The organism is Paenibacillus solani (assembly GCF_001277345.1).
Classification (GTDB): Bacteria; Bacillota; Bacilli; order Paenibacillales; family Paenibacillaceae; genus Paenibacillus_AQ; species Paenibacillus_AQ solani.
Genome location: NZ_LIUT01000006.1, coordinates 568164 through 621889, shown reverse-complemented (window position 1 = coordinate 621889; position 53726 = coordinate 568164). Strand labels below are relative to the sequence as shown.

General features: G+C 49.2%; 45 protein-coding genes and 1 riboswitch. Of the genes, 11 read left to right on the top strand and 34 right to left on the bottom strand.

What is annotated here, in order from left to right; translation table 11 throughout:
- Positions 1 to 319: 319 nt before the first annotated feature.
- The 10 genes from AM231_RS24095 to bcp all read right to left on the bottom strand — a co-directional run bounded on the left by AM231_RS24095 (position 320) and on the right by bcp (position 13429).
- Entirely contained in the window at positions 320 to 1690 is a 1371-nt protein-coding gene (locus AM231_RS24095) for an NCS2 family permease (protein WP_054404878.1), read from the bottom strand.
- 207 nt (positions 1691 to 1897) lie between these two features.
- Positions 1898 to 1996, bottom strand: a riboswitch (purine riboswitch).
- Between the two features lie 385 nt (positions 1997 to 2381).
- Entirely contained in the window at positions 2382 to 2963 is a 582-nt protein-coding gene (locus AM231_RS24090; RefSeq protein ID WP_054404876.1) for a hypothetical protein, read from the bottom strand.
- Positions 2964 to 3115: 152 nt separating this feature from the next.
- Positions 3116 to 4654: a glutamine-hydrolyzing GMP synthase gene (gene guaA, locus AM231_RS24085; protein ID WP_054404874.1), complete on the bottom strand. Its 1539-nt coding sequence runs from the start codon at positions 4652 to 4654 to the stop codon at positions 3116 to 3118.
- A 78-nt stretch (positions 4655 to 4732) separates the two neighbouring features.
- Positions 4733 to 7057: a transglutaminase TgpA family protein gene (locus tag AM231_RS24080; RefSeq protein ID WP_054404873.1), complete on the bottom strand. Its 2325-nt coding sequence runs from the start codon at positions 7055 to 7057 to the stop codon at positions 4733 to 4735.
- Positions 7029 to 8324, bottom strand: coding sequence for a DUF58 domain-containing protein (locus AM231_RS24075; RefSeq protein WP_054404871.1), 1296 nt, complete (start codon positions 8322 to 8324; stop codon positions 7029 to 7031). Before AM231_RS24075 ends, AM231_RS24080 begins: the two co-directional genes overlap by 29 nt.
- Positions 8321 to 9328, bottom strand: a complete 1008-nt coding sequence (locus AM231_RS24070) for an AAA family ATPase (RefSeq protein WP_082341791.1) — start codon at positions 9326 to 9328, stop codon at positions 8321 to 8323. Before AM231_RS24070 ends, AM231_RS24075 begins: the two co-directional genes overlap by 4 nt.
- 189 nt (positions 9329 to 9517) lie before the next feature.
- The gene (locus AM231_RS24065) at positions 9518 to 10693 is read right to left on the bottom strand and encodes an NAD(P)/FAD-dependent oxidoreductase (RefSeq protein WP_053489977.1); all 1176 of its coding nucleotides are present in this window, start codon (positions 10691 to 10693) and stop codon (positions 9518 to 9520) included.
- A gap of 32 nt (positions 10694 to 10725) precedes the next feature.
- Positions 10726 to 11196, bottom strand: coding sequence for a DUF1641 domain-containing protein (locus AM231_RS24060; RefSeq protein ID WP_054404867.1), 471 nt, complete (start codon positions 11194 to 11196; stop codon positions 10726 to 10728).
- Positions 11197 to 11465: 269 nt separating this feature from the next.
- Positions 11466 to 12773: a polysaccharide deacetylase family protein gene (locus AM231_RS24055; RefSeq protein WP_054404865.1), complete on the bottom strand. Its 1308-nt coding sequence runs from the start codon at positions 12771 to 12773 to the stop codon at positions 11466 to 11468.
- A gap of 182 nt (positions 12774 to 12955) precedes the next feature.
- Entirely contained in the window at positions 12956 to 13429 is a 474-nt protein-coding gene (bcp, locus tag AM231_RS24050; protein ID WP_054404862.1) for a thioredoxin-dependent thiol peroxidase, read from the bottom strand.
- A gap of 138 nt (positions 13430 to 13567) precedes the next feature.
- On the opposite strand from bcp, the gene AM231_RS24045 reads away from it, so the two are divergent.
- The 3 genes from AM231_RS24045 to AM231_RS24035 all read left to right on the top strand — a co-directional run bounded on the left by AM231_RS24045 (position 13568) and on the right by AM231_RS24035 (position 17065).
- Positions 13568 to 14626 (top strand): LCP family protein, encoded by a 1059-nt coding sequence (locus AM231_RS24045; protein ID WP_054404860.1) that lies wholly within the window; start codon positions 13568 to 13570, stop codon positions 14624 to 14626.
- A 79-nt stretch (positions 14627 to 14705) separates the two neighbouring features.
- Positions 14706 to 16022 carry a glutamate-1-semialdehyde 2,1-aminomutase gene (locus tag AM231_RS24040; RefSeq protein WP_054404858.1) on the top strand — a complete coding sequence of 439 codons (1317 nt, stop codon included), beginning with the start codon at positions 14706 to 14708 and terminating at the stop codon, positions 16020 to 16022.
- 170 nt (positions 16023 to 16192) lie between these two features.
- On the top strand, positions 16193 to 17065 hold the full coding sequence (locus AM231_RS24035) for an aminoglycoside 6-adenylyltransferase (RefSeq protein ID WP_054404857.1): 873 nt from the start codon (positions 16193 to 16195) through the stop codon (positions 17063 to 17065).
- A gap of 185 nt (positions 17066 to 17250) precedes the next feature.
- Here the strand turns inward: AM231_RS24035 and AM231_RS24030 are convergent, their stop codons facing one another.
- The 14 genes from AM231_RS24030 to AM231_RS23965 all read right to left on the bottom strand — a co-directional run bounded on the left by AM231_RS24030 (position 17251) and on the right by AM231_RS23965 (position 33057).
- The gene (locus AM231_RS24030; protein ID WP_054404855.1) at positions 17251 to 18699 is read right to left on the bottom strand and encodes an ABC transporter substrate-binding protein; all 1449 of its coding nucleotides are present in this window, start codon (positions 18697 to 18699) and stop codon (positions 17251 to 17253) included.
- A 127-nt stretch (positions 18700 to 18826) separates the two neighbouring features.
- The gene (locus AM231_RS24025) at positions 18827 to 19693 is read right to left on the bottom strand and encodes a carbohydrate ABC transporter permease (RefSeq protein ID WP_053489984.1); all 867 of its coding nucleotides are present in this window, start codon (positions 19691 to 19693) and stop codon (positions 18827 to 18829) included.
- Position 19694: 1 nt separating this feature from the next.
- Positions 19695 to 20630 (bottom strand): carbohydrate ABC transporter permease, encoded by a 936-nt coding sequence (locus AM231_RS24020; RefSeq protein ID WP_054404853.1) that lies wholly within the window; start codon positions 20628 to 20630, stop codon positions 19695 to 19697.
- 98 nt (positions 20631 to 20728) lie between these two features.
- Positions 20729 to 22051, bottom strand: coding sequence for a response regulator transcription factor (locus AM231_RS24015; protein WP_054404851.1), 1323 nt, complete (start codon positions 22049 to 22051; stop codon positions 20729 to 20731).
- On the bottom strand, positions 22051 to 23883 hold the full coding sequence (locus tag AM231_RS24010; protein WP_054404849.1) for a cache domain-containing sensor histidine kinase: 1833 nt from the start codon (positions 23881 to 23883) through the stop codon (positions 22051 to 22053). The genes AM231_RS24015 and AM231_RS24010 overlap by 1 nt, the downstream gene beginning before the upstream one ends.
- A gap of 287 nt (positions 23884 to 24170) precedes the next feature.
- Positions 24171 to 26036 (bottom strand): SLC13 family permease, encoded by a 1866-nt coding sequence (locus AM231_RS24005; RefSeq protein WP_082341790.1) that lies wholly within the window; start codon positions 26034 to 26036, stop codon positions 24171 to 24173.
- A gap of 160 nt (positions 26037 to 26196) precedes the next feature.
- The gene (locus tag AM231_RS24000; RefSeq protein ID WP_054404847.1) at positions 26197 to 27456 is read right to left on the bottom strand and encodes an SGNH/GDSL hydrolase family protein; all 1260 of its coding nucleotides are present in this window, start codon (positions 27454 to 27456) and stop codon (positions 26197 to 26199) included.
- Positions 27457 to 27529: 73 nt separating this feature from the next.
- The gene (locus AM231_RS23995; protein WP_054404845.1) at positions 27530 to 27865 is read right to left on the bottom strand and encodes a hypothetical protein; all 336 of its coding nucleotides are present in this window, start codon (positions 27863 to 27865) and stop codon (positions 27530 to 27532) included.
- 161 nt (positions 27866 to 28026) lie between these two features.
- On the bottom strand, positions 28027 to 28293 hold the full coding sequence (locus tag AM231_RS23990) for a hypothetical protein (protein ID WP_054404842.1): 267 nt from the start codon (positions 28291 to 28293) through the stop codon (positions 28027 to 28029).
- Between the two features lie 65 nt (positions 28294 to 28358).
- Positions 28359 to 29222 carry an inositol monophosphatase family protein gene (locus tag AM231_RS23985; RefSeq protein ID WP_423212939.1) on the bottom strand — a complete coding sequence of 288 codons (864 nt, stop codon included), beginning with the start codon at positions 29220 to 29222 and terminating at the stop codon, positions 28359 to 28361.
- Positions 29223 to 29482: 260 nt separating this feature from the next.
- Positions 29483 to 30484 (bottom strand): UV DNA damage repair endonuclease UvsE, encoded by a 1002-nt coding sequence (gene uvsE / locus AM231_RS23980; protein ID WP_054404838.1) that lies wholly within the window; start codon positions 30482 to 30484, stop codon positions 29483 to 29485.
- On the bottom strand, positions 30481 to 30798 hold the full coding sequence (locus AM231_RS23975) for a hypothetical protein (protein ID WP_054404836.1): 318 nt from the start codon (positions 30796 to 30798) through the stop codon (positions 30481 to 30483). The genes uvsE and AM231_RS23975 overlap by 4 nt, the downstream gene beginning before the upstream one ends.
- 96 nt (positions 30799 to 30894) lie before the next feature.
- Entirely contained in the window at positions 30895 to 31989 is a 1095-nt protein-coding gene (locus AM231_RS23970; RefSeq protein WP_054404834.1) for a D-alanine--D-alanine ligase, read from the bottom strand.
- 45 nt (positions 31990 to 32034) lie between these two features.
- Entirely contained in the window at positions 32035 to 33057 is a 1023-nt protein-coding gene (locus tag AM231_RS23965; RefSeq protein WP_054404832.1) for an amidase domain-containing protein, read from the bottom strand.
- A gap of 316 nt (positions 33058 to 33373) precedes the next feature.
- Here AM231_RS23965 and acnA point away from each other — a divergent pair, with 316 nt between their 5' ends.
- Positions 33374 to 36091, top strand: coding sequence for an aconitate hydratase AcnA (gene acnA / locus AM231_RS23960; protein WP_054404829.1), 2718 nt, complete (start codon positions 33374 to 33376; stop codon positions 36089 to 36091).
- Between the two features lie 182 nt (positions 36092 to 36273).
- Positions 36274 to 36429: a hypothetical protein gene (locus AM231_RS29300; protein ID WP_165593466.1), complete on the top strand. Its 156-nt coding sequence runs from the start codon at positions 36274 to 36276 to the stop codon at positions 36427 to 36429.
- Between the two features lie 173 nt (positions 36430 to 36602).
- Here the strand turns inward: AM231_RS29300 and AM231_RS23955 are convergent, their stop codons facing one another.
- The gene (locus AM231_RS23955) at positions 36603 to 37343 is read right to left on the bottom strand and encodes an IclR family transcriptional regulator (protein WP_054404828.1); all 741 of its coding nucleotides are present in this window, start codon (positions 37341 to 37343) and stop codon (positions 36603 to 36605) included.
- A gap of 221 nt (positions 37344 to 37564) precedes the next feature.
- Between AM231_RS23955 and AM231_RS23950 the strand changes: the two genes are divergently transcribed.
- The 5 genes from AM231_RS23950 to AM231_RS23930 all read left to right on the top strand — a co-directional run bounded on the left by AM231_RS23950 (position 37565) and on the right by AM231_RS23930 (position 42182).
- Positions 37565 to 38551 carry an alpha/beta hydrolase gene (locus tag AM231_RS23950; protein WP_054404826.1) on the top strand — a complete coding sequence of 329 codons (987 nt, stop codon included), beginning with the start codon at positions 37565 to 37567 and terminating at the stop codon, positions 38549 to 38551.
- Positions 38552 to 38737: 186 nt separating this feature from the next.
- Positions 38738 to 39922: a Fe-Mn family superoxide dismutase gene (locus AM231_RS23945; RefSeq protein WP_054404924.1), complete on the top strand. Its 1185-nt coding sequence runs from the start codon at positions 38738 to 38740 to the stop codon at positions 39920 to 39922.
- Between the two features lie 359 nt (positions 39923 to 40281).
- Positions 40282 to 40590 (top strand): hypothetical protein, encoded by a 309-nt coding sequence (locus tag AM231_RS23940; RefSeq protein WP_054404824.1) that lies wholly within the window; start codon positions 40282 to 40284, stop codon positions 40588 to 40590.
- A gap of 27 nt (positions 40591 to 40617) precedes the next feature.
- Positions 40618 to 41877 (top strand): Tle-like phospholipase domain-containing protein, encoded by a 1260-nt coding sequence (locus tag AM231_RS23935; RefSeq protein WP_054404822.1) that lies wholly within the window; start codon positions 40618 to 40620, stop codon positions 41875 to 41877.
- Between the two features lie 32 nt (positions 41878 to 41909).
- Positions 41910 to 42182 (top strand): hypothetical protein, encoded by a 273-nt coding sequence (locus AM231_RS23930; protein WP_054404821.1) that lies wholly within the window; start codon positions 41910 to 41912, stop codon positions 42180 to 42182.
- A gap of 100 nt (positions 42183 to 42282) precedes the next feature.
- Here AM231_RS23930 and folE read toward each other — a convergent pair whose 3' ends face one another.
- The 9 genes from folE to AM231_RS23885 form a co-directional block, all read right to left on the bottom strand.
- Positions 42283 to 42876 (bottom strand): GTP cyclohydrolase I FolE, encoded by a 594-nt coding sequence (gene folE / locus AM231_RS23925; RefSeq protein ID WP_054404819.1) that lies wholly within the window; start codon positions 42874 to 42876, stop codon positions 42283 to 42285.
- 112 nt (positions 42877 to 42988) lie between these two features.
- Positions 42989 to 43225, bottom strand: a complete 237-nt coding sequence (locus tag AM231_RS23920; RefSeq protein ID WP_053490003.1) for a YneF family protein — start codon at positions 43223 to 43225, stop codon at positions 42989 to 42991.
- Positions 43226 to 43363: 138 nt separating this feature from the next.
- On the bottom strand, positions 43364 to 45211 hold the full coding sequence (gene queG, locus AM231_RS23915; protein WP_054404818.1) for a tRNA epoxyqueuosine(34) reductase QueG: 1848 nt from the start codon (positions 45209 to 45211) through the stop codon (positions 43364 to 43366).
- A gap of 42 nt (positions 45212 to 45253) precedes the next feature.
- Positions 45254 to 45856: a signal peptidase I gene (lepB, locus tag AM231_RS23910; RefSeq protein ID WP_054404816.1), complete on the bottom strand. Its 603-nt coding sequence runs from the start codon at positions 45854 to 45856 to the stop codon at positions 45254 to 45256.
- A gap of 204 nt (positions 45857 to 46060) precedes the next feature.
- Positions 46061 to 46483, bottom strand: a complete 423-nt coding sequence (locus AM231_RS23905) for a GNAT family N-acetyltransferase (RefSeq protein WP_054404814.1) — start codon at positions 46481 to 46483, stop codon at positions 46061 to 46063.
- Positions 46484 to 46844: 361 nt separating this feature from the next.
- The gene (locus AM231_RS23900) at positions 46845 to 47933 is read right to left on the bottom strand and encodes an efflux RND transporter periplasmic adaptor subunit (RefSeq protein WP_054404812.1); all 1089 of its coding nucleotides are present in this window, start codon (positions 47931 to 47933) and stop codon (positions 46845 to 46847) included.
- A gap of 33 nt (positions 47934 to 47966) precedes the next feature.
- Entirely contained in the window at positions 47967 to 49259 is a 1293-nt protein-coding gene (locus AM231_RS23895) for an ABC transporter permease (RefSeq protein ID WP_242615295.1), read from the bottom strand.
- Positions 49260 to 49312: 53 nt separating this feature from the next.
- Positions 49313 to 50080 (bottom strand): ABC transporter ATP-binding protein, encoded by a 768-nt coding sequence (locus AM231_RS23890; RefSeq protein ID WP_054404808.1) that lies wholly within the window; start codon positions 50078 to 50080, stop codon positions 49313 to 49315.
- A 27-nt stretch (positions 50081 to 50107) separates the two neighbouring features.
- Positions 50108 to 52672: a hypothetical protein gene (locus AM231_RS23885; protein WP_054404807.1), complete on the bottom strand. Its 2565-nt coding sequence runs from the start codon at positions 52670 to 52672 to the stop codon at positions 50108 to 50110.
- A 320-nt stretch (positions 52673 to 52992) separates the two neighbouring features.
- Between AM231_RS23885 and AM231_RS23880 the strand changes: the two genes are divergently transcribed.
- Positions 52993 to 53601 carry a superoxide dismutase gene (locus AM231_RS23880; protein ID WP_054404805.1) on the top strand — a complete coding sequence of 203 codons (609 nt, stop codon included), beginning with the start codon at positions 52993 to 52995 and terminating at the stop codon, positions 53599 to 53601.
- The last annotated feature ends 125 nt before the right edge of the window (positions 53602 to 53726 follow it).

The window sequence follows — 53726 nt, the reverse complement described above, 5'->3', positions numbered from 1 at the left end:
ACGTCCCGCCTAAGCGGTCCGTTTTACTCACTCGTTGTTCAGTTTTCAAAGATCAACTTCTTCGTTTGTCGCCAACAATTTATCTCGTTAGCAACTCTTATATCTTATCACATCCGCTCGATCATCGCAAGCCTTTTTTTGAATTTATTTTTCAAATCCGTTTAGCTTGTCTGATTTCGAACTGTGTGCCAACCGTATTTCTCGGCCGGAATTAGAATATACCATAGAACTCAGTTATTATGCAAGCACTTTTTATAAAAAAATATAAAACCGTCTCAAAAATCGAGACGGTTCTATTATATACAGCCTTGTTCGTTTGTTATTCAGCACCCAGGAAAGCATATCGGATCAAAATGATCACAAACAGGATCCACATCAACCAATGTATTTTTGTATCCGTGCGCCCAGTCAGTTTACCGAATACTGCAAGAACTACATAAGCGATGATACCCGCGGAGATACCGTTAGCGATACCGCCAGTGAAAGGCATCAGGATGATCGTCAAGAATGCCGGGAATGCCTGCATGAAATCATCCCAATCGATATCACGCACTTGGCTCATCATCAGTACACCGACAATGACAAGCGCCGGAGCTGTAGCAGCCGAAGGAACAACCAGAGCAAGAGGAGCCAGGAACAAAGCCAGAATGAAGAGTACGCCAGTAGTAACTGCAGTCAAGCCTGTACGTCCACCCTCTGCAACACCGGAAGTACTCTCAACAAATGCTGTGATTGTACTTGTTCCAAGGAATGCGCCTGCGCTTACGCCGCCAGCATCCACTAGCATTGCTTTACCAAGCTTCTTCTCGCCTTCCTCTTTGTTCTTCAGAAGTCCCGCACGACCAGCTGTACCAACTAGTGTACCGAACGTATCAAAGAGTTCAACGAATGTGAAAATAAAGATTACTTCTACAAGACCGATGCCGAGCGCACCCTTCAGGTCCATTTTTCCAACTGCCAGATTATCAAATGAAGGAATCCAGTTTGCGTTGCTTAGACCCGAAAGGTCCGTAACTCCCATTGGAATACCAATCAGCGTCGTCAGCACGATACCGATAAGCAGAGCACCTTTCAATCTAAGAACCATCAGGATTGCGATCAAGAACAGCCCGATGATCGCAAGTAGCGTATCTTTATTATGAATGAAATTTCCAAGAGCCAGATTGAAGCCACCGCCTGGTACCGGCTGAGAAATATCCGTTCCCGGGTTTACGGAAACCATCACGATGTTGCCCAGCTTAAGACCGACAATGGTAATGAACAAACCGATACCGACTGTAATAGCGATCTTTAAGTTGTTCGGAACTGCGGTCAATAGCATCTGCCGGACTTTGGTTACCGTAAGAATAATGAAGACAATACCTGAGATAAATACGGCACCGAGTGCGGCCTGCCAAGTAATCGCTCCGTTCGAGCTTAATACGACTGTCATGAAATACGCGTTCAAACCCATACCTGGTGCCAGCGCAACCGGAATGTTAACGAAGAAGCCCATAGCCATCGTAACGAGACCCGCACCTACTGCAGTCGCGAAGAATACGCCTTCCTGCGGAATACCTGCGCCGCCCGGACCCAGAAACAGATTATTGACAAACAAGATGTAGGCCATTGTCACAAATGTCGTAAAGCCTGCAATAATCTCGGTTTTTACATTCGTTCCGTGTTCCTTTAGTTTAAAGAAACGCTCCATTGTAGAGAAATCCCCCTTAAATTTAATGACTGAACAACATACAAATAGACCCTAAGGATAAATCCCCAGGGCCGTCGCTTGAAAAAAGAGCCGCAAAACAATCATTCAGATGCTGCCGGGCAGCACCCTTATCGGATAACCTGCTGCTGTACGGAGATACTCCGATCTACAGGCAGTTCCCGAATGCTGGATGAGTCCGCATCATTATATTGCCGCTCTTCTTTTCGTAGCGAGATCATTACGGTGACCTGTAGAGACTCCCGGGCCCATTCCCGGGATTATACGAAAAAGCTCGTTATATGTTGTTGTCATGTCAGTTTCTACACATATTTTAGGACGAGAAGCCCAATCTTGTCAACAACAAAAACGAATATTGTACTTGTCGATTTAATTTAATGTTCGGAATTAACCCTTCACTACCCAATCACTCTAGGATTTCTGAACTATATATGACAAAAAAACACCGCCTGAGCATGGGATAATGCGCACATTATCACTATCATCCACTCAGAAGGTGTTTCTATTAATATCCATTATAGTCTAAGATAAAGTCCATACAGGGGTTTTACACCTTTCATCATGACGCTCGTGTCTAGCGTAACTGGTCTAGCTGATCTCTCTTATCGTGGTGATCACTTCTGCAGTTAGTTAAGAACATAGAGGCTGAAGCAGGATACCCAGTTGCTTAGTATTATTGCAAGTACTCTGATGATTTTAGTTCAGCAAAAATCCGTTGCTTGTTGTGGCTGTCTTCCCCCATATCCTCATGATCCGTCCCATCCATATTGAATTTGCCGGACTGCATATTAATAACACTATATTGCCCATACGTATTTTTGGACAGAAATATTAAATATTTACTCCCCTTTTTCATTGCGGTATAACCCTCAAACGCAATTCTTTCTTTACCTTTAAATGTTTGATATACGCCAATAGGCTCGTAAACTTTAAGATTTGTGGTATCCTCTTCCGGTCCCTTAATGACCTTCTCTACATCAATTTCTGTGAACGTGGCAATATCCTCTAAAGCACCATTCGAAAACCTTGACAAATGCAGCTCTCGATCCTCAAAGTCTTTAAGCGGACTTCCAACGACAACTAACTCGGCATTTGAGAATAACGCTTTACCTGTGGGATATCCAATATAATCCGAAGATACATATAAATCACGAACAGAATTATAAATGGCAAAATAATAGTAAGAAGATGCTGCAAAAATAACAGCTAAAATAAGAGAAATGATTGTACTTCTCTTTTTTAACAACATCAACATATCAATAACCTCCATACAAGTATTGAAAAGACAGCACTTAATTACAATGTTATTGATTGAGAATTATCATGATAAAAAAACTCTCTTCCATCTGGCTAATTACGCAGATAAAAGAGAGTCCTATTTAACATATAATGTTGTACTTTACCTTACTATTCCCACTCGATCGTTGCTGGTGGCTTGGAAGTTACGTCATACACGATACGGTTGACGTTCTCGACTTCGTTCACGATACGAACAGATATCTTCTCAAGAATGTCCCATGGAATGCGTGCCCAGTCCGCGGTCATGCCGTCGATGGAGGTTACGGCACGGATACCTACGGTGTAGGAATACGTACGTGCATCACCCATGACGCCAACACTCTTCATGTTTGGAAGGGCCGTGAAATACTGCCAGATCTCGCGATCAAGGCCAGCCTTCGCAATTTCTTCGCGCAGGATGTAGTCGGAATCACGAACGATTGTCAGCTTGTCCTCCGTAACTTCACCCAATACGCGGATCGCAAGACCCGGGCCAGGGAAAGGTTGACGGTGTACAATCTCATCCGGCAAACCAAGCTCTTCACCAACTTTACGAACCTCATCCTTAAAGAGAGCTTTCAATGGTTCGATCAATGTGAATTTCATGTCTTCAGGCAGCCCGCCGACATTGTGGTGGGATTTGATCGTATGTGCCGTTTCCGTACCGCTTTCCACGATGTCGGTATACAGCGTACCTTGAGCCAGGAATGCAAAGTCATCAAACTTGCTGGACTCTTCATCAAATACGTAGATGAACTCGTTACCGATGATTTTACGTTTTTTCTCTGGATCGTCTACGCCTTTCAGCTTGGACAAGAAACGTTCCTGAGCATCGATCTTCACAACCTTCATATCAAACTTGCCAACGAAGGTATCCATTACGCTCTCAGCTTCGCCTTTGCGCAGCAGTCCATGATCGATGAACATACAAGTCAGCTGGTCGCCGATTGCTTCATGGATCAGCATGGCTACAACAGAGGAATCAACGCCGCCGCTCAGCGCGCACAGCACCTTTTGCTCGCCTACCACTTCACGGATTTCGCGAATCTGGTCCTCAATGAAGGTTTCCATGCTCCAGTTGCCTTCGCAACCACACACTTCATACAAGAAATTCTTGATCATTTCGTTACCATGGACAGAGTGACGAACCTCCGGATGGAATTGTACTGCGTACAGCTTCTTCTCCTCGTTGCTCATCGCAGCGATCGGGGCAGATTCCGTTCCAGCGTCCAGCTTGAAGCCGGAAGGCAGGGATACCACGTGATCGCCATGACTCATCCATACCGTTTGTTTATGCTCAATCCCTTTTACAAGCATCGAGCTCGGAGCAAACTCCAGCTCCGCTTTACCGTACTCGCGCTTCAAAGCGCGTTCTACTTTACCATCCAGCTGCTGAGCCATTAGCTGCATGCCGTAGCAAATACCAAAGATAGGCAGTCCCAGATCATAAATAGCAGGATCTACATGGGGTGCATTTTCAGAATACACGCTCGAAGGGCCTCCTGAGAAAACAATGCCGCGCGGAGAAAGCTCTTTAATCTTCTCAACAGGCGTATTGTATGGCAGAAGCTCACTATAAACGCCGAGATCGCGAATGCGTCGTGCTATAAGTTGGTTATACTGTCCACCGAAGTCCATTACAACGATGATTTCATTAGGCTTGTTCATTACCGGGCCTCCCTTGATTAATGAAATTAATTATACGCAACCCTAATTCATAACGTCAAGAAAGAGGGGCTCTTGTTTTCATGCCATTTTTTTGACAATTCGAATACATTGGCGTAAAAAGTGTACTTTTTCGGTTCGAGACCACGTTTGATCATCGTAAGCCGCCCGCTCCCAGCGCTGCGCGAACTGCTCTACATCTGCCTTGAATTCGGCATTATCAATAGACAAGGAACTGACATATTGCCGCATGGTTTGCCCTTTTTCCATAGCCCCAAACTTTCGCTGCAGCTTGTCCCATACCCCTGCCGAAGCCGAGATTAGTCCTTCTCTTCTGCTTACCGCTATCGTCCTGCTCATTCTTAGATAGATTATACCTTCGAGCAGATTCGGTATTCGATAAATCACGGCCACAATAACAGGGAGAACGAGCAGAATAAAGCTCCCTAACATAACAGGACCGATGGTGGATAGCAGGATCATCATTTTAACGACCGTGTAGATTATGGAATCCCTTACGTTCTGCCAGCTAGTACGCCACCCAGAATCGGAACCTTCGGTAGCTGGCGGCGAAGACATAGCCCCAAAACCAAAACCTGGGGTAGGGTCAAACATCACCCAGCCCCTTCCTGGAAAGAAAACTTCGACCCAGGCATGTGCATTTTTTTCCGCTACCTCATATCGATCAACCGTACCTGCCACCAGCTCGCCTGGTGCAAATCCGGTCACATAGCGTGCGGGTATGCCCTCGGAACGAAGCAGCACAACCATTGCGGTGGCAAAATGAACACAGTACCCTTTTTTTGCATCAAACAAAAAATGGTCTGTGAATTCTCTGCGCTTCGGTGGAACGGCTGTATGCAGTGAATAGGTATAGTTCTGCTCCAGATAGGATTCGATCGCTCTCGCCATTTCATACCTGTCCGTGTTCCCTGACGTAATCTCACTCGCTAAATTACGCACTCGACCGGGCAATTGTTCAGGAAGCTGTAAATACATGTCTTTGATATATTTCGGGTCCTGGCCTGTAATATTCCGTAGTGATTGCGGCTCCGGCTGGTCATAAAGCGTCTCAATGGTATAACCGGATATGACAGTGTCCCCTTCCAAGGATACCGTTTCGGAGAGCCGATCAACGGTTATCTGTGGTACGCCGCTATCCTTGTGGGATCGAATCTCCTTCACTTGAGTAATGACGCCTCCTGACAGGAGCAAACGGACGGGAGTTGGCTGTTCAAAAATAAGCGACTGGACGAGCTTGTCACCAGCTGGGCGCGTCCAGTAAGGCAGTATACCACTCAAATCTTCCAATAGCCGGGCCGGCATGGAAGTGGAAGATTCCCTGCCCCATTTCCGGCCATCATACCGCTCGTAGGTCTCTCCTCGCCAATATACAGGCTTAGGCGACTGGGCCGTAAAAAACAAGGCATCGCTAAGCTTCAGCGGTGCTCCCATATCCTCCCCCTGAGACACATACCCAACCGCTTTGGAGGCTGGCACCGATGGCTCGGTGTTTCTATGGAACCGATCGCCCCACCCAGACACACGTTCCGCCATTTCAGCAACCGTTAATCCCATCCCAGATGAAGGTTCGCTGAAGTAGCCCCCCAACCGGGTGACCCCGGCTACCATGAGGGAGGCGAGCAGAACGACCAGACTCCAGCGTAGCAGAGGCAATCCCGACAAGCGGCGAGATTGCACAGTTTCCGGACCTTCCATTCCCTTACCGTTACTCTCGACGATTTCCTGCTTGAGTCTCAGGATCAGCATTATGCCTTGAGCCAGCAAAATATATAAAACGGTCCGCATCATATCCATATATATACTATTCTCCATGACGGATTCTAGGACCGCCAAATAAACCAGCGTCGCACCGCCGAACAACCATACCGTTCGGCGATACAGAGCAAGCATGTGAATGGCCGATACCAAGATGCCCCAACCTGTGAGCAGGATCATCGTTCTCGTTTCCTGACTCAGGGCCATAAATTCCCAGGCACTTCCGAATTCAGAAGCGTCTTCAGGGAGTATTTCCGTCACGAAATGAACAAACCACGTATATGGATTGCTATACTCAAACATTTGCGAACACAGCCAGACAACAAGAATGGCATTGAGGGGAAGCCACACCCAGCCCCGCAGTGTAAACAATCCCTGCAGCAGCAGGAAAACAGCGAAGGTGGACAAAGCTTGCAGCACATTCCGGCTGTTTGCCCCATCTGCCGCGTAAAGCGGCAGGAGCCATTCAAACAGCAGCCCAGCCATCGGCAATGTGATAAGGATGCGATGAAGAAGCGTACCGTAGGGCAAGGATGAGAAGAGCATAGATGGTAGACTCCAAGTTCGGGATCTTGCCATGCTTCGATCCACTGATGGATTAACGGGCGAGCCGCTGAACCCTGTCATGGCCAGCACCCCCGTTCCTCATCGGCTTCTTACCAGCCGGTCCTTCATACAGATATACCAGCTTACCGCCTTTACCGAAAAACTCCTGAGCCCAATTGGGCAGTACCAGCTTCTCCGATGAAATGGTCGATAGCTGGCCCGAAGCTTTCGACCAGTTTATATTCTCGGTACAAAAAATAGTGACTTTACGGCTTCCTGCATTCAACAATTGAATGCCTATATTGGCCGCTCCCTGATGGAAACCGCCTGTGATGATCGCCCAATCCGTATTTTTATGCGATGCTCTAAGAGATTCCTTGAATCCTGGCTGGTTCCACAGCTTTAAATCATCTTCAGTAAGCTGAACGGAAGCCAGCGGTAGCCAAGTATCCTCTATCTCCTTCAAATTGGCTTTGGACTCGGCCTGTTCTTGCATAGCCTCCCCATTCATCCACAGCTGGTAGGGGATTCTGGAACGGATGAGCCGGGATACGAGGCCCGCCGCAGCCGATACCGTATCTTCAAATGCTTTCTCAGGCGTTATCACGTCAAAGCCCTCATACGCATCAAACGAGGTATCCAGTACAATCCCTTGCCTTGCCCCGGAGCTCTCATGGGGCATAAAGGACTGCAAGCGTCCAACCTTTGCGGAATTTTTCCAATGAATCCGATTCATCGGATCACCGGGGATATAGTCGCGTACCGTTGATCCTCTCATTTCATTCCATACATTCCTGTCTGAACGTTCTGCCTCCATGTCCAGCTCGCTTCCATGGGCCGGCATCATAGCCTCCGGCCACTCCAGCGGCCTTGGCAGCACGATCAGACCACTCCCAGCGCCTCGTAGCCCCCTGCTCCTCCTGAACCATCCGAACAGATCGCCCCACTCCACCTTGCTGCAGATCGGAGACCATATCCCCCGGGGAACGTGGTTCAATCTGTAGGTATACTCAAGTCTTCGTCGCGTGCCGGGAAATAACAGCTTTCTATACTCTCTGCCGCCAAACTGGTCCGTGATGACTAGCCAAGGCAGTGGCAGGATGGAACGATACGTTACCCGTACTGTCATTTCCACAGGATCTCCCTCCCGGATGCATGAAGGGCTACCTGTGTGTGAAATCGTTATCTTCGTTGGCCCGGACAAGCTTGTCAAAACCCCGCCAACCAATAGAATCGTTGATACCCACCATACAAGTCGCAGTGATTCTCCGCCGAACCAGAGATACAGGCCGAGCGATGCCGACCAGATAACTACTCCTCTCGCCCATTCAAGGAGATGGCTTTTCATGACAGACTTCCCTTCCGGCTGTGCTGCCTCGGAAGCTCGAACCTTGTAATTATGGACTCTACCATCTCATATGGGGTCACACCCGCAGCGCGGGCCTCATGACCGAGATGAATGCGGTGGGTTAATACGGGTACGGCAACGCGGAGACAATCATCAGGGATGACATACATTCGACCTGCCAAGAACGCAGCAGCCTGTGAAGCACGCAGCCATGCCAATGTTCCTCTCGGGCTGATCCCAAGAGCAACGCCTTGTTGTCTGCGGGAAGCATCAGCCACACTCACCATATATCTTTTGATCGTTTCATCCACAAATACACGGGAAACCATCTGCTGCATCCTGCTGAGCTCGGACCCCATCATGAGCGGCTTCAGTTCTTCCAATCTGGAACTGCCCATCCCCCGTTCCAGCAGCTCCATCTCCCCTTCGATATTAGGATATCCAAGTGATAGCCTCATCAAAAAGCGATCCAGCTGCGCTTCCGGCAAGCGGCTTGTTCCCTCGTATTCATAAGGGTTTTGTGTTGCCAGCAGAAAGAACGGGGCCGGCAGCGGGTATGTACAGCCATCCACAGTTACACGTCCCTCTTCCATGGCTTCCAGCAGAGCAGACTGTGCCCTGGGTGATGCCCGGTTAATCTCATCAGCCAAGACAATGTTAGACATCACGGGACCCGGCCTAAATACAAATTCACCTGTGTGCGGATAATAGACTGATGCGCCCGTAATATCTCCTGGCATTAAATCGTAAGTAAATTGAATGCGGCTAAAATCACAGCCAATCAATGCGGCCACCGACTTCACCAGCATCGTCTTCCCAACCCCGGGTATGTCCTCCAGCAGTACATGTCCACCAGCCAGCAATGCAATCATCGTTAACGAGATTTGCTCCTCGTGTCCTACAATGACACTGCCGATTCGCTTGGTGACTCTTTCAAGAAGATCAGGAGCCCACTCCGGGTGAACCGGCTCTTCAGCATGAATCGATGAATGATACAAGAACATCAACCTCCAGCCTATATTCATAGATTATTAGATCTGGGTAACATAGGAATCTTTGAATCTATGAATAGGTTTGCCAAGAAGGCTCGAAGATAGACGTCTACTGCTAGAAAATTGAGGGTAATCAAAAAAGAGATGGACCCCAACAAACGAGGTTCCATCTCCCATTATCTGTATGATGCCGCCTTTGGCTTAGTAAGCCAATGTGAACAAACCATTGATGTGGGACAGGTAACGCATGTTACTTGCCTCTTTCATCAAGGTTGCAGGCAGACCTTTCAATTGAGTCTTGTTAGCGCCAATGGTTCCGATGGCATCTTTACGTCCCAAGCTGCCAAGCGTACCGGAGAATACCGGCGTGAACGAAGCTGGTGCGCCGCCATTCAATTGAGCAAAGATATTGTAGCCGATCAGCTCGCCCATCTGCCATGCCAGCTGTGCTGTTGGAGGATATGGACGACCTTCAGGCCCCATAACCACAGCGCTGTCGCCAGCAACGTATACATCAGGGTGGGAAGCAGATTGCAGGAATTCGTTAACCACTGCACGTCCACGATTGACTTCGATGCCGCAGTTAGCCACAACGGAGTTGCCCTGTACGCCGCCAGTCCATACCAAGGTGCTGGTTTCGAACGTGCTGCCATCCTTCAGCTCAACGGTTGTACCGTCCATTTTGGTAATCGGCAGACCTGTCAGGAAGTTAACGCCGCGTTTTTGCAGGCTTGTTGTCGCACGGTCAACCAATTCAGCAGGGAAGCCCGGCAGAATGGAAGGAGCTGCTTCAACACAGTAGAGCGTGATTTCTTCTGGATCGATACCGTATTTGCGTGCAAGCTCGCTTCTCATATCGGCATATTCACCAACCAGCTCAACACCTGTCAAACCGCCGCCGCCAACCACGATGGTAGCGTCCGCTTTGTTCTTGGTTTTGCTGTATTCCGCAATGCGGGACTCCACATGAGCACGCAGACGGTTAGCGTCGTTCACGGACTTCAGAATGAAGCTGTTCTCTTGCAGTCCCGGAATGCCGAAGAATGCTGTTTCACTGCCCAGTGCGATAACCAAGGCATCATAAGTGAAGTTTCCGCCGTCATCGAGGGAAACCGAACGCTCATCTGGCTTGATTTCCTTCACGTTTCCGATGCGCAGGTCCACGTTCGCGCCGCGAAGAAGCTTATCGAGTGGCAAAGCTACTGCTTTCTCTGCAATGTTGCCTGCTGCCAGACGGTGCAATTCCGTAATGATCTGATGGGTTGGGAAACGGTTGATCAGCGTGATTTTTGCAGCCGCACCAAAATGCTCGCGTGCAGAAAGAGCGCTCAACAAGCCGCCATAGCCTCCGCCCAAAATTAAAATATGTTTAGACATGACCATCCTCCGTTCTTCGTATGATTTATGGATTAACGCTTGTTTTGTTGGTCGCGTTCGTTAAGAACGTCCAAAAAAGCCTGAGCATAGCGAAGACCCTTTTGCACTTGAGGATCTTTCAGCATTTTCATCAGACCAAACACGCCAATCTGAGCTTGGTCGCCTTGAGCATGTACACGGTCTCCGGCTTCAATGGCTGCAGATGCAACGCTTTTTGCTGTTGTCGTGATCGGCTTCGCGAATCCGCTAAGGGAAGCCATGGTGTCTTCCGCAAGAACGGGGTCCGTAGCTACGGATTTACCGAAGTCATAAGCTTTTGTCATAACTGCTAGCATTTCCGTAAGTTTTGGAAGATTGTCCACGAGAGTTGTGAGAGATTCCTGAACCTCGGGCTTGAGCAGTTGTTCGAGCAGCACATCAGGACGGCTGGACGCCGCAGCTTCTTGATTTCCTACAACGTTTTCCGAATTTTCGGACGGCTGTGGAGATGATGTTTCTGTCATAAAGTATTGCCTCCTTTTCTTTAAGTGAATTCCCAAGATGAACTTGGCGACGATCGAACCGGCTACCCTTTAATTTGGAGATACCCGGTTTCTATTATGCATCACTTACAAAAGTCGAACTTATGGGTGACCCATTATCGCCAAAATAAAGCAGGGGGATGACATCCCCCTCCTCTAATCTGAAACAATCGTTGGGATTGTGATAAATATCTCAAGTACTAGTCTATAACTTGTGCAGCATAATTACAAATAGAAATTGCAAATTCAGATTACAACGCAAGAACGCGATACTCGCTTTCTTGATATGTCACTTTTGTAACAGTTTTTCCGGAAAAGTCAAGCGCCTCCCGCAGCGGAATCCAAGCGGTTCCACCGATTAAGTGAATCTCCGAAGACACCGGTCTCTCCCCTGTTTGCATGGGGTACAGCAAGCCGCCCACCGGGTCTGCTTCCCAGCGTTTCCCTGCCAGGGTCACCTGCACGGTCTTGGTATGAGATTTCCAGGACACACTCCCGCCGAGCCGTTCCACCAAAGAGCGCAGCGGAACCATCAATCGGCCGTCAACCATTCTATATTCACCTGCCGCGAACGCCGTTTCCATACCTCCGAACTCCACGGCAAGCATACGTCCACTCTCAAATAATGCGGCATTGACTGCAACATGCTCATTTATCCACTGCTTAGATGGCTGCGAAGCCTTTTGGGCAGACGGTTTAGGACGAAATTGAACGGGCTGGGTTTCCGGAGTAAGAACCTCGAAGGTATAGCCTTGCTTTTTATAGTGCGAGATGATGTCAGGCAGAGCTTTTATGCTTTCGGCATGCCCTTTGCCATCATGAAGAAGCACAATTGCCTCATTGCCATTCACCTTCGTGGTTGCCCCTTTTAAAATATCCTTGGCTGGAACGCCCCTATATTTGGAATCGCCGCTGTCAACGTTCCAATCGAATACACGATATCCCCCCTGCTTCATATATTGAAAATAGGCTTCATCAAAATGTCCGGCCGTTCCCCCAGGAGCCCTCACCAGCTGGGGTCTTTCACCCGTGATCAAGCGGATGATCTCCTCCGTCTTCTTAATCTGTACCCAAAAATCCTGAAAATGCCCATAAAGCTTATCATAGCGGTGATCATAGGAATGATTGCCAATCGCATGCCCTTCCTCATAGATCCGATTAATAATCTCGGGGCGGGTCTCCGCTTCTTTTCCCACTACAAAAAACGTGCCCTTAATACCTTCCCGCTTTAAAATATCCAACACGTCAAGCGTTAAATCGGATGGTCCGTCATCAAATGTCAGATACACCGTCTTCTCCGTTTGTTTCTTATATGAAACAGGTGCGGCGTTCACAGCCGATGCGCTCTTGCTTGCAGGGATGATTTTCGGCTTGTTTGCTTCATACGCCTTCACTTGTATATTCTGCTGAGATACTGCCGCGGGTGCCGAAGCCATAGAAGGTTGTTCCACATACATATCCACCGGTTGCTCGATTGAAAGTCCCGTACCCATCGTGATCAACACTGCCAAAATGCCGAAGAATACCGCAATCGCTGTTACCCGCACCATACTTTTCATTATCAACTCTACCTCCATCGTTTCTATGAGTTCGGCTTCCTGATAGATTATATGGAGGGTGTTATAAAAAAAGACTAGATTTTGATAACTCGTTTGAAATAGCTGGAACCTCATTATTCAGCAAAAAAAACGGTCCCTTATGATGCCTGTCCAGGCATGCATAGGGACCGTTCTTCATATAGCTATGACAGCACGGCTGCGAGCACGGCCTCAACATGGCCCTTCACTTTCACCTTCCGCCATTCTGCTGCCAGCTTTCCGTTCTCGTCAATCAAAAAGGTCGAGCGAACAATGCCCATATACTCACGGCCGAACATTTTCTTCATCTGCCACACACCAAACATATCGCTGACCTTATGCTCCTCATCAGACAAGAGCAAGTAGGGCAGACTATGTTTATCAATGAATCTGGTGTGGGATTTCGGCGGATCCGGGCTAATCCCGATGACAACTGCGTCAGCTTGCTCCAAAGCACTATAATTATCCCTGAAGCTGCAGGCTTCTTCGGTACAGGTTGGAGTCATATTCTTCGGGTAGAAAAAAAGCACGACCTTGCGACCGCGAAAATCACTTAATGCTATCTCTTCCCCATTCGAAGCCGGGAGTGAAAAATCTGGTACCTGGCTTCCGATGGTCCACTCTACTTGATCTGCGATATTGGTTCGCCTCCTGTTGTATGGGACTTAAATCCGCAAAATTGATTGTCTTTTCTAAAAAAATTATAATAGAATGTATGTCGAATGTTCAAATGTTCTATCGAATGTATCATCAGCGTATCCGAAAGGAAGAACTTAATGACCAAAAAAACAAAGAAAACGATTATATGGATTGTTAGTATCATACTGGCCGCCATCATTGGCTACGGAATTTATTATGGAGTATCTTTTTACGACAGCTTGCAAGGTCTTCAGAAATCGGGAGAAGCCTCCCCTTTTAAGGAAATTGAACAGGTCGATGCCAAAGTCCCTGCGCCACCGGAGTGGGAAGGAACCGAGATGGTTAACATTCTCGTCATGGGCGTGGATGCACGCGGGTTCGAAGAAGGCGAGATTCCCCGTTCCGATAGCATGCTTGTAGCCTCCATTGATCCGGTAAAGAAGAAAATGTACTTATTCTCTATTTTGCGCGATACCTATGTAGACATACCCGGGCATGACCGAAACCGAATCAATACAGCCATTACTCACGGTCCGAATACGGCCATGAAGGCGGTTGGAGATCTGCTCGGCATGCCGATTCAATACTACGTCTACACTGATTTCCAAGGATTCATGAAGTTGGTCGATTCAGTCGGCGGGGTTGATTTCTATGTTGAGAAGGACATGAGCTATTCCAGTAAGGCAGACAAGAATGAATATGACATTGATCTGAAGCAGGGCATGCAGCATCTCGACGGTAATTCAGCGCTTCAGTATGTCCGGTTCCGCTATGATGCGATGGGCGATTTTACCCGCACAGAACGTCAACGCGAGCTGATAAAAGCAGTAGCCAAGAAAATGCAGACCACCACTTCGATTATGAAGCTGCCTGACATCCTGAAATCCGTCAGTCCGTATATTGATACCAATCTTGAGGTCGAAGATATGTGGAAACTCGCTAATGTCGCTTACAAGAGCAGCATGAGCGGCAGTGAGCAGGTGCCTCCTATGAAGCTGCTGAAGGAAGAACATATCGGTGGGGCTGCTGTCTTAACTGTCGGCAATTCGGATAGGCTGAAAGAGTATATCCAGGATATCGTAAACCCGCCAACACCTGATCCTGTAAGTGAAGACAGTCAGGACACAGAAGGTAATTCCAAGAGCAATCCTTCCGAAAGTTCAACAACTCCGTCATCAGTGACGGACCGCAACTAATACACTATTGGGTCAGGACAGGGCGCTATGTCATTTTAGCTTCCTGTCCTGCTTCATGAAGAAAGGGAGTTCAATTCATATGTCAACATCCAGAAACCGTTCAGAATCACTGTATCAAGAAGCGCTACAGCATATCGTGGGAGGCGTAAATAGCCCTTCCCGTTCATTTAAAGCCGTTGGGGGCGGTGCACCTGTCTTTATGAAGCGTGCAAGTGGCGCCCACTTCTGGGACGAGGATGGCAACCGCTACATCGATTATTTAGCAGCGTATGGTCCGATCATAACCGGACATGCCCATCCGCATATTACAGCGGCGATCACGGCGGCAGCTCAAAACGGCACCCTGTACGGGACGCCGACAGAGCTTGAGATCACCCTGGCCAAAATGCTGAAGGCAGCCATCCCGTCCATGGATAAGGTGCGTTTCGTCAATTCCGGCACCGAGGCTGTTATGACGACCATCCGAGTCGCCCGCGCGTACACCAAACGCAACAAAATTATTAAATTTGCCGGCTGTTACCACGGCCATTCCGATCTCGTCCTTGTGGCTGCCGGCTCCGGCCCTTCCACACTTGGCATTCCGGACAGTGCAGGAATCCCTACAAGCATCGCAACCGAAGTTATTACCGTTCCGTTCAACGATTTGGAAGGCCTGCAAGCTGCCCTTGACCGATGGGGTGATGATGTCGCTGCCGTAATGGTGGAGCCGATCGTCGGCAACTTCGGGATGGTGATGCCGAAAGAGGGATTCCTGGAAGGCTTATGCAAGATGGCGCACGACAACGGCTCGCTTGTCATTTATGACGAGGTCATCAGTGCTTTCCGTTTCCATTACGGTTCGGCCCAAACCTATGCAGGCTTAACCAATCATGAAGCAATTCAGCCGGATCTTACGGCTCTTGGCAAAATCATCGGCGGCGGGCTTCCAATCGGTGCTTATGGCGGCCGCAAACACGTGATGGAACAGGTTGCACCGCTTGGCCCAGCTTATCAGGCAGGAACCATGGCCGGCAATCCTGCTTCCATCACAGCCGGAATCGCCTGCTTGGAGGTGCTGCAGGGTGAAGGTGTATATGAAGAAATGGAGCGCTTGACGATCAAGCTGACAGAAGGCCTACAGGCATCCGCAGACCGCCACGGTGTCCCGCTTACGATTAATCGCATCCGCGGCTCCTTCTCCACTCACTTCTGCGATCATCCGGTAACGAACTATGACGAAGCGCAGGATACCGACGGTGAAGCCTTTGCGGCGTTCTTCCGCCACATGCTGGACCGCGGCGTGAACCTGGCCCCTTCCAAATACGAAGCCTGGTTTATGACCACGGCTCATACGGATGCCGATATTGAAGATACGCTAGAGGCAGCGGAAGAATCCTTCAAGGCTATGAAGAAATAACTTAACTAAATTCAAATGCGTAAAGGAGATTTCCTTATGAAAAAACGCTTGAACAAGTTATAACATGCTCCATATCCATGCCATGCTTCTACGGTCCGGATTCGTGGACCTCCTGACCTGTCCGATTTGATTCATGCTTAATCCAAATAGGAATAAGGAGGCTGGAAAGTATGAGAAGCGAACAAGAAATGATAGATTTGGTATTGGGCTACGCAGCCCGCGACGAACGGGTTCGGGCCGTGACCCTGGAAGGCTCCAGAACGAATCCCAACGTGCCTAAGGATATTTTTCAAGATTACGATATCAGCTTTCATGTGACGGACATGGAGAGCTTCATTCAGGATCCGAGCTGGATTGACGTTTTCGGAGAACGGTTGATTCTGCAGACACCGGAAGATATGGCCTTGTTTCCCCCGGATCTTGGGGCCTGGTTCTCGTACTTGATGTTGTTTACCGACGGCAACCGGATCGACATGACTCTAATTCCTATTGAGGACAAGGAGAAATACTGTAAGGAAGACAAACTGATCCAGATTTTACTGGATAAAGATCAGTCCTTCCCTAAGGTTGCTCCTCCGTCAGATGAGGATTTTTGGGTACAGCGCCCGTCTGCGGCATTCTTCGCTGATTGCTGCAACGAGTTCTGGTGGGTTTCTACGTATGTGGCAAAAGGCTTATGGCGGAAAGAAATACTGTATGCCCAAGACCATCTTCACAACATCATGCGACCGATGCTGATGAAGATGCTGGAGTGGCAGGTAGGTATCCAGACCGACTTCTCGCTCAGTGTTGGCAAAAACGGCAAGTACCTGAAAAACTACCTGTCCCCGGGCAGCTGGAACGAGCTGATGTCTACCTATCCTCGCGGAACTTACGAAGAGGTGTGGGATGCGCTGTTTGCGATGGCTAGACTGTTCCGGGGAACTGCGCTTGAAGTTGCTGAGCAGCTTGGCTTTAAGTATGATAACGGGCAGGACCAGCGCGTAACGGGCTTCCTACAGCATGTCGGGCAGCTGCCAGCAGATGCCCAGGAAATCTATTGATTTTGCGGCAATTGCGGCTCCCTTGATCCCAAAGTCGAATTTGGTAGCCGCGCCCGTAGAGAACTGATGATAGTTCCGATTCAAGTTCCTGATACCAATATGAATCAGCAAAGAGAGACGCCGGAGCGGCGTCTCTCTTTTTATGCTACAGAACTCTCTATCATCCTATCCGGGGTTGCCACCCCTTATTTCTGTTCGATTTTATCGAAGAAGTTCTCCTGAACCAACTTGGCCGTATCGTCCAGCTGTTTCTTGGAATCCGTACCTTCCTTGGAGAACGATTCCTGCACGACGTTGGACATCGCCGCATAATAATCCTGCGTGCCGAATTGTGCTTCCGTTTTGCCTTCTAACAGACTGAAGAGCTGCGGATCATATTTGTAGACGTTGTCGTACTTATCGTAGATAGCTTTGACCTTTGCAGCATACTCGGAATCATCGCTAAAATATTCTAGCGGCGTCGGTACAAAGTATTTGCCTTCGGCTTTACGGGCATTAATCGTGTCTTCCACTGATTTCAGCGCATCGTCTGTAAAATAATCAAACGTGATATAGCGGAATGCCATTTCCTGCTCTTCCTTCGTGGCATTTGGATTAATGACCAGGTAATTGCCGCCCAAAATGCCGTGGTGCGCTCCGCCCTTCTCCATTGCAGGCATCGGATATGCAATCACATCTTCCGGCTTCATACCACCTTCATTCAGTGCTGGCTGAATCACGTCAAATGCGCCTGCGATGACCATGGCTGTGCGTCCTTGCTGGAACGAGCTGATCGCATCGCCCCAACCGAGGGCCCAGTCCTGCGGAATGGCATTTGCTTCCCATCTTAGCTTCTTGTAGAAATCCAATGCCTTCACACCGGCTTCCGAGTTAAACACCGCTTTCACTTTGCCGTCTTCGTTCACTTCAATGTCCCCGCCAGCTTCAAACAAGAAGTTAGTCCAGTTCCAGCCAGCTTCATTCCCCTTGCCCATCGGTGCGATTCCGGATATGCCGGCCTTCGGGTCCGCAGCGCCTTTCGCTGTGTTGTACATATCGTCCCATGTCCAATCCATTGGCGGAACAGGCACGCCCTTCGCATCCAGCAGCTTCTTGTTCACGACCGTAGACGTAATATAACCATTCTGCGTTACACCGTATACCTTGCCGTCCACGATGAATTGATTCTGCAGCACGGGATTCATATCATCCTTGTACTCCCAGTCGTTCCAGAACTCCGTGATGTCAGCCACCCAGCCCCGCTCCACAAGCAGCTGTGCTTCCGTAGCCCACGTGTTATAAAATGTCGGTGCTTCGTTCGAAGCCATCTTCACTCCAATTTCGTTAACGCTGTACTGCCAATCGTCCTTTACGATGGTCACATTTGGATATTTCGCCTGGAAACGGGCAATTTTATCATCCTCCTGCTGTCGCAGCGTCGTGTCATCCGGCAGCGGATAATGAACCTTGATCGTGATCTTTTGGTCCGCGATGTCCTCCTTCGGTTCCTCCGTCTGTGTCGTGGTTGTTTCCCCCGAGTTCGTGGTCCCTCCCTCTTTATTCGTGACCTCCGGCGCCGCTTTGCCGCCGCCGCACGCGGCGAGCAAGGAGCTGAACAGCAAAAGGCAGATCAGTAGTGCTGAGAACTTGCGCATGGATACTCCCCTTTTCCTTATTGAGTTGATAATGTTTCCTATCTCCATCATAAAATCGAAACCTCGAAAGGACGATGTGCATTCATATGACGATCATGTGCATGGCTACGATCGTGTATGTGCTACCCTATCCTTTGACGGCTGAGAGACTGACGCTGCGCATAATAAATTTCTGGAATACCAGAAATACGAAGATCGGCGGCACCATCACCATGAACAGGATTGAGAATTTGATACTGCTGTCCAAGCTCCTGGCATTGATGACATATTTGTAGATCGCCGTAGCCAGCGTGTATTTATCTTGTGTCTGCATGACGAGCGACGGCCAGAACCAGTCATTCCATGCCGTGGAGAAAGTAAAGATCGCGAGCGTTGCGAAGATCGGAACGGACAGCGGAATGGCGATCCGCAGGAAACTGCTTATCTCCGAAGCGCCGTCGATGCGCGCTGCCTCGAATATCTCCGGATGAATGCCGTCGAAGAAGTTTTTGATCAGCAGGAAGAAATACGCATTCGCCCCAGCCGGCAGCCAGAAGGCCCAGTAGGAATTCAGCAGACCGAGCTCCTTCAGGTTGACGAAATTCGGAATCATGTAACTCGACGCCGGGATAAACAAGGTCATAAGAATGAAGAAATAGATGGCCCGGTGATAGGGGACCCGGATGCGGGAAATGCTGAATGCTGCCATGCCTAACACCAAAATCGTGACCAGCAGATTGCCGCCGAAAATAAGCAGCGTATTCTTCAGAAACATCGGCAAATCGATGTATGCCCACCCCTTCGGGAAGTTACCCCAGTGCCATTCCGATGGGAAAAAGCGCGGCGGAAACGTATTGATCTCCTGATTACTCTTCAATCCGTTGAACATTGTCATGCCAATCGGGTACAGCATCGTGAAGGTCATTATGGCAATGCACAGCACCATAAACCCGTAAACTGCCTTATTCCACGGTTTTCTCAAATCCGAAGCGGACAGTATGCCTCTCTCTTTCATCCTAGTACTCCTCCCTGTTCATCTTGAATTGCAGGATGCCCAGCAAACTCAGCACAAGGAACATTAAGATGCCCATCGCGGTTCCCGCTCCGTAATCCAGCTGGTTAAACGCATACTTAACGGTAAGCAGCGCATAGGTGAGCGTGGCCTTGTTCGGTCCGCCATCCAGCATGGCCAGCTGTGATTGATAGGCCTGCGAGGTACCAATCAGCTGCAGAATCAGCATGAGTATAATCAGATTGCGCATCGATGGGAGCGTAATGTATTTGATCCGTGCCCATACGTCCGCACCATCGATTTCGGCCGCCTCATACCAATCTTTCGGGATGCTGAGCACGCCGGCCAGATAAATCAGCATCGCCGAGCCGAATTGCTGCCATGTCTCCATCACGACAAGTGAAACCATGGAGAAGCGGCTATCCGATATGAACGACACCGGTTCTGCCCCGAAGAAGCCGAACAGAGCGTTGATCGGACCAACCGGATCATACATCCATCTCCACATGCCGTAGAGAACGACGCCGGGAACAACAAACGGAAGGTACGCCGCAATCCGTGCGAAGCCCTGGAACAGCTTCAGCTCCGAGATGGCAATAGAGGCCGCAATGGGCACCCAGAAGCCGATCACAAGCGTTAACAGCATGAAATACAATGTATTTCTTACCGACAACAGCAAGTCAGGATTGCCCAGAACCTTGGCATAATTATCGAACCCGACAAAGATGTTTCCTTTGACAAAATCGATATGAAAAAAGCTGTAAAAAATCCCTTTGAAGATCGGCACCCATAAAAAGACAACAAAGATCGCAATCGCTGGTACGAGGAATAAATATCCCCATAAATACTTCTTCCACAGCGGCTTGCGCTTGTGCTCCATTTGGGTGTGATGACCGGGCTCTGTCCGAGCCTGGCCGTGTGGCATGGCCGTTTCTCCCATCTGACTCCCTCATTCCTTTTATTCAATGTCTAGCTATTATTGTAAAAAAGCAGGGGAGTCTTCGAACATGTCTAAAACTATGTGAAGTATAACCGTTCTTACTTCTTTAGCTCGCTCGGGCTGACGCCGTAGTACTTTTTAAAGATTTTGCTAAAATGTTCAGGGGATTCATAGCCAACCCGTTCGGCAATCTCGTACCGGCGGAGATCCGTGCTCAGGATCAGGGACCTGCTCTCCTCCATCCGCAGCGTCACCACATATTCCCACAGGCTGCTGCCGGTATATTTTTTGAACAGATAACTCAAATAGTTCGGGCTCACATGATTGTTCTTGGCTACCTCGTGAATCGTCAATCCCTTCTGGCGGTAATGATCCTCGATATATTGCCTCGTATTCTCCACGATCCGGTTGCTCTGGCTCGAGAGCACCTCCTGCGATGTCTCCTGGGCATAGTTATGCCAATTAAAATCCCCGTAATAAAACACATGAAAATCGTGCAGCTGCTCACTCCACAGCATCGCCTTATCCGCCTGGCGGCTGAGCACACTCAGGAATTCCGGCCCCCTCAATATCTGGCTGATGCCCACGGTACAGCTCTGTTTCAGATGCAGCTCCACATGATGGTGCAGGCTCCGGCCGATCATCTCCAAATGATGGATTTTCCCGCTTGCGTTCTCTTCCATTTCCTGCTCGCTCCATTGAAGGATGATGTTGATGTCCCGCTTCGGCGAATAGAACACCAAGGTCTGCGCCTCCTGCTCCAGAAGCTCCTTGGCGATATTCAGCGCTGCATATTGGATCAGGCTTATATCCTGCTTTGAAAAAGGAATGCTGCTTCTCTCTCCCATCAGGTCCAGCTTCATCTTAATGACGGCAAAATATGGGCCAATTATGCCGAGCTCCGACTCGTCAGATTCAGCTTGATCGGGCTGATTTGACTCCATCGAGAGCCTCTGATTCAGCTGCTCTATTCGTTCGGATGGAGGCTCCTCCATCCGAAAATGCTCGTTATCGGCCATGAGAAACTGCTCAACCTGAGGTGCTGAGCGATCCATCTTGAGCAGCACGCTGCGGACTGAATCCAGAAACTGCTCGCTATCCAGCGGCTTGATCAAATAATCCTTAGCTCCAAGCTGAAGCGCCCGCTGCGCATATTGAAATGTTTCGTGGGCTGAAATGATGATCGTCTGAACCCATGGCTTTATGATCTTCGCCTGCTGCATCAGCTCAATGCCGTTCATCTCGCCCATCTGGATATCGGTGACCAGCAGATCGATATCCCCCATTCGTATGTAGTCCAACGCTTCCTGCCCGCTGTAGGCCGTTGCAATCCCCTCAATCGCAAGCCCAGAGGACGTTAACAGTCCGGCCAAGCCCTTACAGATCAAAGGTTCGTCATCTACCACTAAAATGTTATACATCAGGAAACCTCCTGTCCGATTGTGGTAATGGTTGTTGGCTCTGTTCGGGGAATTGTAATCGTCACACGGGTTCCCCCTTCTTCCCTTGGTTCATATTGAAGCCCGTAGCGGCTGCCAAAGTGCAGCCGGATCCGTTCCTGAATATTGCGGATGCCATAGCCCAGCGAAGGATCTGGCGCTTCATCATGAAGCAGCCTGCGGATAGATTCGTAGTTTACGGGGCGAAAGCCGTTGTCCTCAATGACGATCCGACAGCAATCATGCTCCTGATGGCCTGAAATCTGGATGGTCCCGTCCTCGCCCATATTTTTAATGCCATGAATAATCGCGTTCTCCAGAAGCGGCTGCAGCATAATTTTCGGCACGTGATTCGTCAGCAATGACTCGGGAACGTCCCACTTGATAGTGAACTGGTAATCATAACGGTTCAGCTGGAGATTCATATAAGCTCCCGCATGCTCAAGCTCTTCGCCAAGCGTAATAAGGTCACGGCCCCGGCTAAGACTGATCTTCATCAATTTGGATAAATCCTTAATCATCTCTGCTGACTCGGTGTTCCCTTCCATCGTGCTCTTCCAGTAAATGCTCTCCAAGGTGTTGTACAGCAAATGGGGGTTGATCTGCTGATAGAGCAGCTGGAGCTGCGCTTCCTTCTGCTTCAAATCCATATCATATTTGTAATGGATCAGATCATTCAAACGGCGGGCCATATCATAGATCGTGGAGATGAGCACGCTCACTTCATCTTTTCTGCGTCGATACGGGGTTTCCGGCACGACATTGCCCGGTTCGTACCTTCGCACGAAATGTGCCAGCTTCTGAAGAGGCGTCATCAGCGACTGCCAGAAGTAGAAAATGATAATGAGGCCGACGGCAAAATAAGCGATGGAAATAACCTGAATAACACGCTTCATTTCGCTTTGCTGGGCGAGCAGCGTTTTGACGGGTACCTTGTAAACCAGCTTCTGCTGGATCACATAGTTATAATCGATGACATAGATGAAATCCGACGTGATCACATCCATGACGCCAATTGTGGAATGACCCGGATTCGCTTCAGGCGGCAATTCCAACTTGCCCGCCTTGTCTTTTACCGAGGAAGTTAGAATATTGTCGTTCCAGTCCGTAAAATACAGTTCTCCATCCGGTATTGACACCGTCGATAATGACTCGCCAATCCGCGCATCCAAATTCGTGACCACCAGAACGCCGATGGTCCCTCCCTTATAAATGTTGTTCACGGCCCGCACATAGCTTAAGGTCTCTTCATCCTGTCGCCCTTGCACCGGCGGCGACAAATTCGCCATGCGCTTAAGATACCCGTTCCCTTTCATCGCCACGGCTTCATCGAACCAGGCGGGCTTTTCCTGCTCGTCGGAGAAAAAATACACACCTGCCTTTCTGCGGTCAGGGTAGTACGGAGCAAAAAAATAGTTGTTATCCGGGTCATATACATAGAGCGAGTAATAAACTGGTTCACGCTCATCGGTCTCTTGGGAGAAGGACAGCAGCATCTTTTCGAGCCGCTCATAATTTTTGACGCGCTCCAGTACGGTGCTCTCGGCAAAGGTGTCGAGCTGCTGGATCTGCGAGTTTTGGATGACGGTCGATGTCACCTTGTTAACGGTTTCTATGTCCCGGTTTATCAGCTTAAAATTTTGCTTGTTCAGTTCGATATAGGCATTAGTCACATGACTCTTTAGGATTTGACCCGCCATGGAATTCCCGTAAGCGTTCAGCGCAAATAACGGGATGACCAGCACCAGGAACAGCAGGATCATCTGCTGTTTGATATTCATGCGGCGAAGCGGATTTTTGAAACGATTTCTCATCGGTCCTAGCACCTCCGGCTTTCTCAAGCATAGCAACAATCCAGCGGCACCAGCGTATGCATTTCTACGGAAATGATGCCCATATTTACGATGGAGCAGGAAGTTACAAGTTGAGTTATTAGCCTTGGGACTGGTGATTTCCTGCTAAATTGGCGGGCAGTGTGGAATTGTCTTGTTTGGCATTTTTGGGGCGGCTAAGCATCAACCATATAAAAAGCCCCCATGCAGGTCCTTTGTATTGGACCCAACATGGGGGCGTGGATATCTACGAAATCATAATTTCTCTTTTAAAACGGAAAGAACAGCGGCAGCGCAGCCATCATTACAAGCCCGATCACCAACTGGAGCGGTAGCCCGACCTTAACATAGTGACTGAATTTATACCGCCCTGCCGACATGACAAGTGCGTTCGGCGGTGTAGAGAACGGCGAAGCAAAACACATGCTTGCTCCGATAGAAACCGCGAACAGGAATGGATATGGACTCGCCCCCATCTGAATTGCAGCCGTTAAGGCAATCGGGGCAAACAATACGGCGCAGGCTGTGTTACTGATAAACATCGTCAATATTGAAGTCGTAAAATAGACGCCAGCCAGCAGCGCAAGCGGCCCGTAACTGCCCAGTGAGTTAACCAGCATATCCGAAATCATCGTGGCGGCCCCTGTCTTCTCGATCGCAATAGACATCGGAATCATGCCGCCAATCAGCACGATACTTTCCCAGTTGACCGTCTTGTAAGCTTCCTCCATGTTACGTACACAGCCAAACACAACCATCAATACGGCCGCAATCATAACGGAAGCTACAGCAGGAATCCATTCGGTCACGAGCAGAATCACCATTAGCAGCATAATCCCTGCTGCAATCGGCGCTTTATGATCCATTGTCACTTTGCGCGATTCCTCTGCTGGCTGTCCAACCACAACTACATCCGTTTGCTCGGCAGCCAGCAGCGCTATGTCCTTCCAGGTGCCCTGAACGAGGAGCGCATCGCCAAGGCGCATTTTCTCCTCCTTGAGATGGTTCAGCAAGTACTGTTCTTTTCGCTGAATGCCCAGGATGTTGACCCGATACTTCTCCCGGAAGCCCGAATGCTTAACAAGCCGGCCAATCAGACGCGATGAGGGGGTCAGCATCACTTCGGCAATGCCGACATCGCTCGTGGCATATTGCGATTCTACCGCATGCTTTCGATGCTCAGGCACGCCCTGGTCCAGCATAACAAGCCCATATGTCTCCGCAAATTCGGCCGCCTTCTCGAACGGGCCGTTCACATAGAGAATGTCGTCTTCTTCAATCACCGTCTCAGGACCCGCGATTTCCTGATTGATCGTCTTGAAGAATTGATTCTTGGCCGACATTTTGCGGCGGATCTCAATAACATTTATTTCGAATTTCGCTGGAATATCCAGCTCCCTCAGGGTCTTGGACCGTATGGAGGAGTCTGCGAGAGCCTGTATCCGGTACAGGTTCTGGGTCAGCTGATACTGCTTGGCGAGCTCTCGAAGTGACCGTCCATGCTTGTTGGCATTTCCACCTTCTTCATTGCTGGGAAGAAAACGGCGCAGGAACAATATCGCTAGAATCCCCGTTACCAGACAGACCAGACCAATCGGCAGAAAAGTGAAGAATGATAATCTTTCATATCCTCCATTAATAAGCGCCTCCTGAATAACCAGGTTGGGCGGTGTTCCGATCAGCGTCAACATACCCCCAAGACTGCTCGCAAAAGCTAGAGGCATCAGCAGCCGCCCCGGATTAATCTCGGCGCTGTATGCCAGGCTGACAACGATGGGAAGCATCACAGCCACGGTGCCGGTATTGCTGACGAATCCGCCAATAAGCGACGTCACCAGCATGACCATAATCAACAGCTTTGTCTCGCTCCCACCACCTAGTTTAAGCAGCTTGCCGCTTGCCATCTTCGCGAGCCCTGTCTGAAAGATCCCTCCGCCCACGACAAACAAGCCGATCATCATAATGACAACCGAATTGGAAAAGCCCGACAATGCTTCCGCTGGGCTCAGAATATCCGTTAGCATAAGTACCATCAATACGCCAATTGCGACCAAATCCGACCGCACTTTTCCCGACATGAACAATACGGATGCCACTGCTAACACAGATAACGTCACGATCATCGGTGTATTCATTGCTTTGTTCCCCCTATAATGCCATATCTATGTTTCTCCAAGATTCGACATACAGGCTGCCTTCTCCTGCCCATCCTGCGTTTATTCAATCGTAGGCGTCCGCAAAAGAAGAAACTGCAACGGCCTTCACGCATCCGTTGCAGTTTATATTGGGTAAGAATTACAAATTAATAAATGCTGTACGTAATTTGGCACTGTATTGAACATCAAAGCCGAGACCCGATACAATCACTGCGAGCGGAACATAGGCTTTATCTTCTTTTCCTACTTTGTGCAGGAATGCCGGTGTATCAATCGGCACAGCAGTACCGTCTACTAGTACGGTTTTCGCACCGATCGTCACAACGACCGTCCGATCTCCGTATGTAATGGTCGCGCTGGATGTTTTATTATCCCATTTGGTGGTCGCTCCAACCGCATTCACGATATCCTGTATCGCTACGTAGTTCAGGTTATCGCGTAGAATCGGCTTATAAGGAGTGTTCAGCTCTTGCCCCTTCACCATGATACGCATCTGTGCCTGCTCTTGCGCGGGAGGATTCTTGTAGCTGCCCCAGATGGTCTCTGCAAACACGCTGGCTATCGTTTCATATCCATATTGATTCGGATGAATATCCTCTTTTAGGATGTGAGTCATCGTCAGCTCTGAACCCACGAACTTCTTTGCAACATGGGCTACCTTGATGTCCACGCCCTGACTTGAAAAGCTATCCGCCATGCTATCCACCAATTTGGTGAATTCCCCAGCTGCGTCTAACAATTTAGGGTATGAGGCTTCGCTAGCGATTTTGGGCACGGGGTTATACTGGTCCGCCACCACAATCGCTGCCTCGGGGTTCATACTGTGCAGATTGGTTATGACGGAAGAAACATTGTCCGTGTAGCTCTTGAACAATTCCTCCATCTTCGCTTTCAACTGCTCGTCGCTTAATGTGTTCACTGTGCTGACCAGACTCATCATGTCATTACCACCGATGGTAATGGTTATCAAATCAGCAGCAGCAATAACGTTCTTCGCTTTCGCTGCCTCAGCGCCAATCTGTTTGGTGCGTGGATCGATCCCACTGAGTCCCGGCTGCATTTCCTCTGCTGTGATCGCCCGTTCATCCACGACGGCCTGGATATAATGTTTAAGCCCGTCGGTCTTCAGACCGCCAATCCCCAGATTTGTTACTTCCGTCCGTCCATGAAACAAACCTTGCTCATACAGCCGATCAACAAAACCGTAGGGTTTGCTGTTCATATCCATACCCGGCTCATACCCGACGGTCAGCGAATCCCCCAATGTAACAATTCGATAAGTATTCTGGTCTGTCACCTCATCGGCATAAGCTGGTGCAACGCCCGGCCCAATCAGTACTGCCGTGAGTGTCAGTGTACCGGTCATTGCCGCCAGCCGCTTCTTCCATTGTTTAAACATGCTCTCACTCCCCTAATATCAATACCTCAATTCTACTTATTTTATCATTACCCACCTGTGAATGGTAAAAAAATCAATCTGTGCGATGCGTCTTCGCAAGAAGATAAGCGAATAAATACCCCAGACTCGTCACCCCAAACCATGCAAAGATTCCTGGTGTGCCTGCCAAATACAGGCTTGGTAGTACCGACCACACAAAAGCTATCAACAGCAGTACTCTGTATGAAAATATAATCGCGATCAACGCAAAGCAGCCCGGCAGAAATAGCATAATAAACGTATTAAGGGCCGCGCTCACGTTGATCTCATCGTTATATGGATTGAAGAAGTTAAGGATGCACCAGAGCAGCATGGAAGCGGCCCCTGAAGCCCCTCCCAGAATATGATGCATCCGTACCCGTGCCCGCATCCGCTCTCCCTCCTTGAACGAGTATTATGCTAAGGACTCCAGCAATTCGCTGGCATGGCTATCTTGATTACTTGTCACACAAAAAAATGGACAGCTGTCCTCATGCTGTCCATTCCATATTTCAACCTATAAAGCCTGCCTGATTCACAAATGAAGAGCTGTCATGCTTCTCCCTCTGAATCCTTAGACTGATCCTTCTTAACCGCCTTATCCATGTACTTGTCATAACGGTCATCTACTTCCTTGGCCATGCTGCGGTATTTCCGAGTCTCCTCCACGATGGGATCATGCTGTGTCTGGATCCGGATCTCATATTTGGGAGTGAGAAGCCTCCGCTCCTCCTTCTCCCGGTCTTTTTCCTCCATATCACCATCTGTTAACATCTCGCTGAGCTGGCGCTCCAAATCCTGATCGGACTTCTCATTCATCGTACGCACACTCCTTTTTATCAAATGTTTGTGTTGGTGACTTCATTTCTCTTTAACTCCTGCAGTCAGCCGTTCGTTTCACTGCCCGCATCTTTTAGTGTATCCAATAAAGGCTGATGGATCAGCCCATTGGTTGCTGCGATATGGCGTACGGACAAGTCATAAGGCTGCCCATCGATGTCGGTTACCTTACCACCCGATTCCTGAACCAAAAGCGCACCTGCGGCAACGTCCCATACACTCAAACCATGCTCCCAGTATCCACTGATCCGACCAGCAGCCACATAAGCTAGATGAAGCGCAGCCGAACCGCCGGCTCTCACGTTACGAACCTTGGGCAGCAGCGTCTGGAGCTCGGCCATATTGCGCGGAAGGTTAACCTTGCTATCCAGCGGGAAGCCTGTCGCAAGCAGACTTTCCGACAAGTGCTCCTCTTTGGAAACTAGAGTAGGATTGCCGTGAACATAGGCACCTTTCCCTTTTTCCGCTACAAACAATTCATCCCGGGAAGGGTCATATATAACACCGATAATAACTTCTCCATGGTGAGCGAGCGCAATGGACACAGAATAAAAAGGAAACCCGTGAACATAATTCGTTGTTCCATCCACCGGGTCAATAATCCATAAATACTCCTCTTCCTTGGCCTCCTCAAGCGCTTTCGCGTATGCTTCTGTCCCTGGGGCTACCCCTTCTTCACCGAGAATGGCATGATCCGGGAAGTGGGTCAAAATCAGCTTGCGGATCATCTGCTCCGCGCCTTTATCCACCTCTGTTACGATATCCTGTGCCGAAGTCTTGGTGCTGAGCTGCTTGACGGTCCCAAGCTTGCTCTTAATCCATTCTCCCGCTTTAGCCGCACAGTTAATTGCAACCGCAGTGTAGCTTTTGCTGCTAACTACATATGGAATCTTTTCGTTCTCATTCAAAGCATTCACTCTACTTTCTATACCAATCTAGTGATTTTGCATCCCTACATCCTATTCAACCCTCATGGAGACCGATAGGGCAGGGGGTCCAAGAATTCGCCTTATTTCAATAAAAGTCCGTCCTATGCTGTGCACCTGAATGCGTGGCGAGAACGAACTTTTTTACCCCAAACATCTTGCTTAAGGGGAATCTCTGTTTGGATACTTCCAACGTAACCCAAATTTCTCCAACTTGCAAGTGATAACAGGCTTGTTTATCGTCAGGGCTTCACTTCGATTGAGGCACCGTCAAGTACTGTTACGCCTTCCTTCTCGTAATCACCCAAATCCTTCATCAGATCAAACAAAGCTCCATCCTTCATCTTGGCCTCGATCATAACATCCACCTTCTGCGTTGAGCCCGCAATATTTCGTAAGAACGCGAGCAATGGCACGACGTCTACCCCATCAGCATGGCTCCGAATATCCGTGGGGCTCTTCGGACTGGATACATGAATCTTAGGCGGCAGTGGCTGTAACGGTTCAGAGCCTGCCTGGGCAAGCGGGGTCTCCCAGGTACGAAGGATATCCGGCCACAGCTCCCAAGGGGCCTCTCCGTCATTATTTACCCACTGATGATGAATATCCAGCACCATCGGCAGCCCTGTTTGTTGACAGACTGCCAGCGTTTCCTGTGCAGAAAAGGTTTTATCGTCATTTTCAAGGGTGAGCCGTTCCTTAATATAAGGGTCAAGCTTATGAAAGTGCTGGACGAACCTAGCCGCAGCCGATGGCTTGTCCCCATAAGCCCCACCGATATGAATGTTATTCTTCATGGAAGCAGGCAGTTCCATCGCCTGCAGCATATGGACGTGTGACTCCAGGTCACGGATGGAATTGACCAGCACTTCAGGACGCGGTGTGCTCAGCACCGTAAAATGATCCGGATGAAAAGACACCCGCATCCCATGCTTTTTCACAAATTCCCCAATGGCCTGAAAGCCTTCACGCAGGGCCGGGAACGGATCCCAATCCTGCAAATCCTGATGTGTGGCCAAAGGGATCAGCTTGGAAGAGAAGCGATACACCTTGATATCATGAGCCAGATTATGTCTCAAGAGTCGAAGGGTATTATGTAGGTTCTCATTCGCGATCCGCTCCAGTTTGTGTATGCCGGCTTCGCGGTCGTTCAGCTTCAAAAAGCTCTTCATGGTCATCGTCTTGGAGGGAGAAGCATTCTGCACAACCGTGGACATGGCCACATAACCGAAACGGACAATCATGCATGCTCTCCGAAGAACATTTCATGAGCAAGTGCGGTCTGTACTCTGGCTTCCTCATCCGTCAATTTTCGGATCAGCTGCAGCTCGACAGATGTGACCTCGCGTCCCTGGAAGTTGATCTCCGATACGCATGCGGTGATTAGAACGATGGCTACCGCCTGATTATCGGGTGTATAAGCAATAACCTTCTGACCTGTCGGAAATACGCGCAGGCCGTCCTTGAGCATTTTGCCGCGGCCGTACTCCAGCAGCTCATATAGCTCCTGCTCACTCTTAAACTTGCAGACGGAATTGAACTCGGTTTGAAATCCCATATCACGTAACTTCCTTTCATCGATAATATTAGACTCAAGGGGAGCCGTTTCGAATTGCGCGGACTCCCCTTTGTGCTTGGTATTCTATTTGTTGCTTTATGCCTGATTCTCATACACCAGGGATTGTTTGCGATTATAACGCTCCAGACCCAGTTCAATCATTCGATCCAGCAGCTCGCGGTAAGATACACCTGTCTCTCTCCACAAGAGCGGATACATACTGAACGGGGTAAAGCCCGGCATCGTATTCACTTCATTGATCAGAATCGCGCCGTCCGAACGGCGGACGAAGAAGTCGGCACGGGTGATGCCGCCGCCTTCAATCGCCTTGAACGCGGTAATGGCGAGATCCCGAAGACGATCAGCCATTTCCGGATCGATCTCGGCCGGAATCTGCATCTGCGATTGTCCATCCGTATATTTAGCTGCATAGTCATAGTATTCACTGGAAGACACAATTTCACCCGGGACGGATGCCATCGGCTCATCGTTTCCAAGGACGCTGACCTCTACTTCCCGGGCATCTACAAACTCTTCCACGATGATCTTGTCATCGAAGCGCAGCGCAGATTCAATGGCGGCCTTAAGCTGCTCCCGGTTCTTGGCCTTGGATATTCCCACGCTTGATCCGAGGTTAGCCGGCTTGACGAAGCTTGGGAAACCGAGTTTATCCTCGATGTCCTGCAGCACCTCATGCTGGCTTCGCTCCCACTGGATACGGTTGAAATAACAATACTCGCATTGCGGCAATCCAGCTTGGGCAAAAAGTTTCTTCATGACTACTTTATCCATCCCGGCGGCAGAAGCCAGCACACCAGTGCCCACATATGGAATGTCCGCCATTTCGAACAGTCCCTGAATCGTGCCGTCCTCGCCGAACGTTCCGTGCAGAAGCGGGAACATGATATCCACTGCCTGGTTCTCTTGGCCATACAGCCTGCTGAATACGGCATTCAGCGCCGACTGGGTTCCTTCCCCTTCAGCCAGCTTCAAATCCTCCAGCTGGGCAAAAGGAGCCGAAAGCTGGCCGCCGATTCTCCATTGCCCCTGTTTTGTTATATAAAAGGGAACCAATTCGTATTTATCATAATCGAAAGCGTTCATGACTGCGAATGCCGTGGAAAGCGACACCTCATGCTCACCGGATTTGCCCCCGTATACTAAACCAACCGTTAATTTATTCTGTCCCATGTTAACCTCTCTCTTATCCGTATTGCAGCATGACATGCTGTCATCTTAAAAATAATCAGGTATATGGTAAAACCGGTATTCGGTGTTATCATTCCATGCGTAAGAGTCCTGGTAATCCCAGTAGCGACGGCGACTTGATACCGTATGCGCATTGACCAGCGGCATCCCGCCCGCGTCAAACGCCGTCACGATGGTGCTGTGTTGAAATGCGCCATCACCGTCCCAATCATACACGATGACATCTCCCAGCATCAGCTGCTCAGGCCGCTGCACCCGCTCAGCCCGCAGCCCAGAAGTGCTGTTGTTCAAATACAGTGCAAAGCTGTTTGATACGGCCCAGCTATAGCTCCACCATTCCCGCTTGTTTATGTAGCCCTTGTACCACCATCCCGATTCTCTTTTACCAGTATAGTGGATTGGGGCTTTGCCTGCAAAGAGGCATTGAGAGATATAGTTCGTGCAATCCACCTCAAATTCTTCAAATTCCGGGTTCCCCGAATCCCACCAGCGTTCAGCGTAAGCAGCTGCGGCTTCACGATCATAACGAGCAGATCTGGGATTGCTGCCGGCAGAGTATACACGCCCGTTCATAAAAGGGGTAGACGGCTCTCTGCCATCCATATATCCGCCTGCTGACGAAATATCAGTTCTCTGCAGTGGATGGCGTTCATCCTGCAGACGTTCAATACCGACGATCAGCCAGGCCTCACCATCACGGATCAGGGTCAGCCGCTCCGTTGTGATCGTGTCTTCTCTGTGCGTCATCCCTCTCTTTTCGTAATAAAACACACTATGAAGCCGAACATCGGCGACAACGTCCTCTTCGGTTTCCCTGAGTACACGCTGGAGCCTTGCACGAGTCTCGCTCTTAAGCGGCGTTGCCTCCCGCTTCGCGTACCACGATTGCAGCCGGAATTGCCGCTCGCCCCTCTCTATCAGAAAATTCAAATCCGCTACGATTTGCTCTTTCAGGCCTGAAGAATAGTCTACGCGATTTTGGTTATATTGATTGACGTAAATAGACAGAGCTTGTTTCCAAGGCTTCTCCGTTTGCTTCAGACTGTTCATTATCTCTCCTCCTCTAACCTTACCTCTCACGCTATTTCCTATCACATCTATATGAAGAAATTCATCAGGCTATGAACTTCCGTAAAGAGAATACAGAAATATAGGCCATTAGCGGCTGAATTCAGGTTGAATCGGGGTTTATTTTCACCGATTTGAAATCCTTTTCTTCTATAAAAAATGCTTTACGTAGCAGGCTGAAAACGGTATACTTAAAGTAGCATTTATGAAATTAGGTTTCATCTAGTGAAACCCTAGGCAAGGGTTTTGCCCTGATTTTCTTTATTAGATTTATGAAATGACTCAAGGAGGTTCATCTATGCCAGCAAAGGATCAATTCTCCATCTCTCGCAACCTAGAGGTGGGCGGTAAGAATTACCGTTATTTCAGCCTGCAGGCGCTCGAAGAGCAAGGTTATGGCAGCGTATCCAAGCTACCATTCTCCATTCGGGTACTGCTTGAAGCTGCCGTACGTCAGTTCGACGGACGCGCAATTACCGAGGATCACGTCAAACTCTTGTCCAAGTGGAATGAAGGACGCGACGACAACAAGGAAATTCCGTTCATCCCTGCCCGTATCGTATTGCAGGATTTCACCGGCGTTCCGGTTGTCGTAGACCTTGCAGCCATGCGTGACACTGTCAAAAAATCCGGCGGCGACCCGAAACAGATCAACCCGCTTGTGCCTGTCGATCTCGTAATCGACCACTCCGTCATGGTTGACGCTTTCGGTACCGACCAAGCTCTTGAATATAATATGAAGGTTGAATTTGAGCGTAACGAAGAGCGTTACCGCTTCCTCCGCTGGGCTCAAACGGCATTCAACAACTTCCGTGCAGTTCCTCCTGGAACGGGTATTGTTCACCAGGTGAACCTGGAGTATCTGGCTTCCGTAGCAGCTACGAAGACGGTTGACGGCGAGACGCTGGTCTTCCCTGATTCTCTCGTAGGTACTGACTCCCATACCACCATGATCAACGGTCTTGGCGTTGTGGGCTGGGGTGTTGGCGGTATCGAGGCAGAAGCCGGAATGCTCGGACAACCACTGTATTTTGTAACACCTGAAGTTATCGGCTTCAAGCTGACGGGCAGCCTGGCAGAAGGTGCTACTGCAACTGACCTTGCCCTCACAGTAACCGAGCTTCTTCGCAAGAAAGGCGTTGTAGGTAAATTCGTAGAATTCTACGGTCCTGGCCTTGCCAACATCAGCCTGGCTGACCGCGCAACGGTTGCTAACATGGCTCCGGAATATGGTGCTACCATCGGCTTCTTCCCGGTTGATGATGAAACACTAGCTTATCTCCGCAACACAGGCCGCTCCGATGAGCAGGTTGCACTCGTGGAGAGCTACTATAAAGCACAAAATATGTTCCGTACGGCGGAAACTCCTGAACCTGAGTTCTCCGATGTAATTGAACTCGACCTTGCTTCGGTTGTACCGAGCTTGGCTGGTCCGAAACGTCCGCAAGACCGTATCGAACTTACCAATATGAAAGATAACTTTAACGACATCATCCGTACGCCGATCGATAAAGGCGGATACGGCCTAAGCGATGAGAAAATCGCCGAAACTGTTAAAGTTCATCATAAAGACGGCTCTACCAGCGAAATGGGGACAGGCGCGGTAGTCATCGCGGCCATTACGAGCTGTACGAATACGTCGAACCCAAGCGTTATGCTCGGCGCAGGTCTCCTGGCCAAAAAAGCTGTTGAACGCGGCCTGACCAAACCTGGTTACGTGAAGAGCAGCTTGACTCCGGGTTCCCTCGTTGTAACCGACTACCTTGAGAAATCCGGCCTATTGCAGTATCTGGAGGCTCTTGGCTTCTATGTAGCAGGTTATGGCTGTGCAACTTGTATCGGTAACTCCGGTCCGTTGCCAGATGAAGTGAGCGAAGCGATTACCGACAACGACATGACGGTAGCTGCCGTATTGTCCGGTAACCGTAACTTTGAAGGCCGCGTACACGCTCAGGTCAAAGCCAACTACCTGGCTTCGCCGCCGCTGGTTGTCGCTTACGCTCTGGCAGGAACCATGAACATCGACCTTCAGAACGACCCGATTGGCTACGATCCAAACAACGAGCCTGTGTATCTGAAGGACATATGGCCATCCAGCGCGGAAATCCGCGAAGCGATCGGTCTAGCTGTCAGCCCGGATGCATTCCGTGAGAAATACGAGAATGTATTTACCGCCAACGAGCGTTGGAACAAGATTCCGGTTCCGGAAGGCGAGCTGTATGAGTGGGATGACAAATCCACTTACATTCAGAATCCGCCATTCTTCGAGAACTTGGGCGATGGCCTTAACGATATCCAGGACATCAAGGAAGCGCGCGTGCTTGCTCTCTTGGGCGACTCCGTTACAACGGACCATATCTCCCCAGCGGGCAACATAGCAGTGAACAGTCCTGCAGGCAAATATCTGAGCGAGCGTAACGTAGAGCGCAAGGACTTCAACTCCTATGGCTCCCGCCGTGGTAACCACGAAGTTATGATGCGTGGTACCTTCGCTAACATCCGGATTCGTAACCAGGTGGCTCCAGGTACGGAAGGCGGCGTAACCACTTACCTTCCGACAGAAGAAGTAATGTCCATCTATGATGCTTCCATGAATTATCAGGCAGGCGGACAGAACCTGATCGTTATCGCCGGTAAAGAGTATGGTACTGGAAGCTCCCGTGACTGGGCGGCAAAAGGTACGTATCTCCTCGGCGTCAAAGCGGTATTGGCCGAGAGCTTCGAGCGTATCCACCGCTCCAACCTTGTGGGCATGGGCGTACTTCCGCTCCAGTTCCAAGAAGGCCATGGCTGGAAGAGCCTCGGTTTGAACGGCCGCGAGACGTTCGATATTCTCGGTCTTAGCAATGATGTGAAGCCGGGACAAGAATTGACGGTTGTCGTTACACGCGAAGATGGAACCAAATTTGAATTCCCGGCGATCGCTCGTCTTGACAGCATGGTAGATGTGGACTACTACTATAATGGCGGTATCCTACAAACGGTACTGCGTCAAATGATCGCATCGAACCAATAAATTATCACCTTCCAGGCGCTTAAGCCTTAGGAACAAATCCCCATCATCCATTAGCGGATGATGGGGATTTCTTATTCTGCGGTACTTCTTTCCTGAATATTGAGCATTCCGTTTCGATTACACTTCTTGAGGTTAATGGGTAAAAAAACAACCGGAATTCATAATCAGGAGGATGGTACCTTATGATCAAAATACATACGATGGCTTCGTTCCATTACCAATATCAACGGCCGCAGCCGGTAGCCGCTCCCAAGAAAGAGGAGCCGGCTGACAAACCCGTCACTTTTCAGGAAATTCTCAACCAGAAGATCAAGGAAAAAACTTTGAAGTTGAGATGAGCCTAAGCTTGTCGTTGAAGAATTACAATACATAGCAGCCTGGTAATGATAAAACCATGATGACAACCTTACACGACAAATAGGCCGTGCCCCCCAATCACCTGAATTGGAGGCACGGCCTTCTCTGTATAGAAAAACCATTATACTGCATGCTGCCGAATACCCTGCTTAAATCAGATCATCATTCCCATTTCCCGTGCAGCTTCCATCAGAATTGGTGCATGATCGCGAAGTATATCGGCCGACAGGCGGGTTACGGGGCCCGACATCGATAATGCCGCCGCTACTTGGCCGTTACGGTCAAAGATTGGTACCGAGACCGCTGCTGCGCCAGGTTCGCGTTCTTCGATGCTGATCGCGTACCCCTTCTCGAGAATTTCCACCAACTGCTGCCGGTACATGCTGCGGTCCACGGTCTCCGGCCAATCCGGTGCGCTGAGCAGCTCCTCCTGATCTGCAGGAGGTGCGTAGGCCACCAGCACTTTGCTAGACGCGCCCACAGACAGCGGTAGCCTTACCCCCACCTGTGCAACCCGCCGGATACCCTGGTTGCTCTGCACAGCCTGAATGCGAAGACGGTCAGCACCATCTCTTAGATACAAACTTACCGTTTCCCCTAGTTGATCACGCAACGCCTCCATGGCCGGAAGGAGCCGGGTGGCAGGGTCGTCGCTTTGTGACAGATGCATCGATAGTTCCCATATTTTCATGCCGAGCCGATATTTCTCGGTTTCCTTGTTCCGCACGACGAACCCTTTCTCTTCCAATGTCGATAGCAGCCGGTGAACGGTGCTTTTATGTAATCCGATATAAGAGGAAATCTCGGTCAGAGCAAGCTCACTATCCTTCGTAAAACACATCAATATATCAAGTGCCCGCTCGACGGCACGCACGGTTAATTTGCGCTCTTCCATCCTCTTCCTGCCCCTCTCGCGTTTCATTCTATGAAACTTGGTTATAAAAATTATATGAAAATTTTGATCAAATGTAAACCACTCGGATAGCTACTTTACAGTTGTCTTACAATCTATGGATTTGCATTGACTTTACAGGAATCCGGGCATACGATGATTATAATTTCAGATTTTCGTTTTGACGAAAAATATCCAAACTCTATGGTAAGGAGGGGCCACTTATGAGCACAGCAACTGGTAGTAATGCCCCACTCTCCCCATCGAATGATGCGCCCGCTGAGCTGTCGACCCGCTTGGTTCGTTTTAAACATATAATATTAGCCTTATTATTATCCGTCGTTTTTTTCCTCATCTTTTGTTTTATCGCGCTTCATGCCTATATTGCATGGGTATTGTCAAATCCGACGGTCGCTCCCCTCTATTCCAATCCCAAGCTTGCGAAGGATATGGATTACGAGTCCGTCACCTTCCACTCAATTGATGGGAAACGAAATATCAATGGTTGGTATATACCAGCCGAGAACTCTTCCAAAACGATCGTGCTTAGCCATGGTTACGGTGCGAATCGGGAAGAAACCTGGATTCCGATGTACGATATCGCCCATTACGCGCACAATATGAATTTTAATGTACTGATGTTTGATTATGGCTTTGCTTCCCAGACGAGCAAGGAAGTGGCCACTGGAGGCAAGGAAGAGAAGCGCCAGCTTCTCGGAGCCATTCAACATGTAAAGCAGCGTGGTGCCAAGCAAATCGTCGTATGGGGCTTCTCCATGGGAGCCGGTACGGCACTGCAGGCTGGTCTTGAAACGAAGGATGTGGATGCGATGATCCTGGATAGTGCATTTTTGCTGGAGCCTGACACACTTTACCACAATATTCACAACCAGATTGATTTGCCGCGTCATCCGTCTCTAGAAATTCTGGAGCTGCTCTTCCCGGTACTGAATGGTACCAGCCTGGATCAGATCCCTTATAATGAGGTGAAGAGCGAGGACTATCCTTTCCCGACCTTGTTCATTCACGGAACGAAAGATGATAAAGCTCCTTACCCAATTGCTGAAAGGATCGCTTCTAACCAGACACATCCTGATTCGGATTCCTGGATTGTGGAGAATGCGCACCACGAGCTTATCTTCCGTGAACATCCAAGAGAATATTTACGCAGAGTCTCCGCCTTTCTTGACAAGCTTGAGACGCCTGATTGAATCCTTAAGTCCTGACATTATTGAATGATAAGTTACAAGAACGCCTCTCTCTGTATACATCTATATCTTGATCTCCCCTACTGCCTCGTGCAGAGGGGATTTTTCGTTTTTATGCTTATGCTTCATAATACAGGCCACAAAATGAATATAGTGGGTTTAGCGAACCTGATACTGGAGGGAACGGACATGTTATTTATTTATGGAGCGAAGCTCCCCGTACGATTATTGGAGGAAATCCGCTATTGGAAGCATCAGGAAAGGAAGCACACGGTACTCATCAAGGCAATAGTGCCTGACCTGGAGCCAGTCTATGTTAAGATGCTGGATCAATGGGCGGCGGTATTCTCTGACACGGAACAAGCAGCAGACGAACTTCTGCGGTATATCCTCGGCCAAACGGCCCCTCCTTCACCTCAGATGCTTGCCCAGATCGAGCAGGTGTTGCGCGCTGCCTGTGAACAATCCAGAGAGTTTATCCGCCAACTGCACGGAATGAAGGAACACAGTGAATCTGTTCAAAAAGCACCTCTTGCTAGTACGATCCTACTTCATGTGATCCGGGAATCAGAGTATTTTCTGAACGCGCTGGAGACTCTCAATGCCACCGGAGCGCTAGAAAGATTCATGGATCTGGATATGCCGGCACAAGTACAGCCCATGACATTTCAGGAGGCTTCTTCCCTACTTCCCCCTGCTCCTAATCCTGAACGGTCCATTCAAGATATGGCTGACTCAGGTACAGCAACCGTTCCGATTGGTGGACACCGCCTCCCTCCACTGCCTTACGCTTATAACGCGCTGGAGCCGCATATTGATGAGAAGACGATGCGAATTCACCATGACATCCACCACCAAAGCTACGTTGACGGTTTGAACAAGGCGGAAAAGAAACTGGATGAGGCCAGAAAAAGTGGTGATTTCGAGCTGGTCAAACATTGGGAACGGGAGCTGGCTTTTCACGGTGCCGGTCATTATCTGCATACAATCTTCTGGTTCATTATGAACCCGCAGGGCGGCGGTCAACCCGGAGGGGAGCTTGCCCAGCAGATCAAACAGGACTTCGGTGGCTTTGACCGATTCAAGAAGCATTTTACCGAAGCAGCAGACAAAGTAGAAGGCGGCGGCTGGGCAATCCTCGTCTGGAGTCCGCGCAGCCATCGTCTTGAAATTTTGCAGGCTGAGAAACATCAGGACCTCTCACAATGGGATGTCGTCCCTCTGCTTGCTTTAGATGTGTGGGAGCATGCCTACTACCTCAAACATCAGAATAAACGCAAGGACTACATCAATGATTGGTGGAAGGTAGTTTACTGGCCGGAGGTCACTGAACGCTTCAAACATGCCAGCAAACTGAAATGGAAACCTTTTTAAGGCTTAAAGTTTTCGGCCAGACTGCTTCAAACTGGTTAATACTGGGTACACAACCTTGAGCCCTCCTTTCTTCATTTATGAAGTTTAGGGAGGGCTCATCATCATCTCCAGGGAGTTAAACCAAGAGCAGTCCCATCTAATCATTAGGTCTTTTTTACCAGATATATGGTTATTTATCCGGTTGAATCAACCCATATACTGGATTATGATGTGACGGTACATATGAAGTTTAAAGACTTAATTAATGAATAAATGAGATGCACGAGGGGACTGAAATTGTTATGGGTAATCGTTTAGGATGGAAAAAACTGTTCATATGCTTCTTGTTAATCCCATTTATCCTAGGAGGATGTCAAAACATGAATTCAAATAAAACTAATAACTCAGACATCACGGAAGATATAACAAATAATGACGATAAACTAATGAGCCAAGCCAAAGAGACTGCCATTCAGTTCTTCAAGGAAAAGTATGATCTTGATGTCGAGGTAACCAACCAAAAGAAATTGCCAACCTATGTCGCAGACGAGATTGATGTTGAAGGATACGTCATCGGGCATAAAGATCAAACCTTTAATATTTCAGTAAACTATAAAACCCTTCAAACCAAGAACTTTGTCATGAGCCCGGAATTGAAGGAAGTCATTCAAGCCAAGGAGCAGAACTAATTAATTATTCTTTATGGAGGTCCCATCATGGTTGATGATGAAACATATAACACTTTATCCAGATTAGCCTACAAAGATTTGAAAGCAGATACACAGATTGAGGATCTTCCACAGTGGGAGGTTCTAGAAGATACCAGAAGCTATAAAGTGTCCGGATTTGATGCTGTCACCTTTGTCAATCGGGATACAGGGGAAGCCGTTATTGCATACAGAGGGACAGAGGGAGATGCAGAATTATCAGCATCCCTGCCTGATTATGTAAGTGATGTTGGAATTGGTATTGAGGAACTCAAAAGGAAAACAGAGATTAAACGACCTTTTGATGAACATCTCACCAAATTTGAAGATGCCGTTGGAATTACAACAGTCAATGATTGGCTCGGTGAAACTTCGAGAAAGCTTGATAAAAACTTGGATTTTGTAGGGACAAATCAAATGTACCAAGCTGAAGACTACGCCAAAGAAATGCAGGAAAAATATAAAGATTTAAATTTTTCACTTACCGGTCACTCACTAGGTGGAGCCAATGCACAGTATGCTGCTGCTTATACAGGTATGACAGCCGTTACTTTCAGCGCTCCTTCCGTGATCGGAAGCCTATCACCAGAGGTTAGACGAAAAGCCGAGAATGGAGAGTTTGACTCCCAGATCATTAACTTTGCTCACCCAGGTGATATTATTGCCAGTGGCACATTCGGTGGTTACAACGGTCACGTCGGCTCTACTTATTACATAGACTCCAATTATAAAGATGCCAACGACGGGCTTAGTTTAAAAGAAAAAATCGATAATACACTGGGCGGGCCCAATTATCATCAGCTTGACCGTTATAAATTTGAGGATGGTTACATTTCCAATCCACTATATGACGGTGCCTCGGACAAAGCCGTGGATTCTCCCAGAATCCCTGCCCACGGCGATCTCTTATTTGGCCTTGGTGGGGCTTTGAGCCAGATGGGCTTAGCTTTAGGCGCCTCGCTTGGGGCCGCAATCAGTCTCTCAGGGGGCCCTTCAGGAACCATTCAGGTGACCCCGGCCGAGCTGCGCAGCGTGGCTGAGAGATGGAGGGCGAATGCCCACCGCAACGCTGCTGAAATACAAGGAATTCGGCAGCGACTCTCCAAGTATATGTACTCCAGCCATAGCAGACGTCTGCAGCCGCTAGTCCAGCAGCTGGATACCTCTATCATGTCCATGAGTCAATGGCATCTGGAGCACACGACGGGCATCGTTCAGTACATTCAATCCAAGGCTGATCTGTTCGAACGAACAGATCAAAGCGGGTAACCAACTGTGATCAACCACCGGGAGGGAAAGAGATGAGTCAAGAGATACTGCTGGAGCTCGATGATTTGCTTCAAGCAGAACGTGAGCTGTCAGGTCTGCTTGCAGCCATTCAAGCCGATGAACGGGAGGCCAGGGTCCTGTACGCTTGTCTGCAAGACTGGAAGGGACAATCCGCCAATGTATTGCGGGAGCAGGTTGAAGCCTTCTTCATGGAGACGGCTCGTCGTATCCGTGAGATTGAAGAACAAAAAAATGCTCTTATTCAGTATGTTCACTACATGAAACAGGTAGATGGCGCTTCTTGAAGATCATGGCTCCAAAGTTCAACCTCCTATAATGTCCTATTCATGGGGGAACACAAAAAAGGCTTCGCCTGCAAAGAGGCGAAGCCTTTTCATAATAATCTTAGTCTTTAATCAAGGATAAAAACTCGGCACGCTGCGCAGAATCGGTCTGGAAAGAGCCGCGTACAGCAGATGTCACCGTCTTGCTGCCCGGTTTTTTGACACCGCGGGAACACATGCACAGATGCTCGCCCTCCACAACAACCATCACGCCGTTTGGCTCCAGCGCATCCACAATAATATTAGCAATTTGCGAGGTGATACGCTCCTGCACCTGAAGACGGCGGCTAACTGCCTCTACGAGACGCGCCAACTTGCTGAGTCCTGCGATTTTACCGCTTGGGACATAACCGATATGGACCTTGCCAAAGAACGGAGCCATATGATGCTCACACAAGCTGTAGTACACGATATCCTTCACGATAACCAGTTCCTCGTGATTCTCGTCAAAGGTTACCCCAAGAACATCCTTGGGATCGACCGCATATCCTGCAAAAATCTCCTCATACATGCGGGTTACGCGAGCCGGTGTCTCAATTAGACCCTCCCGATCGGGATCTTCACCGATCAACTTCAAAATTTGCTCTACATGGTATTCGATCTGTTCCCGGTTCTCGCCTACTAGAAGATTCACATAATCTTTAACGCCTGACATCATACATCCCCCTTTTAATCCCAATAACCAGCACTTATAGCCGCTGTTAGCGGTCTTTTAAATAGAAATGCCCCTCCGCCATTCAAGTTGGACGAGAGTGGGCCTTCTTGCATTATGATTTACGTTTGCGTCCTTGCCCTTTACCCGGCATTGGCTGATTTTTCATCATTTGCTGTGCGCGCTGCATCTGCTTGCCATTCATGTTATAGCCCATTTGCTTTGCCATCTTTTGCAGCATTTGCGGATCATTCTGCATCTTCTCCAACTGCTTGCGGAGATAGAATACGCCGATGAAGAATCCGCCAACCAGACCCACGATCAATGTAATAATCGGAATGACTATGTCCATCACTTGACCACCCTCTACTAATATCTACCAATTAATGGCGCATATACGAACCTATCATAGCATGTCCTTTTCAACACAGCAAATGAAAATAACGACGGACATAGCAGGCTTAGGCTAAGATCATTATACCTCGATGGCTCACGATCCTTTTCGGTCGTTCATGGCCCCTTCCAGTGTTAACAACGCACGTTTAATCTCTGGGCCGCCGCCATATCCAATCAAAGCTCCATCCGCACCGATTACACGGTGGCAAGGTACTACGACCGGAACAGGATTCTTGTTGTTCGCACCGCCTACAGCACGTACCGCTTTAGGGCGCCCGATGGATTCCGCCACGTCTTTATAAGAACACATCGTTCCGTAAGAGATCGATTTCAGCGCTTCCCATACCTGCAATTGGAACGAAGTTCCGCGCAGATCCAGCGGTAAGTCAAACTCCTCCAGCTCCCCAGAAAAGTACTGTTTCAGCTGCGTTACCACAGGGGCTAATCTTTCCTCATCCCGTGTGTAACCGCCGTTACCGGCCCAAGTCCGTGACCATTGCTGGATGACCGCCTCTTTAACATAGAAGCTGCCAAACTCAATAAGACATAACCCCTTCTCGGTTGCGCAGACCGTCAGCGATCCAATGGGAGTTAGAAGTTCATCATAATATAACATTTCAGGCCCGCCCTCAGGGACGGCCATGGGCTCGACTCCATGAATGACGGGACTTTGTTGCTCGGGTTGATTTCCGTTAGCGGAGCCCGAATGATCAATAGCTGGGGATGTGCCGGCAGCATTATCCTCTTCCACACCGGCTTCATTCCCCTTGGTTTCGGGTTTCAATTTATTCAAGGCTTGCTGCAGCATATCTCGTACTCGGGAGTCCCCTTCCGATTTCATGCTTTTCTCTAAGTTGTTCATTGCTTCTTCGCCTCCAATACGGCCCAGAGCCCATGCAGCGGTTCCCCGCAGCTCCGGGCGCGGGTCTTTCAGCAATACCTCGCTCAGCTTCGGTACGGCTGAAATATCTTTAAAGTTGCCAAGAGCGATTACAGCGTTGCGCTGAATCGGCTTTCGGCCGCGCCAAGCAGCCGATGTATCTCCAAACGCTTCCTTAAATTCACGGTTGCTCATATCCAGAATCGGCAGGAGCAGCGGCTTGGCTTTTTCGGGATCAGGCTTGAAATCCTCCTGATGAGTCCAGTTCTTGCCCCGATTCTTAGGGCATACAATCTGACAGGTGTCACAGCCGTACAGCCGGTTGCCAATCTTGCGCATGGCTTCTTCGTCCAGAAATCCTTTGGTCTGGGTCAGAAAAGAAACACAACGCTGGGCGTTCAGCTGTCCGGGACCGACAAGGGCGCCGGTTGGGCATGCATCAATACATTTCGTGCATTCCCCACAGTCTTCCGTAACCGGTGTGTCCGGAGGAAACGGAATATTGGTTACCATTTCGCCAAGGAAGATCCAGGAGCCGAACTTGGGAGAGATAATGGCGCAGTTCTTGGCGCTAAAGCCAATGCCAGCTCGCTCGGAAACAGCGCGATCTACAAGCGCCCCCGTATCAACCATGCTCTCCAGCTTCGCATCCGGCACACGCTCTTTGATGTAATTCTCCAGGCGGTCCATGGCCTCCCGAAGAACATGGTGATAATCTCTTCCCCAAGCAGAGCGCGCCATAATCCCCCTGTATTTCCCAGGCTCGGATTTTGGCGGGTTGTTCATCTTGGAGTGGTACGTTATCGCTATGGCGATCAGGGACTTCGGCTCGGTGCCGGGAAGAGCGGGAGTAACCCGCTTATCCAGGTCCTGCTCTTCAAATCCCGATTCATAACCCAGTTTGCGATGATTCTGCAAAATTCCTTTCAGTGACTGGAACGGCTCGGCGGAAGCAAAGCCGATATCGTCAATACCGAGCTCCGGCGCCACGACTTTTAGTTCCTGTTTGAGTTCCTCCCATACCGAAGGCGGAGGAGCATACGAGCCGAGTGTGTAGGTCATTCTCCTGCGCCTCCTTTTTTGGGGTGTCGTTCGATCCGGCAGCTACAGCTTTTTGATCTCGGATAAAGGCCAGAAAATAAATTCGGCTCTGCCCACAATGTCGCTTTCCTTCACGCTCCCGAACATACGGCTGTCCTTGCTCTTCCCAAGGTGGCGATTATCTCCCATCACGAAATATCGGCCCTCTTCCAGCGTTATAGGGTCAAAGCCCGGATCCTCAATCGGAACATCGGTATATTGCTCCTGTTGGACAACGCCGTTTACGTACAGCTTCTGGTTCTTTACTTCGATGATATCTCCAGGTACTCCAACGACTCGCTTTACAAGAAACTCCTTCTTGTCAGGACCATCGCTTGGGTCCTTGAGCACAATAACATCGCCATGACTCGGTTCAGCAAACCGATATACGATTTTATTAATAAACAGCCGCTCCGATGCTACCAGTGTCGGTTGCATAGATTCACCTTTAACCATGGACAAGTTGAACACAAACATATTTAAGAGCACCATAATAACAAATGCAATCGCAATCGTCTTCACCCAATCCCACAGCTCGGCAGCCCAACCGTTCTTCTTATCAGGTTGTTTCTGAGGCCCATTATCCTGGCTATGTTCATTTGAATCTTGAGGAATCACTTGTGCCATGCTACACCTACTTTACTTCGATTTCACCTTCGAGATCCGATGGCGGCACCTTACAAAATAAAGGTACATTAATAGAAAAGCATATCTCCCACCCATTTGCAACGGCTGAAAGATATGCTTCATATAGAAAAAATGTCAATTCTTATCTCTGTTTGAAGCTTACGGCTGCCGTTTGCGTGGCTCTATGTACACTGAGTCGTGCAACTACTGACCTAGGATACTAAGCTTCTGGAACGACTTCAGGATTTGGCTCGCACCATACCCCATGGCTTCATAAAATGGCATGGCTGCAGTATTGTGTTCATCACCTGCTACCATAATCCGACTGACTTTCCGTGATTGAAAACGCTGTTCCATCGCTGATATCAAAGACTTTCCAATTCCTTTTCTGCGATAATCAGGATGAATGGCAAGACGGTAATAACAACCATGATTGCGTTCAATCGTACCGATTAAGGCACCAACGATTTCACCATTTTCTTCAGCGACCATAATCAGGTCGGAGTCCCAAGCGAGCTGCCTGGAGAAGGGCTCAATCGTGTTTTCGTAGCAGTCTTCCGATAAAGCAATCTGTAATAGCTCAGTTACGGGGTTACAGTCACTCAACTGAAAGGAACGAACATGCATCTCAAAATCTCCCTTTTCGTTAGCATGATGCGGTTTACCCGGTTTACTTTACAAAAATATAGTATTCCGTTTACGCAAACCTGACATTATTGTTTTACTACAAAAAACCCGAAAATCCTGTTTCCTTGTCCATTAAACCACATATTTCTCGTAAATTCACGAGTTTTCTTCTGAAAGCGCTTTATAGTAAGCGTTTACATTATTTTCATTGGATAAAGTTCCATATTTTTATCAATTATAGGTCTATTTCTTGATGCTAAAATCATTATCCTGATGTAAAAAGTGAGCCATACATTCCCATAAAAACGCAGCGTCCTCCAGACTACTACTCCTGGGGACGCTGCGAAATATTTACCATTATTTACTGAAGAACGACGGTATCCCCCGCCTTCAGCCCTGATAGAACCTCAATTTTATCCAGCGTTTGCATGCCGGTCTCGATATCCTGCCGTTCTATCTGGCCGCCTCCCTTGTCCACCATGACATAGGAGTTGCCTCCGTCTGTCATCACGGCAAGTTTGGGAACGACAACGGCCTTATCCTTTCGCTTGGTTACAATGTCTCCGTTAAGCGTCAGCCCGCCGATCAACCGATCTTCTTTCGGCAGTGAAATGATCACCTTAAACTGTGGTGTCTGGGAAGTTTGCTTCTCCTGGGCCGTCGTCTCGGCGAACTTAGCAACTTCCAGCACCTTTCCCTTCAGCTTTAGATCCTTGATGGATGGCATCTTAACCTCAACCGCCATGTCCGGCTTAATGCTGAATATATCGTTTTCCCCGACAAATGCCACTAATCGAAGAGAATCCAGGTCGACGATTTTGCCGATATACTGGTTCGCCGTCACCGATTGCGGCACCTGCTGTGTCGGGTCGAACAGAAACAGGCCTGCTGCTGGTGATAAGTATGTAGCTTTCTTCAGCCTGTCATTCAAGTCGGCCATCGTCTGGCGCTCAATATCGTTAGTAACCTCGTCCAGTTGACTGCTCAGCCGAGCATTTTCCTGATCTGCCAGCATTTTAAGGCGCTCGGCTTCCGTTGCTAAGGCCGGGGCGCTATCGAGGTCCTGATTTAACGTGAACTCCTTCAGCTCCTTCTCCAGCTTCCGCTTCTGCAGCTCGGCTTCCTTCTGCTGAAGCTGCTGGCGAATTGCCGTTTGCTCCAATTTAAAAAGCGCATCGCCTTTCTTAATCTGCTGGCCGTTCTCGACGTTCCAGGACTCCACTTTCGCTTCAAAAGGTGCGTAAACATTGGTCTCCCGTCCGTATTCTGACGTTCCCTTGACCTGCACGGTCGAGACGATGGTTTCCTCGGTTACGGGAAATGTGATGACCTGCGGCTCTTCCATCATGGGAATCTCGGGTTCTTTCGGTTTCACCTGTCCGTATCCCCAATATCCTACCAAGCCCAGCACGGCGACGATAACCGTCCATTTTATGATTTTTTTTATCATACCGATTTAGCTTCCTTTCCGAAACTCATTATCCTAATCCCGCTTGATGGCCAGAAGTGCATTCGTTCTTGCTGCGCTGATCGCCGGATAGATCCCCGAGAAGATTCCGGTCATCACAGCGAATGCAATGCCGATGGGCAGCGTCTCCAGCGTAACCGCAATTTGCAGCCCTGACATGCCCGCCGAAGCCATAATGAATGAATTCAGTCCCTTGATGATCAAAAATGCGAACACGATGCCAAGCAATCCGCCAAGCAAACCGAGCAGGCTGGCTTCTACGATGAACATGTTGCGGATTTGCGGCATATTCGCCCCAAGGACCTTCATGATGCCGATTTGCCTACGGCGCTGATGCGTAGACATCGTCATGGCTACGATGATTGATATCGAGGCCAATAACAGGATAAATACGCCTATGCCGAGAGCGATCGCTTTGAATGTATCCAATTGGGAAGCGACCTGATCGCGCATGGCCAGATTGTCGCTCGCATTTAGCGCAAGTTTTGAGATCAAATCCTCAAGCGGTTTAATACTCTGCAGATCATCGACTTTGATGGTTAGACTATCGTATACCCGCTGTTTCGAAGTTGTCCTATTTTGCAGGTTCAAACTATTTGTTAGCCATTCCGCCGTATCAAAGGAAATATAGGCCTTACGATCGTAGAACGCAAACTGGGCATCTCTCCCCGTAGGTACGTCCAGCACGCCTCCAACATAAAGCTGTGGGCTAAGCTGTTTCTTGTCTGCGTCCATCGACTCCAGCTGTATATTTTTGCCGTGCATTTCCGAAACGGTGCTCTCATACATCTGATATTCTTCCCATAGCTTCGGGTTATTGGGATCGGTATTTATCATATTCATCAATCTTTCGCTCGTCTCTGCATCCTTCCATCCGGTTGTTGCTCCGTAATTGAGCACCATGGCACCGATCTGTTCAAGCGCGCCACCTTCCTTGAACCTGTTACCCTGCTCTTTGAGCTTTGACAGGTCCACGGCCACGACGTTGAAGCCGTCGTTGATCAGGTTGTCGGACGAAATGGCTCTAAAATACCCGAGCTGCTTGGTGGCTATAACGGATTTGACATGATCAAAGCCCTGAATCACCTGAACTTTATCATCCGTTAGCAATCCCCGGTCAGCTCCGGGCGCGGGGCCGCTGACTTCTCCTTGCCCGCTTGAGCCCTGTGGAGTCACCGTAATCTCGTCAAGCTTCATGCCGCCTATAATTTCCGTCTCCAAATAATTCTGGGCGCCGTTCCCAATGCTGATCGCTACGATAATAGCCGCGCATCCAATCGAAATACCAGTCATGCACAGGGCTGTCACCACTTTACGACGTTTAATCTGTCCCCATGCCAGCCGTATGCTGTCTAAAATTATCAGCTGACCTCACCTGCCTCCTCCGTATGAACCGGGACCCCAGGCAGGGACGAGGGGCCGTTTGGCCCCCGTTGACCTGCTGCTGGCGTTATATAGTCCTCCGGCTGAACCAGATAACCGTCACGGAGCATAATCGTTTTTTTCATTTGGGCGGCAACTTCCATCTCGTGAGTAACGATGACAAATGTCGTTTTCATGGACTCGTTCAGCGCCATCATGATTCGGATAATTTCCTCTTCCGTTTTGGTGTCCAGGTTACCCGTCGGCTCGTCCGCAAAAATGACGGAAGGCTCGGTAATCAACGAGCGCGCAATACTAACGCGCTGCTGCTGTCCGCCTGACAGTTGGGACGGGTATAGTGAAGCCTTATCGCCGATCCCCGTCATCTCCAGAAGCTCCATCGCTTTCTTCCGGCGCTTGGACGGAGAAACGGATTGAAAGACCAGGGGAAGCTCCACGTTTTCACGAATCGTGAGCGTCGGGATCAGTTCATAGGCCTGAAAAATAAATCCGATATGCTTGCGCCGGAAGACAGCAAGCTTGTTTTCCCCGTACTTGACAATATCCTGATCGGCAATATAAATATGGCCTTCCGTCGGCTTCATCAGTCCTGCCATCAAGTTGAGCAGCGTGGACTTGCCCGACCCGGAGCTGCCAAGCAGGGCAATCATCTCTCCCTTCTGGACTTCGAACTGGATATTATGGAGCACTTTTAATACTTCGTTACCGTTCTTAAAGCTGTGCGATACATTCTCCAAACGCAACATGTTCGCTATTCCTTTCCGACCCTAAATTTATCTCTCCTCAAATGGATTCACAGCTTGCTGAAACGTTAAATTATAAGTCTGACTCCCCAATGTGATCCGTTCATTCTGAAATTCATCCACCAATGTTAATTGGAACCAACCGCCCTGGAGTTTTTTATACTCCTCATCATTTAGCTCTATCGACATGGACCGAGTGCCCGGGACCTGGATATCGGTTCCTGGCGTAAGCGTTCGTTCCTGCGTCTGCCCCAGAGTATCTTTGATGATGAGAATCAGCTTATGTCCGGCGTCTGCCGCCGTGATGCTGTCGCTGCGTTTCACATCAATCGTAATATTCAGCGGAATGGACGAGCTTCCTTCCTGTAAATGCCCTACTGCTTTGGTCACCGAAACGTTATAAGGATACCAGTCCAGCTGCGTTAACCCAGAGATTACTGCAGGTCTGATCGGGTTCAGCATCATTTTTTTCACGTCCATGACTCCTGTTGCGTCTTTATCCGTCTCCGCAAGCTTGCTTCCGTTCATAGCCGTACCAAGAGCCAGCCCCAATTCGCTCGCAGCTCCCTTTGGCACTCTGGCCCAGAAGACGACCGACTGCTTGGAGCCCGGCTGAAGCGAGGCTTCCGGCTGAATTGTCTCTGCTTCATAGATCTTTCCATCCGTACTTTGAAAATAGCCCTTCAGCACCGCTGCTTGAACGCGGCGCTGCTCATTACTGGTCAAGATGAAATCGGAGTAGACAATATCGGAGTCCACTCCTTCATAGATGATCGTCCGCCGTTCCTGCGCCTCTGCCCGTTTACCGATCTTGGTAATCGTATACGGCTTCCCTTTTTCCAGAGTGCCAATAGACTGCGTCATACCTGAGGTGGTCATAGTCAGAAACGGCGTTTTGGCCGTGTCCTGCTGTGTAAACAGCTCGAAGCGGAGCGAACGGATATCCTTCGTATAAGGGATGCGAGCCATCACATATACCTCGGTTGACGATCCCGGCCCAATCAAGGAACCCTGCTCCTCAGCGATAATCTCTGATCCGGACAAACCCGTTCTTTCATCTGCCAAAACGTTCACTTGAAGCTCAGGCAGTGGCAATGACTTTGATTCCTGTGTATTTCGCAGACGCAGCTTCGCAAGGATCAGATCCTGATCCTGCCAGGGCAGACGCTGCATGGATTCCAGCGTATATGCAAACCCTTTAGCCGACTGCGCGCCGTATTCCACGCCGATAGAGGCTTTGCGCTCCGTTTGATACGGGATTTCAAAGTAGGCAATCGGCAAGGCCCATGACTCCTGGCTGCCGGAAGCAGACTCATTGCCCGTTTCAGTGGAATTTGACGGTTGCTTAGATAATCCGGCTGCCCCGGCTGTTCCGATCATTTGCAGTTTCAGCTTGTCCTGTTTGAGTTCAAGCGGCAGCGATATCTCCATCAACATTGTTTTCTCTTCTCCGGCACGCAGCGATAGCCCTGCCTTGTTATCCGAAGTATAAGGGTGGAGGGAGCCCTCTGACGCCTTAAGGGCGAACTCGTAAGCCGGAATTGCCACCGATTTTTTACCTTGATTCTTAAAAGCCATCTCGATTGTCCAAATTCCCTGATCCCCGGAAGCCCGCAGTGAGGACTGACGGATTTGGGCATTAACCGGTACCCCTTGAATGGTCAGCTTCTTGATTGCACCTGCAGCCACATCCCACTGTGGTGCCGTTGCAGCAGGCAGCTTGAATGATGCGACAGGTAGCGACAGCTTTAAGGTTTCATCATGTTCCGTCCATGAGAAACGCAAACCAGCCGTTTTAAGGTAGGACGGTACTTCCGTTATGTAATAAACCAGTTTCTTCTCTTTCGGCTGAATAAGCACGCCCTCCGTCTCGGCTTCGCGTTGCAGAAGGAATGTGCTTCCGCTAGCTGTCACGAGATACGGTTCCAATCCCCGATCATTCCATGCTTTTCCGCCGTGATTCGTCATATACATTCCGACTTTAGCCATCACTTTGCCGTCATACTTGATGATCTCAAGCGATTCAGTCTGTACTGTAACCGGTGTGCTGCCCAAATTGAGCTTCGTGCTTATACCAGGTGCAACGGCAGCTGAATAATTGGCTGGTAATCTGTAGGAACCGACCCGCTCCAGGTAACCTTTGACTTGCGGATTCCATACATCCATGACCAGCTTCATACCAGCCATTGAACCGCTGTCCACCTTGGCATAGTAAGTTACCCTGAGGCTTTGGCCAGGCTCTATCCTCTTCTTGGCGAGATCCTTGGTGATGGGATTAGCCGCATTTACAGAACCACCAGACATCAGTTTGGGAAAAAAAGAAACCAGCCGCGCCGGGCTCCTGCCCCCGTTTTTATAATTCAGGGTAAATACGGCCGCATGTGTGCCGTCTTGCTGCCAAACATCCGCATGCTCAAGCGTTGCTGTGACGTTGCTGCCAAGATTTACACTCCAGACAGGAGCTGAATCTTTCGACGCCGTCGACTTCGCAGTTGTCGATTTACCCGTATTAGAGGGAGCAGCATGCACTTGCGGAGCGGCAGCCAGAATGGCAGCCAATAAAATGGCAGTCACTCTGAACTTTGTACTTTTCATGTATAGAACGACTCCTTTCCACCTCGACATATCTCTTGTCATTTTCATCGATAGGCAGATTTGTTCGAGGTTATATATATAACGACAACTTCTGCCAAAAAGTTTTCAAATTTATTCAGGCAAAAAAATGCTGTTCACCGCACAAGAAATCAACCTCCGCGGACTTTTCAAACATAAAAGTTGATTTAATCCCCCCAAACGGTTTAATATAGGTAGTGTAGCCGGATTACATATGACATTTCTCCGGGATGATAAAGACTCTCCTATCAGGGAAGAGCCTTCATCATAACCAAAACTAAATTTACGGGAGGTTTTTCACAATGGCATTTCAATTACCAGCACTTCCTTACGCAAACGACGCGCTCGAGCCTCATATCGACGCACAAACGATGGAGATCCACCATGATCGCCACCATAATACCTACGTAACAAACTTGAACGCTGCTCTGGAGAGCGCTCCTGAGCTTCAAGGCAAGTCCCTTGAGGATCTGATCGCTAATCTTGACGCTGTTCCAGAAAGCATCCGTACAGCAGTTCGTAACAACGGCGGCGGCCATGCCAACCACTCCCTGTTCTGGGAAGTTATCGGACCAAACGGCGGCGGACAACCGACTGGCGCATTGGCTGATGCCATCAACAATGAGCTCGGCGGCTTCGATAAATTCAAAGAAGATTTCACTAAAGCGGCTACCACTCGCTTCGGCAGCGGCTGGGCTTGGCTCGTTGTGAAAGACGGCAAACTGGCAGTAACCAGCACGCCTAACCAAGACAACCCGATCATGGAAGGTCAAACTCCTCTTCTCGGCTTGGATGTTTGGGAGCATGCTTACTACCTGAAATATCAAAACAAACGTCCTGACTACATCTCCGCATTCTGGAATGTAGTAAACTGGGACGAAGTCGGCAAGCGTTACGAAAACGCTAAGTAATATCGCCGCACCAGAACCGATATCATAATCAAAAAGGCTGCTTCCGCTGTGAACTGCACCCCGTCAAGTAGACAGCACAAATATTAAAAGCTACGAAGCGGCCTTTGTCCTGAATTTCATTGGAC

Coding starts and splice junctions, on each gene's coding strand:
- AM231_RS24095 (WP_054404878.1), bottom strand. CDS start 1,690: ATGGAGCGTTTCTTTAAACTAAAGGAACACGGAACGAATGTAAAAACC.
- AM231_RS24090 (WP_054404876.1), bottom strand. CDS start 2,963: ATGTTGATGTTGTTAAAAAAGAGAAGTACAATCATTTCTCTTATTTTA.
- guaA (WP_054404874.1), bottom strand. CDS start 4,654: ATGAACAAGCCTAATGAAATCATCGTTGTAATGGACTTCGGTGGACAG.
- AM231_RS24080 (WP_054404873.1), bottom strand. CDS start 7,057: ATGACAGGGTTCAGCGGCTCGCCCGTTAATCCATCAGTGGATCGAAGC.
- AM231_RS24075 (WP_054404871.1), bottom strand. CDS start 8,324: ATGAAAAGCCATCTCCTTGAATGGGCGAGAGGAGTAGTTATCTGGTCG.
- AM231_RS24070 (WP_082341791.1), bottom strand. CDS start 9,328: ATGTTCTTGTATCATTCATCGATTCATGCTGAAGAGCCGGTTCACCCG.
- AM231_RS24065 (WP_053489977.1), bottom strand. CDS start 10,693: ATGTCTAAACATATTTTAATTTTGGGCGGAGGCTATGGCGGCTTGTTG.
- AM231_RS24060 (WP_054404867.1), bottom strand. CDS start 11,196: ATGACAGAAACATCATCTCCACAGCCGTCCGAAAATTCGGAAAACGTT.
- AM231_RS24055 (WP_054404865.1), bottom strand. CDS start 12,773: ATGAAAAGTATGGTGCGGGTAACAGCGATTGCGGTATTCTTCGGCATT.
- AM231_RS24045 (WP_054404860.1), top strand. CDS start 13,568: ATGACCAAAAAAACAAAGAAAACGATTATATGGATTGTTAGTATCATA.
- AM231_RS24040 (WP_054404858.1), top strand. CDS start 14,706: ATGTCAACATCCAGAAACCGTTCAGAATCACTGTATCAAGAAGCGCTA.
- AM231_RS24035 (WP_054404857.1), top strand. CDS start 16,193: ATGAGAAGCGAACAAGAAATGATAGATTTGGTATTGGGCTACGCAGCC.
- AM231_RS24030 (WP_054404855.1), bottom strand. CDS start 18,699: ATGCGCAAGTTCTCAGCACTACTGATCTGCCTTTTGCTGTTCAGCTCC.
- AM231_RS24025 (WP_053489984.1), bottom strand. CDS start 19,693: ATGAAAGAGAGAGGCATACTGTCCGCTTCGGATTTGAGAAAACCGTGG.
- AM231_RS24020 (WP_054404853.1), bottom strand. CDS start 20,630: ATGGGAGAAACGGCCATGCCACACGGCCAGGCTCGGACAGAGCCCGGT.
- AM231_RS24015 (WP_054404851.1), bottom strand. CDS start 22,051: ATGTATAACATTTTAGTGGTAGATGACGAACCTTTGATCTGTAAGGGC.
- AM231_RS24010 (WP_054404849.1), bottom strand. CDS start 23,883: ATGAGAAATCGTTTCAAAAATCCGCTTCGCCGCATGAATATCAAACAG.
- AM231_RS24005 (WP_082341790.1), bottom strand. CDS start 26,036: ATGAATACACCGATGATCGTGACGTTATCTGTGTTAGCAGTGGCATCC.
- AM231_RS24000 (WP_054404847.1), bottom strand. CDS start 27,456: ATGTTTAAACAATGGAAGAAGCGGCTGGCGGCAATGACCGGTACACTG.
- AM231_RS23995 (WP_054404845.1), bottom strand. CDS start 27,865: ATGCGGGCACGGGTACGGATGCATCATATTCTGGGAGGGGCTTCAGGG.
- AM231_RS23990 (WP_054404842.1), bottom strand. CDS start 28,293: ATGAATGAGAAGTCCGATCAGGATTTGGAGCGCCAGCTCAGCGAGATG.
- uvsE (WP_054404838.1), bottom strand. CDS start 30,484: ATGATTGTCCGTTTCGGTTATGTGGCCATGTCCACGGTTGTGCAGAAT.
- AM231_RS23975 (WP_054404836.1), bottom strand. CDS start 30,798: ATGGGATTTCAAACCGAGTTCAATTCCGTCTGCAAGTTTAAGAGTGAG.
- AM231_RS23970 (WP_054404834.1), bottom strand. CDS start 31,989: ATGGGACAGAATAAATTAACGGTTGGTTTAGTATACGGGGGCAAATCC.
- AM231_RS23965 (WP_054404832.1), bottom strand. CDS start 33,057: ATGAACAGTCTGAAGCAAACGGAGAAGCCTTGGAAACAAGCTCTGTCT.
- acnA (WP_054404829.1), top strand. CDS start 33,374: ATGCCAGCAAAGGATCAATTCTCCATCTCTCGCAACCTAGAGGTGGGC.
- AM231_RS29300 (WP_165593466.1), top strand. CDS start 36,274: ATGATCAAAATACATACGATGGCTTCGTTCCATTACCAATATCAACGG.
- AM231_RS23955 (WP_054404828.1), bottom strand. CDS start 37,343: ATGGAAGAGCGCAAATTAACCGTGCGTGCCGTCGAGCGGGCACTTGAT.
- AM231_RS23950 (WP_054404826.1), top strand. CDS start 37,565: ATGAGCACAGCAACTGGTAGTAATGCCCCACTCTCCCCATCGAATGAT.
- AM231_RS23945 (WP_054404924.1), top strand. CDS start 38,738: ATGTTATTTATTTATGGAGCGAAGCTCCCCGTACGATTATTGGAGGAA.
- AM231_RS23940 (WP_054404824.1), top strand. CDS start 40,282: ATGAATTCAAATAAAACTAATAACTCAGACATCACGGAAGATATAACA.
- AM231_RS23935 (WP_054404822.1), top strand. CDS start 40,618: ATGGTTGATGATGAAACATATAACACTTTATCCAGATTAGCCTACAAA.
- AM231_RS23930 (WP_054404821.1), top strand. CDS start 41,910: ATGAGTCAAGAGATACTGCTGGAGCTCGATGATTTGCTTCAAGCAGAA.
- folE (WP_054404819.1), bottom strand. CDS start 42,876: ATGTCAGGCGTTAAAGATTATGTGAATCTTCTAGTAGGCGAGAACCGG.
- AM231_RS23920 (WP_053490003.1), bottom strand. CDS start 43,225: ATGGACATAGTCATTCCGATTATTACATTGATCGTGGGTCTGGTTGGC.
- queG (WP_054404818.1), bottom strand. CDS start 45,211: ATGACCTACACACTCGGCTCGTATGCTCCTCCGCCTTCGGTATGGGAG.
- lepB (WP_054404816.1), bottom strand. CDS start 45,856: ATGGCACAAGTGATTCCTCAAGATTCAAATGAACATAGCCAGGATAAT.
- AM231_RS23905 (WP_054404814.1), bottom strand. CDS start 46,483: ATGCATGTTCGTTCCTTTCAGTTGAGTGACTGTAACCCCGTAACTGAG.
- AM231_RS23900 (WP_054404812.1), bottom strand. CDS start 47,933: ATGATAAAAAAAATCATAAAATGGACGGTTATCGTCGCCGTGCTGGGC.
- AM231_RS23890 (WP_054404808.1), bottom strand. CDS start 50,080: ATGTTGCGTTTGGAGAATGTATCGCACAGCTTTAAGAACGGTAACGAA.
- AM231_RS23885 (WP_054404807.1), bottom strand. CDS start 52,672: ATGAAAAGTACAAAGTTCAGAGTGACTGCCATTTTATTGGCTGCCATT.
- AM231_RS23880 (WP_054404805.1), top strand. CDS start 52,993: ATGGCATTTCAATTACCAGCACTTCCTTACGCAAACGACGCGCTCGAG.